The organism is Bacillus gaemokensis (assembly GCF_001590835.1).
GTDB lineage: Bacteria > Bacillota > Bacilli > Bacillales > Bacillaceae_G > Bacillus_A > Bacillus_A gaemokensis.
In genome coordinates this window covers 45,812-103,482 of the sequence record NZ_LTAQ01000002.1, presented here as the reverse complement: position 1 = coordinate 103,482, position 57,671 = coordinate 45,812, and the positions used below count along the sequence as shown (strand labels likewise).

The window sequence follows — 57,671 nt, the reverse complement described above, 5'->3', positions numbered from 1 at the left end:
AGCAAGCTACTTTGGAGGTAGCTTGCTTTTATTATTTTGTATTCTGATATGTTTTTTGCATGTAATAGTAACTTTTTTTGAGTCTGGACGTATATTGGACGACATCTCTCCATTTTTTATAGTCATACGTAGCATATTCGCCATCTGAGGCGGTTGTTATATTTTTGTCCCCAATTTGAACCGTGAAGCCAATGTTATCGATTGTATGCTTACTATTTAAGCCATCCGTTTCTTCAGTAGTATAAATATCTCCAATAAACTCTTTTATATTTGGAGCTTTGGCGTTTAATACCATCCAAGGAATTCGAATTTCAATCGTTTCTTTGGATGGAGTAGAAAAGTCTGCAAGTGAATTATAATCTTTGCTACTTGGATTACTATTTCCGGCAGTTAGTGCTCCAACAGTAAACTTTTCAAAAGGTAACTGTTCTCCTGTAAGAGGTAGTGTAATTTGCTTCAACCACTGTTTATATTCTGCTTTGGTAATGGCCGCGTTACCAGGGAATGCACCTGGTTTTGCCATACCAAGGTTTACACCTTTTATTGTCCAGTCTTCCCATTTATTTCCGCTGAAGTGCTGAATGTTTTGCTTATTTCGATCGGCCTTGAGTCCATAGCTTACAGAAGTTGTAGAGTCATTTACAAGTGTTGGTTGTAATCTGTGTTTTGTGGCATCAATTCCCAAAATAACAGCAAGTATAATGAAGTGAAAAGTGATTCTACGAAGCCACCAAAAACGTTCTGAAGATTGAAGTTCGAGTGATTTTCGCTTCATTTTCCCCCAGCCTTTTATGCGGAATAGGCTTTGGAAAAGCCCTAAAAAAACGGAACCACACAGTAAGTGGCCTATACCAAAAGGATTCAGTTAAAGACCAAAGGAGTAGGAATGTAAAATCTTTAATACTATTTTGCTTTTTCATACTCCATTCTTCTAATAAAACGACTCCAACTGATAGAAATGACCCGTATAACATCGTTGCTGATAAAAGTAATAAGACATATTCGGTGAAAACTTCATCAAATAATAGATAATATAATAATAGCAGGTAGCCAAATATTTCAATGATTGGACCGAGCCATTCTAGTAATAAGTAAAATGGCATTGCAATCATACCGAATGCTTTATATTTTCTCCTATAAGGAGACTGCTTTTTCTTTTCCTTTATGTGTGTTCATAGAGTTATTTTGTTTCCGCTGGAGCTTTTTCTCTAAGCGGTTTACGAGATAAGTAAATAAGAGTACAAGTGCAAGGTAGTAAATTCCGACAACAATATATGTGTCTAATTGTTGAAAATTACCAGCAGCTATTGATAAACCTGAGCCCCATAATTCTGGCATCCCGACATATGCAACTAGTGAAGAATCCTTTAATCCGATAATGAATTGATTGCCCAGCGGGGGAATAGAAAGGCGGAATGCCTGTGGTAAAATAATGCGACGCATGGCAAGTGGATAAGACATTCCTAGGGACCGGGCAGCTTCTAATTGCCCACGATCGACAGATTGAATCGAACCGCGGAAAATTTCTGTAATGTATGCACCGTTATGAATAGCAAGGGCAATTGCTCCTGCCCAAAAAGATGTGAAGACGATGACAGATGTAATACCAAAATACAAAATTGCAATTTGAACGATAAGGGGCGTCCCTCGTATGACGGCAATATATACATTTGCAATGCTGTTTAATATTTTGTTATTGGAAATTCGAAAGAAGGCAAATAAGAGTCCAATTAATGAACCAAGTAATAAAGAAGTTAATGTTAACTGTAAAGTCATAACAACAGCTTTTAGAAGTGTTGGATAAGTAGATATGAAAATATCAATCATTAGCGTCACCTCATATTAAAATGAATTTAGGAAAATAGATACAAATGCCCCACGGTTAAGGTGGGGCATTGCTTATTGATAAACAATGGATCGCCATTTGGAGGGAGTCCATCTTTATTTATGAATAGAAGCAACTTAATTTATTTTGTCTTTGCTTCTTCCCCAAGGATATTGCGTCCAAACCACTTTTTACTAATTTTTTCATATGTGCCATCTTTAATAATTTCATCTAATGCTTTGTTAACTTTCTTTACCATTTCTTTATCATCTTTGCGGATTGCAATCCCCATTTCATCAAGGTTTAATGGCTTGCCAGCTTCTTTTATATTGGATTTACCTTCTTTTATCATACGAAGTCCAACCATTTGATCCGTAATAACTGCATCTACACGTCCAGGCTCTAAATCCATAAGTGCAGTAACATCACTATCATATTCTGTGATTTGGTTCGTATGTTTTTCAATGAGCGTTTTAAATGTACTTGCTTTTACAACACCGATTTTTTTTCCTTTCAAATTTTCCTCTGAAGAAATGGAATTGTTCTTTTTCGCTACGAAAATTTGTGCACCAGATCGATAATAAGGTTTTGAAAAGTTAACAGCTTTTAATCGCTCTTCTGTAATAGCCATACTACCTAATATCACATCATATTTTTTCGCTTTTAACCCTTGAATTAACGTTTCCCAAGGGTTTGTAACTGGTACAGGCTTCATTCCCATTTTTTTTGCGAGAGCCTCACCAATTTCGACATCAAACCCTTGTAATTTCCCATCATTTTCTTTGAAATTAAAAGGTTTATATAAGCCGCTCATCGCATAGCGAAATTCTTTTTCACCACTTGTTGAGGCAGTACTACTTTCCTTACTACAGGCTCCAAGTACAAAAGATGCACAGAGTGTGATTGCTGCAAAAACAGTAAATATTTTCTTCCTCATCAAAACCCCTCCTATATATTTATCCTGCACATACGGGCTCTATCGCCGTATTTTATATGGAAAATTTCTATGGGTGAGGTGATTAGGCTACCCGTATGAATTTTTACGGTTTAAGTATTCACGGGGAGTGAAGTCCCTCTCTATAAAATGTTTCGTAAAAATTGTTTTGCTCGTTCATTTGATGGTGCTGAAAAAAATTGTTCTGGAGGCGCATCTTCTACAATTTTCCCATTATCCATAAAGATGACGCGATCTGCTACATCTCGTGCAAAGCTCATTTCATGCGTAACAATTACCATTGTCATTCCTTCTCCAGCAAGTTCTTTCATTACTTCGAGTACTTCTCCAACGAGTTCAGGATCAAGAGCTGATGTAGGCTCGTCAAATAACATAATTTTAGGATTCATTGCAAGGGCACGTGCAATGGCAACGCGTTGCTTTTGTCCCCCAGATAATAGGTGAGGTGTTACATTTGCTTTGTCTTCTAAGCCAACTTTTTTTAATAAGTCGTTCCCGATGTCTGTGGCTTTCGCTTTGTCTAGTTTTTTTACGTGAATAGGTGCTTCTATGATGTTTTCTAATGAGGTCATATGAGGAAAGAGGTTAAAATGTTGGAATACCATTCCGACGTTTTCGCGGACTTTGTTTAAATTTGTGTTTTTTGGATGAATGTGTTCTCCTTGTAGGTGGATTTCCCCTTCATCGTACATCTCTAAAAAATTGAGACAGCGGAGTAAAGTGCTTTTTCCTGAACCGCTGGCACCGATTAAAACAACCACTTCTTTTTCTTTTACTTCTAAATTAATACCTTTTAAAACATCTAATGAACCAAATGATTTCACTAAATTTTGAACTTGAATCATCCCAACCCCCCAGTCAATTTTAGATTTTACAAATGTTGCCCCGTATTTTTGATATTAGTCATAAAATGGCAAAACCCTTTATTTTTTGCGAAAAAGATTGTCTGAGGGAAGGTGATATTCTTCTTTTTTACTAGATGTAGGCTTGTGAAAATAAGATTTGAGAGAGAAAATAACAAGAGTTTGTCTGTATTAATAATAGGGTGGAATACTTTGTGGAAACTGAAAAACATTACAAGGATCGTACAGTGTTTTTACTTTACGTAATCTTGGGAAATTTGTTCCATAATAGGTAGTTTGCCAGTTCTTAATATCGATATCTGGCCAATTAACATAGTCTCCTAATGTATATGGTGACATAGTATTGCGTAAATTCTTAATCCATCGTATATTTTCTTCCTCCTCACCATCACATTTCCAAAATGTAATATATTCTTGAGCAATAATTGCTTTTCGGTGGAAATAAGCTGTTTCATTGGGAGCGATGTCTTCTACAGCTCCTACAAGTGATTGATGCCAAACGCTAGCTGAAGGGTTTGGAGCATGACTAAGAAAATATTTTAAGATTTGAATTCCTTTCACCGGAATTGGTTTATATACATAGGAACCAGAACGTTTGAATTTTTCGGGGATGTTACCACTATTAAAGAATTGAACAGCCTTTATATAAGGAACTTCCTCGATGAAAAAAGTAGGGGATCCTGCATGAAGTAGAGGAGTTAATAAATCAAAGAGTTCAGAAGGAGGACCAATAAATTCGCCCTGTACCTCAATTTCATTTCTCTCTTTAGAAAATAATTCAATAGATGAGGTGAGCCTCTCATCTGTATAAGGTGCCCATGTTTACCAAGCTTCAAAGGCAGTAATAAAGTCTTTCCATTCCCAAGTGAGTGAGAAAATCGAGACATTTTTAATAAGATGAACACGAAATGTTAATGAGGTAACAATTCCAAAGTTTCCACCCCCACCGCCGCAGCATGCCCAAAATAAATCAGGATTTTCTAATTCACTAGCACGGATGAACGTGGCTCCTGTCTTCCCAGATGCCTGTACCATTTCTATTTCTAATAATTGATCACACGTTAATCCAAATAAACGTGATAACATACCAATCCCACAACTCCAACACTTGCACTTGTGCCAGCTGGTAGTGTGACACCATATTTCAAAAGTTCTTTATAAACAGTACCAAGATTTGCACCGGCTTCAATTGTTGCTGTTAAACAGTTTTTGTGAAACGTAATTTGATTCATTTCACTTACATCAATAATAAGTCCATTGTTTAGAAGAGAAAAATTTTCATAACTATGGCGACCGCTTCTTACACGAAATGGTACGTGACGTTCACGTGCCCACTTCAAGGCATTACATACATTGACAAAAGACAATTATACAAGGAAGTTTTGGAATACTTAAACTCAAGTTTATTCGAGCTACATCATATTCAGAGTCTGTTGGAATTATGATGCGCCCAGTTAGTTTTGTTTGATTCAAGATAAGGCTCCTTTCTTATATAGAACAATTTTCTATATAGTATATGAGATAGCTTGTTTGAGAGTATTTAAATTGCAGGTTATGTATAAAAGGAAGTAAGGGGGATACTTGCTTCTAAAAGTCCGAATTGTGAGAGCTAATGGAAGTTTTACTATATGTTAATTGAGGTGTATTGCATGAGTGAAATATGAATTGAAACAATAGTTAAAAATAGTATATAAAATAAAAAACAATGTGTATGTAGTAGATTAATTTTAAATTTTTTTATACAATAGTCATATTGTAATTTATAAATTTATTGGCACACTATTTGAAAGAATAGGTCGCAAAGCTTTGAGTCTAAGGTAATAAATCTTATTACTAGGATTGTCAGGTTGCAAATTTTATTTGTAACCTGACAATCCTTTTTGTTTTACTGAATTATCTAAAAATTAACAAGTCGTTTGACATATAGAATTTTCATACTCCACCGCTCTCTAACTGAAAGGGGGTGATATCCAGAAAAGTAGTGTAGATACTTATTTTAGAGGGAGTAATAGAGAGGTGTGAGTATGAAAAGTAAACAGATTAGTATATTTGTCATTTGTTTGATGGTAATGCAAATTATTGCACAGCCATTTATACATATGGTGGAAGCAGCAACATATGACAAAGAAGCGAATGCCAGCTTAAAGCTTTCGGTTGAAGGTGGAGATGGTTCGCAAAAAGATGTAGATAAAGACTTTGTATATCAACTTGATTTAAGTACATTTGGATTAGAAGGTGGGCATAAAGATGCAAAAATTATTGTTAAACTACCACCTGAAGTCGAATATGTAAGACATGGGAAGATTGGTGGTACGGATGCAGTATACGATAAAGAAACGCATTCCGTTATTTATACCTTTAAAGATTTTCTTCCAAACGGAGATTCTAAAGCAGTTCCTATTACAGTTAAGTTTCCAAAGGGAACAAAAGACGGAACGAAAGCTACAGCTGTAGCCGATTTTGTATCGGATCAAGGAGGAAAAACCTCTAATAAAGTAACTGTTATAGCACATGAAAAAGAAGTTCCACCGGAGCCACCTAAGAAACCAGAGTGGGAAATGCGTAAAACTCCTGACAAATGGACGATTAAACCAGGAGAAGAAGTTGAATATACTATTCGTGCTAAACACGTTAGTGGTCCAACTACACTCGATTCGCTTTCTATAAAAGATATTTTGCCAAAAGAAGCTCAGTTTATTTCAGCGAGTGATAATGGGAAGTATGATGCGAATTCACATACAGTCGTATGGGATCTGCAAAATGTAGAAGGTGAAAAATTCGTTAAAGTTAAGGTGAAGTTCCCGGAAGAGAATTTTGGCGAAGATCAAAATCAACAAGTTCTGAATATGGTTGAGGCAAAGCTGAAGCCAAAAGGGGAAAGGGAATTAACAAAACAAACACATGCGTATGTTGAAGTCTCAAATAAAAAGCCTCCTGTTATTCCCCCTGAGCAAGCTTTTTCAGATTTAAATAAGGCTGCTGCAAAGTCTGAGTACAGTAAAGATGAAGAAATTGAATTTACACTGTATAACATCAAAAATCAATATTCTAAGGAAATAGATAATTTTGTTCTTCAAGACGATCGCTTTGATGAAAGACTACGTTTTACGAGAATGCATACTGGTGCATTTATAGGTGTAAGTGAATATAAGCTTTTATATAAAACGAAGAATAATTCAGAGTGGAAAGAATGGAAAGTTATTGGAGGCAATACTAACGGAGAATGGTTAGATGTTTCTTCTTTACCATTAGCTGAAGGAGACAAAGTAACTGGAATTCGATATGAATTTGGTAAAGTGCCTGCGAATTTTGAGATGAGATCAGGGGCTTGGTTGTATTTTAAAGTGGACGATCCGAACTTTAAAGAAGGAACTTTGAAAAATACAGCACATATTTCATATGATATTGATGGAAAGAACTATATAAAAGATGCAACAGCGCAAGTAAAAGTAAAAGAAAATCCCGAACCAAGGGTTACTTTTAAGAAAAAAGCATTAACGAAGCCCGGAGAAAAGTATACCAAGGGAGAAGAAGTTGAATTTGAATTAACTGGTAAAGTGGATGGGCGTTCTACTCCTTTAAAACAGCCAATAATTGTAGATTGGTTGCCAAAGGGATTGGAATATGTTCCAGGCTCAGAGAAGTTTACTATTGTTAAAGAAGAGTGGGATAGAAAACCTTATGATGCAAAAAAAGTAAAAGTTGAAGCAATCCCGAATTATAAAGAAAAAGGAAGAACGCTTTTACGATGGACATTCCCTGAATTAGATGTTCCAGCGAGAGATGCTGTAACTGTTAAGTTCAAAGTAAAGGTTAATAATTTTGCCATGGCAGGCAAGCTTTACAATGGAGCAGGCTTAATGTCTAATGTATCAACAATTAAATCTGCAGAAGATGGATGGGGACAACCAACAGGAAAAGACGAAAATGACCTCGATGGTGATGGAGATACAAAAGACCCAATTATTGAAAGCAAAGATGCTATTGATATTGAAGAAGAGCAATCTTTAAAATCAATTAAATATGTAAAAGGTGAATTAGACGATAGTTGGAAAGGTTCGCCAGAAGTAGCAACGACAGTACCAGGTGGAGAAGTGAAATATCGTTTGCAAATTGAAAATGGTGGAACCGTAGCGGTAAGGAATGGTGTCTTAATTGATATATTCCCTGCAGAGGGTGACCAGTCAGTTTTACAAACAAAGAATCATGTACAAGAGCGTGGTAGTAAATGGACTCCATATTTAACGTCACCAATTCAACTTACAGACGGTGACTTTATTAAGATTTATTATACGACTGTTTCAAAACCGAAGCGTGATGATTTGATACAAGGAAACGACGTTTTTGTAAATCCAGAGGGCGCAAATGATCCGAATTGGTCTTTAGAGCCACCAGCAGATTTAACAAAGGTAACGGCAGTTAAGTTTGAATTTGCTAAGGATAAACTTGTATATCCTGGAGAAGCAGCGACGTTAGAATGGACAATGCGTGCACCTGTTGATATGGATGCTTCAGCTGGAATTGCATGGAATTCATTTGGATATAGTGCAATAAATGATGTAACAGGAAATTGGATTCAACCAGCAGAGCCAAACCGAGTAGGTGTACAGCTAAAAGCTTCGAAAAAGAGTTCATTAGGAGATTACATCTGGTTGGATAAAAACAAAGACGGAATTCAAAATGATGGAAACACTGGTGTGAACGGTGTAGTCGTAGAATTACTAGACAAAGATGGAAAAGTCATTAGTATGACGAGAACTGGTAATGACAAAAAAGGAAATCCAGGTTACTACAAATTTGTAAATTTAGATCCAGGTGAATACCAAGTGAGATTTACGTTGCCGGATGGGTACAAGTGGACAAAGAAAAACGCTGGCAATGATGAAAAACTTGATTCTAATGTTGATAAAGATGGATATTCAGAAACTATCAAGCTTGGTGAAGATGAACACAATATGACGATCGATGCCGGGCTAGTTGAAGATACAGTCGATTTTGGAGAGTTGGAAGTTACAAAAGTGGAAAAAGGTAGCAACACTCCATTAGAAGGTGCTGTTTTCGAAGTTCAAAGTAAAGATGGTCAAGTAATTCAAACAATCACAACGGGTAAAGACGGAAAAGCTAGAGCAACTGATTTACCAATCAGTGAATATAAACTAGTCGAGGTCAAAGCTCCGAAAGGTTATAAACTAAGTGATAAATCATACGCTTTTGAAATAATGAAAGACACAAAAACTCCTGTAGAGATAACTTTTGAAAATGAATTGCTGGATAAAGGATCTGTTGAAATTACAAAAGTGGACAAAGGCAGTAATAAAGCATTAGCAGGGGTAATGTTTGAGGTCCAAGATGAAGAAGGTAAGACTGTAAGGGCAGTAACAACAGATGAAAACGGAAAAGCAACGATTTCTGATTTATCCATAGGTAAATATAAATTGGTAGAAGTAAAAGGTTTACCAGGGTATAAAGAATTAAAGGAACCAGTATCCTTTGAAATCATAAAGGGTATGAAGGAAGTACTGTCATTGGTAGTAAAAAATGAATTGCTAGACACAGGAATAATTGAAATTACAAAAGTGGATGCTACAGATTCCAATCTGAAATTGAAAAATGCTGTGTTTCAGATTTTAGACAAAGACGGTAAAGAAGTTGGAAAATTAACAACAGATGAAAAAGGTAAGGCGATTTCTGATCAATTATTGTTCGGAAAATATACGATTAAAGAAGTACAGGCACCGGATGGCTATATGCTTTTGAGAGATCCAATTGAAGTAGAAGTCGGATCACCAGTACAAAAAATAACGGTAGAAAATACGAAGAGTGAATGGGTGATTCCAAACACTGGCGGAATAGGGACCGCTATTTTCTATCTTATCGGTACTATACTTATGGTAATCACGTTACTTTTATTTTTCCGTAAAAGAAGCAGTAACTAATAGAGTTAAAAATTAATAGAGATAGTGAGGAAGAATAATATGAAAAAGATTTTTAGTATGCTTTTAATTTTTGTATTAATGTTTTCAACGTTGCCAAGCATGTTTGTGAATGCAGCAGCTCCAGAGAAAGGGTCTTTAACAATTCATAAGTACGAACAAGAAAAAGGCGCAGCAACAGGTGAAGGAACTGGGGAAGCAGGTCAAACAATTCCAGGAGATGCAAAAGCGTTAGAAGGTGTAACGTTTGAAATTAAACAAATCAAATCTTTTGAAAAGATTACAAAAGATGGCGAGATTGTAAAAGAAGCTGTAAAAGATGTTACAGATGCAAAATCGATGACAAAAATAACAGGTAAAGATGGACAAGCTGCATTTAAAGATCTTCCTTTAGGACGTTATGAAGTAAAAGAAATTGCTGGTCCAGCTCATGTTAACTTAAATCCAAACACGTATACAGTTGATATTCCAATGACAGATAAAGAGGGTAAAGCTTTAAACTATGATGTTCATATGTACCCAAAGAATGAAACAAAACGTGGTGCAGTAGAATTAATCAAAACAGGTGCGAAAGATAAAGTATTAAAAGGTGTAGAATTTACTTTATATCATGAAGACGGAAAAGTAGTTGAAAATGGAGAAGGTTTAAAAACTGGTGATGATGGTGCAATTCGTGTAGAAAACTTATCATATGGTAAATACTACTTTAAAGAAACAAAAGCGCTAGATGGATATGTTTTAGATCCAACAAAACATGAGTTTTCAATTACAGAGTCGGGTACAATTAAGTCTGGTGTAGTAGTACCAGTATCAGTGAAAAACTATGAAGAACCAACGATTGACAAAAAGATTAATAATGATCTAGAACTTTTACCAATTAATCCGTTAAAAGATTACAATTATGATATTAAAACGTTAATCCCAGAGGATATTAAAGATTATAAGAATTACGTTGTAACAGATAATCTAGATAATCGATTAGTGATTCAAGGGAAGCCAGTTGTGAAAATTGATGGTGTAGAAGTGGATTCAAGTGTGGTAGAAGTAGTTGTAGAAGGACAAAAAGTAACAGCTACTGTAAAAGATTTCTCAAAATTAGATGGTAAAAAAGAGCTTCATTTAAAAATCAAATCACAAATTAAAGAAGGCGTAGCAGCTGGAACAGAAATTCCAAATACAGCAACAATTGATTTTACAAACAAAAATGATGTAAGTGGTGAAAAGGAATCTAAGCCAGTAATTGTTGTCCCAACAACTGGTAGTATTGCACTAACAAAAGTTGATGGTGATGATAAAAAGACATTACAAGGTGCAGAATTTGAACTACGTGACCAAAAAGGTAATGTGGTAGTAGTAGAAGGAAAAGAAGTAAAAGGTGTATCTGATGAGCATGGTGTTATCAAATGGAATAACCTTCCATACGGTGAGTACCAAATTGTCGAAACAAAGGCACCAACTTATGAAAAAGATGGTAAAAAAGAGTCTTACCAAAAATTAAAAGAGCCAATCAATGTAACGATTGACAAAGAGAATCAAACAATTAAATTAACTGTAGAGAATAACAAAAGCGGTTGGGTACTTCCTTCGACAGGTGGTATGGGAACAGTCCTATTTACGGTAGTAGGTCTTGTATTAATGGCTGCAGCAGCATTTGTTTTCTTCAGAAGAAAACCTTTAAAAAATTAAGGTTATAGAGAAATATAATGATATAATGTGAAAAGAGGAAGAGCAAATGTCTTCCTCTTTTCGACATTTTAGCATACTAAAAGGGGCATATTATGAAGCGTAATATCATTTTTGGATGTGTTTTTTTATTAGGCCTTAGTATTTTTCTATACCCAACTGTCAGCAATTGGCTAGCAACGAGAGCGCATTATTCGGAAGTTAGTACGTATGATGAAAAAGTAAAAGCACTTCAAAAGGAAGAAATTGAACGAAGAGAAAGAGAAGCCGAAGAATATAACAAAAAGATTCAAAATGAGAATCAATCATTTTCAGATCCATTTAATGAGGGGAAAAATAGCGATTCGAAATCGTATATAGATGTTTTAAATTTAGGAGAAGTAATGGGGTATGTTGAAATACCTAAAATTGATGTAAAACTTCCTATTTACCATGGAACTTCTGAAGAGGTGTTAAGTCGAGGAGTCGGTCATATAGAGAAGTCATCTTTACCGGTCGGAGGAGAAAGTACCCATACAATTTTGACTGGACACCGCGGATTACCTTCTGCAGTATTGTTTACTGATTTGGATAAATTAGTGGAATCTGATATTTTTTATATTCATTCATTGGATAAAGTGCTTGCTTATCAAGTGGATCAAATTAAAGTTGCGTTACCGAATGAAACCGCTGATTTAGCAGTTGTGAAAGAGAAAGATTATGCCACATTAATTACGTGTACGCCTTATGGGGTCAATACACATCGGCTATTAATTAGAGGACACCGCGTTCCTTATAATTCAAAAGAAAAAGAAGCAGTTTCAAAGTCAAAGCCATCTATGATAGACAAAAAGATGATAGTGGCCTCAGGCGTTATTGTAGGCGGGCTTGTACTCTTCATTTATATGAAAAGAAGAAAGAAGAGGAAGCAGGGCAAATAAATAGCTTGAAGGATATTTTAGCTTAAGAATGTAGCATAAAATGAGTGAGTAAGATATTTGAAATATCCATTTGTAAAAGACACTAAAAAATATTACAAAACATTAAGAAGGTGATTTCTGTATGAAAACAGGGATCACCTTTTTTGAATTCCATTCCTATCTGAAATTGTTATAGTATGTCATGTATTCCCTAACTTTCCTTTCATCATTTTTCTATAGGGATTTTTTTCTGATAAGATAGGAAATCTAGTATTTTTTCATGATTCTATGTAGCAGTTTTAGTATGTCGAGCTCTTTTTTATTTTGCAGAAAACAAATTCTTAGGAAAGCTATCAAAACTATGAACGTTTCCGCAACATTTATCCTCATCTCTTTCGGATGGAAATTATAGCAAGATATAATAAAGCTATACTATTCGAAGGAGTGTCTTTTATGAAAAAAGAAAAAAGACAACGGCTAATTAAACAATTGGTGAAAGAGTATGAAATAGATACACAAGAGAAATTAGTAGAATTGTTAGAAGTCGAAGGTGTAGTGGCTACACAAGCAACTATTTCTAGGGATATTCGTGAATTAAATTTAATAAAGGTAACCTCTTCAAATAGATTAACGATATATAAGGTTTTTTCAGAAGATAGTTTACAAACGGATATGAAGTTAAAGAAAAAACTGAAAGAAGTTGTCGTGAAGGTCGATTGTGTAGAGCAGTTAATGATTATTAAAACATTACCAGGGAATGCTCATGTTATTGGGGTATTATTAGATTCTTTAGATTGGAAAGAAAAAGTAGGATGTATTTGTGGAAATGATACATGCCTTGTGATTTCCCAATCACAATCAGATAGAAAGATTTTAGAAGAAAGATTGAGATTGATTATGTAGATGAAAAACCTGTTTCTAATTGTAATTAGAAACAGGTTTTTTTAGAATTTTAACATGAACTAGTAAATCATTATGCATCATATATACGTAATAAATAGTTATTTTGTAAATTGTGTGGTAAAAAAACTTATAAAAATACAAATATATATTATTTTTTAAAAAAATATGTGAAATATTTAACTAAGGAATGTTTGCGTTTTCACAAAGAAGAAAGTGCATACGGTTTATTATGTACTTGTAAGACATCAAGCGAATTTAAAAGGAGGTACAACAAATGAAACATCCGATACATGTTACTTCAGAAATTGGGGAATTAGAAACAGTTTTATTAAAGCGCCCTGGTAGGGAAGTAGAAAACTTAACGCCAGACTATTTACAGCAATTATTATTTGATGACATCCCATATTTACCAATTATTCAAAAAGAGCATGATTATTTTGCACAAACATTACGCAATCGGGGTGTTGAAGTTCTTTATTTAGAAAAGCTAGTAGCTGAGGCGTTAGTGGATAAAAAGCTTCGGGAAGAATTTGTTGATCGTATTTTAAAAGAAGGGCAAGCAGAGGTAAATGTTGCACATCAAACTTTAAAAGAGTATTTACTTTCCTTTTCAAATGAAGAATTGATTCAAAAAATTATGGGTGGCGTACGTAAAAGTGAAATTGAAACAAGTAAGAAAGCACATCTGTACGAATTAATGGAAGATCATTATCCATTCTATTTAGATCCAATGCCAAATCTATATTTTACTCGTGATCCAGCAGCGACGATAGGTGATGGCTTAACTATTAATAAAATGAGAGAGCCGGCACGAAGACGGGAATCATTGTTTATGGAATATATCATTAAATATCATCCACGATTTGCAAATCATAATGTGCCAGTTTGGTTAGATCGTGATTATAAGTTTCCGATTGAAGGTGGCGACGAACTTATCTTAAATGAAGAAACAATTGCAATCGGGGTATCTGCTCGTACTTCAGCGAAAGCAATTGAGCGTTTAGCTAAAAATTTATTTAGTCGCCAAAATAAAATTAAGAAAGTAGTAGCGATAGAAATTCCAAAGTGCCGAGCATTTATGCATTTAGATACAGTATTTACAATGGTTGATTATGATAAATTTACAATTCATCCAGCTATCCAAGGGCCAAAAGGAAATATGAATATTTATATCTTAGAAAAAGGACAGGACGAAGAAACTCTCAAAATCACACATCGTACATCTTTAATGGAAGCTTTAAAAGAAGTATTGGGCTTAAGTGAATTAGTACTCATTCCTTGCGGGGGAGGAGATGTGATTGCTTCTGCTCGTGAACAATGGAACGATGGATCTAATACATTGGCAATTGCGCCAGGCGTAGTTGTTACATATGATCGCAACTATGTATCAAATGCTTTATTACGTGAGCATGGTATAGAAGTTATTGAAGTACTAAGTTCGGAATTATCTCGAGGTCGTGGGGGCCCACGTTGTATGAGTATGCCGATTGTTCGAAAAGATATGTAGTATAAATAATGGAGAAAGTAGGGATGAAGCATGTTAATGACTAAACCAAACTTAAAAGGAAGAAGTTTTCTTGCTGAAAAAGATTTTACAGAAGAAGAATTATTATATTTTCTAGATTTAGCAGCAGAATTAAAAGAGAAGAAGAAAAATGGTATTCCGCATCATTATTTAGAAGGTAAAAATGTAGCACTCTTATTTGAAAAAACTTCGACTCGTACACGTTGTGCTTTTACAGTAGCTTGTACAGATTTAGGTGCCAATCCCGAATACTTAGGTAAAGGTGATATTCAGCTTGGAAAAAAAGAATCTGTTGAAGATACAGCAAAAGTTTTAGGGCGTATGTTTGATGGAATTGAATTCCGTGGTTTTGATCACGCGACCGTAGAATCTCTAGCAAAAAATTCAGGTGTGCCAGTATGGAATGGCTTAACAGATATGTGGCATCCAACACAAACACTTGCAGATTTATTAACAATAAAAGAACATGTGGGACGTTTAAAAGATGTTAAGCTCGTTTACGTTGGAGACGGGCGGAACAATGTAGCAAATAGTTTATTAGTTGGTGGTGCAATTGTTGGAATGGAGGTGCGCATTTGTACACCAGAAGCATTATGGCCAGCGCAAGAAGTAATTGATATGGCAAAAAAATGTAACGATCGGGTAATGGTAACAAGCGATGTTAAAGAAGCTGTTGCCGGTGCTGATGTAATTTATACAGATGTATGGGTATCTATGGGGGAAGAAGATAAATTTGCTGAACGGATTGCATTACTGAAACCATATCAAGTAAATATGAAAATGATTAAAGAAACTGGAAATGATAATGTGATGTTCTTACATTGTTTACCTGCATTTCATGATGCAGAGACACTTTACGGAGAAGAGATATATGAAAAATACGGATTGAAAGAAATGGAAGTTAGTGACGAAGTATTCCGTAGTAAGCATTCTAAAGTGTTTGATCAAGCAGAAAATAGAATGCATACAATTAAAGCGGTTATGGCAGCTACTTTGGGGAATATGGAATAAAGAAGGAGGAGAATCTTCCTTCTTTCTCCTTCTTTTAGGCACAATCCTTCACTATTATTATTTATTCATAGCGTATTAAAGAGAGGTGAGTGTAATGGATGAAGAAAAGAAATTAGGGTTATTGACTTTAACAGCTCTTGTTGTTGGTTCCATGATAGGCGGTGGAGCATTTAACCTAGCAAGTGATATGGCAAAAGGTGCTGGCGCCGGAGCTATTATTATCGGTTGGATTGTAACAGGAATCGGGATGATTGCTCTAGGATTATCATTTCAAAACTTAACTGTAAAAAGACCAGATTTAGATGGTGGTATTTTTAGTTATGCAAAAGCAGGGTTTGGTAATTTTATGGGTTTTAACAGTGCATGGGGATATTGGCTGTCCGCTTGGCTTGGTAATGTAGCTTACGGCACATTGTTATTCTCCTCACTAGGTTATTTCTTCCCAGTTTTTGAAGGGGGACAAAATGTAGCATCGATTATTGGGGCAAGTATATTGCTATGGTGTGTTCATATGTTAATTTTACGCGGTGTACAATCAGCGGCACTTGTAAATTTAGTAACAACAATTGCAAAATTAGTACCTGTATTTGTATTTATTGTTGTAGGGATTTTCGCCTTTCATATTGATATTTTCTTAGATGGATTTTGGGGACAAGTAGGTTCCTTTTCTTGGGGAGCAGTAGGTAGTCAAGTTAAGAGCACAATGCTTGTAACTCTTTGGGTATTTATTGGTGTAGAAGGGGCAGTTGTCCTATCAAGCCGTGCGAAAAGCCGAAGTGATGTTGGGAAAGCAACTGTCATCGGATTAATTGGGACTCTTATTATTTACATCCTACTTACACTATTATCTCTAGGGCTTATGCAACAAGCTGATGTTGCTAATCTGAAAAATCCAGCTATGGCTTATTTATTTGAAAGTGTTGTCGGAAAATGGGGTGCAATTTTTATTAACTTAGGCTTAGTTATTTCTGTATTAGGTGCTTGGTTAGGGTGGACGTTACTTGCATCTGAAATTCCATATTTAGCCGCCAAAGACGGGGTATTTCCAAAGTGGTTTGCGAAAGAAAATAAAAACAAAGCTCCTGTAAATTCATTATGGATAACAAATGGTTTGATTCAAATTTTCTTATTAACATTTGTTGTTTCCGATCAAGCGTATAACTTTGCGTTTTCTCTCGCTTCCTCTGCTATTTTAATCCCTTACGCTTTTTCAGCATTTTATCAATTTAAGCATAGTTTACAGTCTGAAGAAAAAGATCGAACAAAAAATATAATAATTGGTTTGGTAGCAAGTATATATGGGATTTGGTTAATTTATGCAGCTGGCTTAGAGTATTTATTACTAACAATGACATTATATGCACCAGGCATTTTCATCTTTTACAATGTTCAAAAGCAAACGAATCCAAAACAAATATTTACTCGTGTGGAACTAGCCTCCTCTGTAGCGATCGGTGCCTTAGCATTCTTTGCGATTTACAGATTAATTACGGGGAGTATTACTTTATAAAAAATTTGTGAGATCAACTGGAGGGATGAAATATGAAACGGAGAAAAATTGTAGTTGCACTAGGAGGAAATGCTATACAATCTAGAAATGCTACTGCCGGGGCGCAGCAAGAAGCATTAGAAAGAACAGCAGAACAACTTGTTAAGATTATGGAAAATAACGTGGATATTGTTATTGCGCATGGGAACGGGCCACAAGTAGGCAATATTTTATTACAACAAAAGGCAGCAGAAACAGAAAAAACACCGGCAATGCCGTTAGATACTTGCGGTGCAATGAGCCAAGGAATGATTGGGTATTGGATGGAGAATGCGATCGAAAAGGCTTTGAAAAAGCGCAATATAAAAAAAGAGGTAGCAACGGTTATAACACGTGTTGTCGTCGATGAAAAGGATGAGGCATTTAGAAATCCAACAAAACCAATCGGTCCTTTTTATACAGAAGAAGAAGCAAGAAAGTTAATGGAAGAAACAAAAGCTGTATTTAAAGAAGATGCAGGAAGAGGGTGGAGACGTGTTGTTCCATCACCAAAGCCTGTAAGTATTCATGAACATAAAGTAATCAATTCATTAGTAGAGAATGGAAATATAGTAATTGCTGTTGGAGGTGGTGGAATCCCGGTAATTGACTCTGAAGAAGGATTAAAAGGGACTGAAGCTGTCATTGACAAGGATTTTGCCGCTCAAAAGTTAGCTGAGCTAGTAGATGCTGATACGTTAGTCATTTTAACTGCAGTTGATCATGTTTATGTGAATTTTAATCAGCCAGATCAAAAGAAATTAGAATTTGTTACAGTTGATGAATTAGAAGGATATATACAGGAGAATCAATTTGCAGCAGGAAGCATGCTCCCAAAAATTGAAGCTGCTATTAGTTTTGCGAATGCAGATCCAAAACGAAGAACAATTATTACGTCTTTAGAAAAGGTATATGAAGCATTAGAAGAAAAAGAAGGTACTATTATCTCTAAGCAGGATGTATGTGTTTGTGTATAAATAAAATTTTTATTAATAGGGATTTCAAAAAGAATGAAGTTAGCAACTTCATTCTTTTTATTTGCTGGTAATTTACTGGTACCTAATGTTCATAAAGTATTCATCATAGGAAAAAGATACGTAGTTAAATTATGATAGAATAATGTTGAATGCGCTTTCTTGGTGTTTTACTCCGATATATAGCAAGAGAGAAGGAATTTTATGAACAGACGGAACGTAGTTAAAGACTTGAAGCAGTTCGAGTTATTTACTCATTTAACAGAAAGAAAATTGAAAGGTTTAACAGAGTTTGTCTATTGGCGAACGTATAAGAAAGGTCAATTTTTATTTTTAGAAGGTGATTCAAGAGAAAGGATATACCTTATGTTAGATGGTTTTGTAAAACTAGAACGAGTAAATCAAAGTGGAAATTTATTATATGAAGACTATGTAAAACGATTTTCTATTTTTCCTTATGGTGGTATGTTTACAGATAAATCATATACTTATACAGCGGAAGCAATGACGAATGTGGATGTGTATTATATTCCTACAGTGATTTTTGAAGATATGGTGAAATCAAGTAGAATACAGCTAATGTATGTTGTTCAGCAATTATCCTCTATACTAAAAATTAATGAAAATCGTGTGCAAAATATTACAATTCCAAATGCACAAGATCGTGTCATTCAAACATTAAATTATTTAATGAATGATTTAGGAGAGCAAGATGGTGAGGAAATTGTAATCGCATGCCCACTTACAACAATTGAAATTTCCAAAATATCAGGAACGTCTCGAGAGACTGTTAGTGGTGTACTAAAACAATTAAAAAATGAAAGTATTGTTACAGTTCTAGGTAAAAAGATTACAATACATGATCCGACTTATTTTGAAGAAGTCTCGATGTGAAAATATAATAATAGATAGTGAACAGGAGTATTATAGCAGAAGAAATATGTATTCTCCTTTTCAAATTTTATATAATTAAAGTTCTTTATATACGTATGAAGAACTTTTTTCATGTTATCCAATATAAAAAGATTGTATATTCCGACATTGTTGGCTAAAATCGATAATAAAACAAGGGAGAAGGAAGAGCGAGTGATTCGGATTGAATATGATAGGTTGGTAGCTATTTTTTATAGTATCGGAGTATTATTACTAATAAAAATGCCAAATGCAAATGAGTCAATTGGGGAAAAACTATTTCAGGCATATCAAATTCCAGCAGAAACATACGTGTATATGGGTTATAAGGTTTCAAATATCTTGATTTTATCTTTTGTATTGCAATTATTTTCTTTTCTATTTCTTATAAAATGGTTAGAAAAGAAAGACTCTAGCTGGTTGAAGAAACTAAATAGAATAAAAGTATTGGTTATAAGTGTTGTTATTATTGCAATGCCATTTAAGCTAAATAAAATGCTGCAAATCCTTGATAAAACATGGTATTACACAGGAAAAAAGGGAATAGAAGCAATTGAATATAAAAAAGAAGATAGTCAATGTATCTTTGAGAAAAAGGGTGATGCTGTTGAGCGAACTTGTTTTGTCACTTTGAAAAATTACCATAATCATTCGCAATCAGTGCAACTTGTTTTATATCAAGATAAAAGTCAGAAAGTGAAGGATTATCAAGTACCAACACCTATTTATCTACAGAGACATGAAACAAAAAAATTTCACTTTCAACTTCCAGTAGCCTACGGGACATCCGTATTGGAAAACAAAGCACCAAATATTAAATTATATCCATTAAATGAAAATCGTAAAATATATAATTAGCTTATGATAAAGCCATAGGAGAAACAATTCCAAATGAAAAAGAAAATGAAAGTCTAGTCATCCAAACTGTCATAGATAATGGACATTGTTGGATGATTTTTTGTGTTAACTTTATTTAATGTGACAAGTAAGAAATTTATAGGATAGTAATGAAGCTTACAGGATAACAATAAAATAGGGGTATGATTTCGTATTTTAAAGTAGATATTTAATAATAGTGTAAAAATTCTCGTTGCAAACTCTCCGTATTTTGTTATGATAGTGTTACGAAAACGTTTGCATAAATTTAAAAGAATGCAAAAGGAGAGAACTATTATGAATAAAACATGGTGGAAAGAAGCAGTTGCTTATCAAATTTATCCGCGTAGCTTTATGGATTCTAATGGCGACGGTATTGGAGATTTACAAGGTATTATTGCAAAGCTTGATTATTTAAAGGATTTAGGAATAGATGTAATCTGGATTTGTCCAATGTATAAATCCCCTAATGATGACAATGGTTATGATATTAGTGATTATCAAGATATTATGGATGAGTTTGGTACAATGGCTGATTTTGATGAGCTACTTGATGAAGTACATAAACGTGGCATGAAGCTAATTATTGATCTAGTGATTAATCATACAAGTGATGAACATCCGTGGTTTATTGAATCACGTTCTTCGAAAGATAATCCAAAGCGTGATTGGTATATTTGGCGCGATGGTAAGAATGGAGAAGAGCCGAATAACTGGGAAAGTATTTTTAACGGTTCTGCTTGGGAATATGATGAAGTAACAGATCAATATTTCTTACACATATTCTCAAGTAAACAACCAGATTTAAACTGGGAGAATGCAGAGGTCCGTGAAGCTTTATATGATACTGTAAACTGGTGGCTAGATAAAGGAATTGATGGCTTCCGTGTTGATGCAATTAGCCATATTAAAAAAGAAGAAAATCTAAAAGACATGCCAAATCCAAAAGGTTTAAAGTATGTATCTTCTTTTGATAAACATATGAATGTAAATGGAATTCAGCCACTTTTAGAGGAGCTGAAGGAGAATACATTTGCAAAATACGATGTTATGACTGTTGGAGAAGCCAACGGTGTCAAAATTGAAGATGCTGATCTTTGGGTTGGAGAAGAAAACGGGAAATTTAATATGGTATTTCAGTTTGAACATTTAAGTTTATGGGATGCCGAAAAGAAAAAAGAACTTGATGTTGTGGAACTGAAAAAGGTGTTAACAAAGTGGCAAAAAGGTTTAGAAAATAAAGGGTGGAATGCACTGTATATTGAGAATCATGATAAACCGCGCATTGTTTCTACATGGGGAAATGATAAACAATATTGGCGTGAAAGTGCAACGGCATTAGGTGCAATGTACTTCTTTATGCATGGTACACCGTTTATTTATCAAGGACAAGAAATTGGTATGACAAACGTTCAGTTTCCAAATATTGAAGATTATGATGACGTGGCAATTAAGAATTTATATCGCGAGAAAATTGCAGAAGGTGTATCACATCAAGATATGATGGAAATCATCTGGGCATCTTGTCGGGATAATTCACGTACACCAATGCAATGGAGCGATGAAGAAAACGCTGGTTTTACAACAGGTATTCCGTGGTTTGGAATGAACCCAAATTATAAAGAAATTAATGTTCAAAAGCAGCAAGTAGAGGATAATTCTATTTTTAATTTCTACAAAAAGATGATTGCACTGAAAAAAGAGCATGATGTATTGAATTATGGCACATATGACTTAATTTTAGAGGATGATTCGCAAATTTACGCATATACGCGTACGTTACATGATGAAAAAGTGGTTGTAATTAGTAATATTTCGACAGAGGAAGCTATGTATAATGAGAATTCATTCGTATTAGAACGCAAACGTTTGCTTTTAAATAACTATGAAGTACAAGAACATGAAAAAATTACTACAATTGCGTTGAAACCTTATGAAACAAGGGTTTATCGTATTTCTTAATAAAAAGAGATGCTCTCGTAGCATCTTTTTTTATGAAAAAGCATAAATTTGTATTGCAATGTGAAAACGCTTTTATTAAAATAAGTTTATGAAAACGTTTGCGTTGAAAAACGAGGTATCGTTTTCACAAGAAAAAAAGAAATTATTATCTATATCATTAGGGATTTTATAAATAAGGGGGAGGAAGAAACAGATGAAAATTACGTCTTTTGATTTTTGGCAGAAGTTCGGGAAAGCATTACTAGTTGTTGTAGCAGTTATGCCTGCTGCTGGTTTAATGATTTCCATCGGTAAGTTAATTGGTATGTCTGCTGGGGATGTAAGTGCAGTACATACAATTGCTAGAGTAATGGAAGACATCGGTTGGGCAATTATTACAAATCTTCATATTTTATTTGCAGTAGCAATTGGGGGATCTTGGGCAAAAGACCGTGCAGGCGGTGCGTTTGCAGCACTGTTAGCATTCGTCTTAACAAACCGAATTACAGGGGCTATATTTGGCGTAAACGCTGAAATGTTAACGGATTCAAAAGCAAAAGTTTCTTCATTATTAGCAGGGGATTTACTTGTAAAAGATTATTTCACTTCCGTACTTGGTGCACCAGCATTAAACATGGGAGTCTTCGTAGGAATTATTACGGGTTTCTTAGGAGCTAACTTATATAATAAGTACTATAACTACAATAAATTGCCACAAGCGTTGGCGTTCTTTAACGGAAAGCGTTTTGTACCATTCGTTGTAATTGTGGGTTCTACAATTACTGCTATTATTTTATCGTTCGTGTGGCCGTTTATCCAAAGTGGATTAAATGAATTTGGTCGTTGGATTGCAGCATCAAAAGATAGTGCACCAGTTGTTGCACCGTTCGTATATGGTACATTAGAGCGTTTATTACTACCATTTGGATTACATCATATGTTAACGATTCCGATGAATTACACAGAGCTTGGCGGAACATATACAATGTTAACTGGATCAAAAGTTGGTCAAGTGGTTGCAGGACAAGATCCGTTATGGCTTGCATGGATTACAGATTTAAATAACTTGTTAGCAAACGGCGATACAAAGGCTTATAATGATCTATTAAATAGTGTGGTTCCAGCTCGTTTTAAAGCAGGGCAAGTGATTGGTTCAACAGCAGCACTAATCGGTATTGCGTTTGCAATGTTCCGTAATGTGGATAAAGATAAACGTGCAAAATATAAACCAATGTTCTTATCGGCTGCATTAGCAGTATTTTTAACAGGTGTAACAGAACCAATTGAATTCATGTTCATGTTTATTGCACCGGTATTATATGTTGTATACGCAATTACAACAGGGCTTGCATTTGCATTAGCAGATCTTATTAACTTACGTGTCCATGCATTTGGGTTTATTGAATTAATTACACGTACACCAATGATGATTAACGCAGGACTAACAAGAGACTTAATTAACTTTGTAGTTGTCTCAGCGGTATTCTTTGGTTTAAACTTTACATTATTCAATTTCTTAATTAAAAAATTCAATTTACCAACGCCGGGGCGTGCAGGTAACTATATTGATAATGAAGATGAGTCTGAAGAAAGCGCAACAAATGTAAAAGAAGGTTCACTAGCAACAAAGGTTATTGATTTGTTAGGTGGAAAAGATAATATTGCAGATGTAGACGCTTGTATGACACGTTTACGTGTAACAGTAAAAGATCTAGACATTGTTGCACCAGAAGCACAGTGGAAGAAAAATGGGGCCTTAGGTCTTATTGTAAAAGACAAAGGTGTTCAAGCGGTGTATGGTCCGAAAGCTGATGTATTAAAATCAGACATTCAAGATATGTTAGGTGCATAAGAAATGAAATTACTCACTTTAAATTGTCACTCTTGGCAAGAAGAGAATCAAATCGAAAAGATAAAGTATCTTGCTAAGGTAATCCGAGAAGAGGATTATGATGTCATTGCATTGCAAGAGGTCAGTCAGTCTATAAAATCTCAAAATGTATGCGGTAACAAGAAAGAAGACAATTTTGGTCTCATATTACTTGCAGAGTTAGAGAAGCTAAATGTAGGAGACTACGATATTGTTTGGGATTTCTCACATATTGGTTACGACGTATATGAAGAAGGATTAGCAATTATAACAAAACATCCAATTGTAAAACAAGATTCTTTCTTTATATCTGAAAGTAAAGATACGTCGTATTGGAAAACCCGAAAAATCGTTAGCGCAACAATTGTTTATAAAGGAAAGGATATAACCTTTTATTCATGTCACCTTGGTTGGTGGAATGATAAGGAAGAGTCGTTTCAAGGACAAGTGGATTGTTTGATGCAGCGTGTGAATGAAAAAGAATTTTCCATTTTAATGGGTGATTTTAATAATGATGCTCGCGTACAAGGAGAAGGCTACGACTATCTTGTGCAAAAAGGCTTGTATGACACATATGAATTAGCGATGGAGAAAGATAAAGGAACAACCGTCCAAGGAGAAATTGCTGGCTGGGATGAAAATAAACAAAATTTACGAATTGATCTTATTTTAAGTAACAAACCAAAAACGGTGATTTCTTCAAAAGTTATTTTCAATGGTGTAAATCGAAATGTTATTTCTGATCATTTTGGAGTAGAAGTTCAATTAGACATATAATATAGAAGAAATCCTCATAGCAATGTAACAGCTGTGAGGATTTTTTTCTGTGAATACAAGTATTTCCAAGATAAAATACTTGTATTTTTTATGACATTTCCTATATATTTGTTATTATTGAATGTAAAACCGATTTGGTCATTTTGTATGCATGCTTTTTGATCTTCGTTATATAATGAAGTAAGTAAAAGATTTAGTTGGAAAAATAGTGCATTTTCGTTTAATCCACGATGTAGAAAATGATATAATTGCAAAATGCATGTATCATTTTCTAAAGAAGGAAAAATATATAATTAGGTGATAGCTTATATGAAACAGATATGGCGTATTTATACGACAGACTTACGGAATGTAGCCAAACATTGGGCTGCAATTGTTATTGTATTAGGGCTTATGATTTTACCATCGTTATATGCATGGTTTAACATTAAGGCTTCTTGGGATCCATATGGAAACACAAAAGAAGTCCCGATTGCAGTTTCTAACCAAGATGTTGGATCCAATTTGCGAGGAAAAGATATTAACATCGGGAACGAAATTGTAGATTCACTAAAAAAGAACAAAAATCTTGGATGGAAATTTGTTGATGAAAAACAAGCAATTTATGGAGTAGAACGTGGGGATTATTACGCAAGTATTACGATCCCAAAAGACTTCTCTGAAAAAATTGCAACAGTTATTAGTGATAACCCGCAAAAACCAGAACTTGATTACTTTGTAAACGAAAAAGTAAACGCGATTGCACCAAAAATTACAGCAAAAGGTGCATCGGGCATTACAGAAGAAATCAGTAAAAACTTCGTTAAAACAGCAAATGGTGAGATTTTTAAAATCTTTAACGATCTTGGAATCGATTTAGAAGCAAACTTACCGAGCATTGAAAAAGTAAAAGACTTAGTATTTAAGTTAGAAGCACAATTCCCAGAAATGTATAAACTGGTGGATACAGCATTAGACGATGCCTCTAGAGCACAAGACCTCGTGAAAGTTGCACAACAGGATTTACCGGTTGTGGAAAGTGTGATTAATGATGGGCAGGAAACGTTGAAAAGTTTAGATGAATTTTTCGCACGAAATGATGAAACATTAAATAATGCGCCAGGAACAATTAAGAGAGATTTAACGGTCTTGAAAAAAGGTATGGATGGTGCAGCGACTATAACTGACTTCTTAATGGGGCCAGGAGTAGACTTGAATCTTCCTGATATTTCTCAACTGCCTACACTTCCTGAGTTCCCGGCAATGCCACAAATACAACTTCCGGAACTTCCGAAAGTGAATACTGAGGGATATAAAGATATTGCGAGAAATATTAATCAAACAGTAAATAATGTTCTAAGTTCAGCACGTGCAGGAACAGCGTATGCGCAAAGCGTTATGAATGGCTTGCAAAATGGAAATTTTGATCCGGAGAAAGCAAAGCAAGATCTTAATGCTGTGTCTAATAACCTTCAAGGTCGCATTGCTGATATTTCGTATCTTATTAATGTAGTTACTAAATTGCAAGAGTCAGCAACGACTGACTTTGGAAAAAACTTTTTCCAAGGACGAGTAGATCGTTTAACCAAGCTTAAAGGAGCTATGGAAAACGCAAATAATGGTATTAAAGACATTGGAAATATTATCGGTACAGGTCAAGAAGTAAAACAAGATGTGAAAGATGCAGTGAACAAAAAAATAGATGCAGCAAATGGGCTTATCGATCAAGCTGAAAAAGATTATAATGAAACATTTGTAGCAGATTATCAAAAAGCGGTTAGTACTGCTGAACAAATTAAAAATGAAGCAGGACAACTTAAAGATCAAGCAACTAATACAATAAATGAAACATACGAAAAGACAAAGACTGAATATAATAAAGTAAGAGATGGTATTGAGGAGGCTAAATCTAACGCTCAAAAAGCAGTGGAAGATATACAAAATAAAGGTATTAATGGATTAGATTCAACGAAAGTAGCCTTAAATAGTTTAAACGGTCAATTCCAAGCAGCTTCAAATATGATTGGTGACATGATACCTGTCTTAGAGAATGCCAACAAAGTTTTAGCTGATGTAAATAGCGATAAAAACTTTAATGATCAAATTGCGAAGTTGAAAAAAGCAAAAAATGGTCTAGAAAAAGGAATGGATTTAACTAATAAAGGAATTGACGCTATTAATAAAGGACAGCAACCAGCAAAAGATGTAATTGAAAGTATTAATGAAGTATCGAAAAATGTTTCAGCAGAATTAGGTGACATTTTAGCAAGATACGATTCAGAAATCGTTCCAAACTTTAATGCAGCAATTGCTCGTACAAAAGAGATGTCTAAAAATACATCTAAGATCTTAAACGATGCAGATAAAAAGCTTCCAGATGTAAAAAAACTGCTAGAAGATTCATCAAAAGGCTTGGTAGAAGGTACGAAGAAAGTTGAAGATATTAAAGCAGAAATGCCAGCTACTGAGAAAAAGATTAAAGATATGGCAGATAGAATTCGTAAATTTGAATCGGAAGAAGATTTGAAAGACATCATACGCTTATTGAAAAATGATGTTGAAAAACAAAGTGATTACTTTGCAAATCCAGTGAATTTAAAAGAGAATAAATTATTTGCGATGCCAAACTACGGTTCTGCGATGTCACCGTTCTACACAGTGCTTGCACTATGGGTTGGGGCATTGTTAATGGTTTCGTTATTAACGGTAGAAGTACATGAGGAAGGCGCAAATTATAAGAGTCATGAGATTTACTTCGGACGTTTCTTAACGTTCTTAACGATAGGTCTTTCACAAGCATTTATCGTAGCGATGGGTGATATATTCTTACTCGGTACGTACGTAGTCGATAAATTCTGGTTTGTTGTATTCAGTTTATTTATCGGTGGAGTCTTTGTTTGTATTGTATACTCACTCGTTTCTGTTTTTGGAAACGTTGGGAAATCGATGGCGATCGTTTTACTTGTACTGCAAGTAGCTGGATCGGGCGGAACATTCCCGATTCAAATGACACCAGCATTTTTCCAAGCAATTTACCCATTCTTACCGTTTACGTATGCAATTAGTGCCATTCGTGAAACAGTGGGCGGAATGCTTTGGGATGTTGTAATACGTGACTTACTTGTGCTAAGTGTCTTCGTTGTAATCATGCTTGTTATTGCGTTATTACTGAAAACACCAATTAACAAGTCGAGTGAAAAATTTGTTGAGAATGCAAAAGGAAGTAAAATTATTCACTAAATAGAAAAGGTTCCTACCAAGTTTGGTAGGAACCTTTTTTTATGTGGTGGGTACTTTTTCTTTAACTATGATTTTAATCAAACTTCAATCCTTTTAATGCTTCTGCTAATGCATTATTCAGAGGTTCTTCTTGTTTCTGTTGTTGTTTCATATAATTTTGAACATAGCGCTTATCTACCTTACCACCAGATTCTTTCTTACGGCGTTCTTGGAATGAAGAAAGTTTCTCGCGATAGCCACATTTACATGCGAAGATTTGGCCGTTGCCTTCACCACGCAGTTCTAGTTTTTTCTTACACTGAGGGCAGCGTGCATTTGTAGTACGAGATACATTTTTACGATGACCACATTCCCGATCTTGACATACAAGCATTTTGCCTTTTTTACCGTTTACTTCTAGCATCGGTTTACCACAGTCTGGACAAGTTTTTGTTGAAATATTGTCGTGTTTATATTTTTTATCGCTCGATTTAATTTCGGCAACAATTTCTTTTGTATAGTTTTTCATTTCTGAAATGAATACTTCTTTTTTTAATTTGCCGTTTGCAATTGCCTCAAGCTTTTGCTCCCACTCAGCAGTTAGTGTAGGAGACTTTAATTCTTCTGGTATTAAATCAAGTAACTGACGGCCTTTTGATGTAATGTGAATATCTTTACCACGCTTTTCGATTAAGAATGAGTTAAATAGCTTGTCAATAATGTCAGCACGCGTAGCAACAGTACCTAATCCACCAGTTGATTTTAATGTGTCTGCAAGTTGTTTATTTTGCGTATCCATGTACTTTGTAGGGTTTTCCATTGCTGAAAGTAATGTCGCTTCATTAAATCGTGCAGGTGGTTTTGTTTGACCTGATGTTTGTACAATTAATTTGATGTTTAATGTATCGTCTTTTTCGATGCGAGGCAAGATTTGTTCTTTTAAATCGTCTACTGCGTCGTCATCTTCAAAGCGATTTTCGTATACTTCTTTCCAGCCAGAATTCAGAATTGTTTTGCCGCGTGCGACGAATTTTTCATCACCAATTTTTGTACGTAACGTTAGTTGCTCGTATTCGAAGGCTGGGAATAAAACTGCTAAGAAACGTTTTATAACTAAATCATAAATTTTGCGTTCTTTATCTGTGAAAGCTGAGAAGTTTACATAGCTTTCTGTTGGAATGATGGCGTGATGATCGCTTACTTTACTATCATCAACAAACGATTTAGCAGATTTTATTGGCTTATTTAAAATCTTATGAGCTAAAGGACGATATTCTCCTACTCCACACGCCTTCAGACGTTCTGGAAGTGTTCCTACAATATCAGATGAGATATAGCGCGAATCTGTACGAGGGTATGTTAATACTTTGTGCTGCTCATACAATTTTTGCATAATATTTAACGTTTCTTTTGCAGAGTAACCAAAAATTTTATTCGCATCACGTTGTAGCTCTGTTAAATCATAAAGACCAGGAGCAAATGATTTCTTAAGCTTTTTCTCAATTTCCACGACAGTAGCATTTTGTTTGTCGAGCTTTTTCACAATCGTATCGATTTTTTCTTTAGCAAAATTACGACCATTGCCTTTAGCATCTTGCCAAGTCAGTTTTAACTTGTCTGTTGTTTGGGCTTCGATACCGTAGTATGTTTGAGCTTTGAAGTTTTTAATTTCGTCCTCACGCCCTGCAATTATGGCTACGGTAGGTGTTTGTACACGACCACAGTTTAGTTGTGCATTGAACCTTGTAGTTAATGCACGGGTTGCATTAAGACCGATATACCAGTCAGCTTCCGAACGTGCGACAGCTGAAGCATATAAGTTATCGTATGCCTTACCAGGCTTCAAGTTTGCGAAGCCGTCTTTGATTGCTTTATCGGTAACAGATGAAATCCATAGACGTTTGATAGGTTTATGGATTTTAACTTTATCAATAATCCAACGAGCGACTAATTCTCCCTCACGCCCTGCGTCTGTCGCCACAATTATTTCATTTACATCACTTCTAGTCAGTTGACTCTTAACGGCATTAAACTGCTTTCCAGTTTGCTTAATCACTGTTAATTTCAAACGTTCAGGTAGCATTGGTAAATCTTCTAAATTCCACTTTTTATACTTCACATCATAACTTTCTGGATCTGCTAATGTAACGAGGTGCCCTAAAGCCCAAGTAACGATATATTTATTGCCCTCCAGATAACCATTTCCTTTTTTATCACACTGTAGTACACGTGCAATATCACGTGCAACAGAAGGTTTTTCAGCAATTACAACACTTTTTGCCATATTTAAAACATCCTTTCAAGTTTCCGTAAGTTTAATATAGCATACATCCTTTTTTGATTCAGTTATGCCGAAGATTCTAACTCGTTGTGATCAATTAAATATTCGGCATTGTAAGCAAACTTTAGCAAAATTGAAATTCACTTCAAAAAATAAAGGAAAGCTATTCTATGATTTAGGAAAGAGAATTTTTTTATGTATACGAATAAAAGATTGATATAAACAAATATTTCCGAGTGTATGCGTTGACATTGTAAATGAATTTCATTATCATTAAAAGGGGTTACCAAATTATTGTCAAAATGTCAGATGGGAATTCGATTCATACATATGAATTATGATTTTAATTGATAATCAAAATCATTTGTATCCTGCATGAACGGGTAGTAGGGAATACCTACTGATGAAGGTATCCTGTATATCATTCTATAAATAGATGAGGGGGATAAAATGATAGGATTATAATCTGTTTGAGATCAAATGATGGCAACAGAATGTAATCTGCACCATGAAGACATTATGAAAAAAAGATATTTATTTATCATGCTTATTGTTTTATCAATTGCATCTATTTTTATCGGTGTAAAAGATGTTAATCTAGCTGATATTTTGCATTGGGATCAAGAGAAAATGCAAATTGTATTTATTAGTAGATTACCGCGCTTAATCAGTATTATTGTTGCTGGTGTTAGCTTAAGTATAAGTGGTTTAATTATGCAGCAATTAAGTAGAAATAAATTTGTATCTCCGACAACCGCGGGAACGATGGATAGTGCGAAGCTAGGAGTGTTAGTCTCATTAATGCTATTCACGACTGCAAGCCCACTTGAAAAAATGTTTGTTGCATTTATTTTCGCGTTAGCTGGTACATTTTTATTTATGCAAATTTTAAAGAGAATTAAGTTTAAGGATGCGATATTTATTCCACTTGTTGGGATTATGTTTGGGAATATTATTAGTTCCATTACAACATTCTTTGCTTATAAATATGACTTAATTCAAAATATCAATTCATGGCTACAAGGTGACTTTTCAATGATTATGAAAGGAAGATATGAGATTTTATATTTAAGTATCCCGCTTGTAATTATCGCCTTTTTATATGCAAATCGTTTTACCGTTGCTGGAATGGGAGAAGAGTTTGCGGCGAACCTAGGGATGAATTATAATCGAGTACTAAATATCGGTCTTATTATTGTCTCGTTAATCTCAGCATTGGTTGTGTTAACTGTAGGTATGATCCCGTTTTTAGGACTTATCATTCCGAATATTGTTTCTATTTATCGCGGGGATAACTTGAAGAATAGTTTACCTCATACTGCTTTACTAGGTGCGGTTTTTGTACTTGCATGTGACATATTAGGACGCGTCGTGATTTATCCGTATGAGATTTCTATCGGCCTTACAGTCGGTGTGATTGGAAGCGGAATATTCCTTTATTTATTGATGAGGAGAAACGCATATGCAGCATAGAAAACATACAAGTCATAAAAAAATATTGGCATTGCTTGCCATTGTATCATTTGTAGCCATTGGGATATTTTTATTTATTAACTTAAATATGAATACATTAGATTATGCATTGCCAAGAAGAGGTAAGAAATTGCTGGCAATGGTTATAACGGGCGGAGCAATTGCTTTTTCGTCTATAATTTTCCAAACGATTAGTAACAACCGTATTTTGACACCGAGTGTAATCGGTTTAGATTCACTGTATATGTTTATTCAAACATTTGTTGTGTTTGTACTCGGATCACAGCATATCGCAATGATGAATACAAATATTAACTTTCTTATATCAGTAAGCTTAATGGTTGTCTTTTCATTGTTTCTTTATAAATTTCTCTTTAAGAGAGAAGGTAACAATATTTACTTCCTATTGTTAATAGGATTAATATTTGGAACGTTCTTTCAAAGTATATCATCCTTTATGCAAGTACTCATTGATCCAAATGAGTTTCAAATTGTTCAAGGGAAAATGTTTGCAAGCGTAAATAATGTGAGAACAGAGTTACTCGTAACATCTACTATTGGGATTGTATTGGTTCTTGCATATGTATATAAAGAACTGAAGTTATTAGATGTACTATCACTAGGAAGAGAAGAAGCAATTAATTTGGGGATAGACTACGACAAAGTTGTGAAAAAACTCTTAATTGTAATTGCAGTTCTTGTATCAATTTCTACAGCATTAGTTGGACCCATTACATTTTTAGGGTTACTTGTAGTAAACGTTGCACGTGAATGTTTACGTACATATAGGCACAAATATTTAATAGCAGGTTCAATCTTTATTAGTATTATCGCCTTGGTAGGCGGACAGTTGATTGTTGAAAGAGTGTTTGAGTTTAATACAACTTTAAGCGTCATTGTGAATTTTGTTGGTGGAGTATACTTCATCTATCTTCTATTAAAGGAGAGCAAAGCATGGTAGAAGTAAGAAATATATCAAAGCAATACGGAAATAAAAATGTTGTTGAAGATGTTTCTATTAAAATAGCAAAAGGGAAAATCACATCTTTTATCGGGCCAAATGGAGCTGGAAAAAGTACAGTTCTTTCTATGATGAGTAGGCTGTTAAAAAAGGATGATGGTGAAATCTATATAGAGGATAGAGAAATTGGAGAATGGAAGAGTAATGAGCTTGCAAAGAAAATCTCTATTTTAAAGCAAACGAATCATATCAATTTAAGACTTACAATTCGAGAATTGGTTAGTTTCGGAAGGTTTCCATATTCACAAGGAAATCTTTCTGAAGAAGACTGGAATCATATTGAGGAAGCCATTCGCTATATGGAGCTTGAAGATATTCAATATAAGTACTTAGATCAGCTTAGTGGTGGACAGCGACAAAGGGCATATATCGCAATGGTTATTGCTCAGAACACAGAGTATATTTTGCTAGATGAGCCACTTAACAACTTAGATATGAAGCATTCCGTACAAATTATGAAAGTGCTAAGACGCTTAGTTGAAGAACTTGGTAAAACAGTTGTAATTGTAATCCATGATATTAACTTTGCTTCTTGTTACTCGGATCATATCGTTGCTTTGAAAGATGGAAAAGTAATGAAAGAAGGAGCAACAAATGAGATTATTGACCCGGTTGTTTTGAAGGATATTTATGATATGGATATTCATATTGAAGAAATAGCTGGCAATAATATATGTATTTATTTTTCATAATAGAAGTTATTTTGATAGTGCTAACTTGCTATCGATTCAAAATAATTTTAAAAAATTTATAGAGGTGATTGAAGTGAAGAAATTAGCGATGCTACTATTAACTTTCATGCTTGCTATCGTCGCTGTAGCATGTAGCAATAATGCTTCTTCTGATAAGAAGACAGAAGCGAGTGAAAGTAAAGCGAAAGAGATTACTATTAAGCACAAATTAGGGGAAACAAAAGTTAAGACAAACCCGAAAAAAGTTGTAGTATTTGACTTTGGTTCATTAGATACATTAGATAAATTAGGTGTTGAAGTAACTGGCGTACCACAAAAGAATACACCAGCATACCTTTCTAAATATAAAGATAAAAAGTATACAAACGTTGGTGGTTTAAAAGAACCAGACTTTGAAAAAATTAATGAAATCAAGCCAGATTTAATTATTATTTCTGCAAGACAATCTGATTCTTATAAAGAATTTTCTGGTATTGCTCCAACAATTTATGTAGAACAAGATACTAAAGAGTATATGAAGTCATTTAAAGAAAACACAGAAATGTTGGCAAAGATCTTCGGTAAAGAAGATAAAGCGAAAAAAGAAATTGCAGCAGTTGAAAAAGATGTAAAAGCATTAAATGAAAAAGCTACGAAAAGTGATAAAAAAGGCTTAGTTATTTTAGCGAATGACGGTAAAGTAAGTGCATATGGTCCAGAATCTCGTTTTGGTATTATCCACGATGTGTTTGGTGTAACTCCTGCGGATAAAGAGATTAAAGCATCTACTCATGGTAACAACGTTACATTTGAATATATTCTTGAGAAAAACCCTGATTACTTATTTGTAATCGATAGAGGTGCTATTGTTGGTGGTAAATCTTCTGCGAAGCAAGTTGTTGAAAATGAACTTGTTAGCAAAACAAATGCTGCGAAAAACAATAATGTAATCTATCTAGATGCAAACTACTGGTACCTATCTGGTGGCGGACTTGAATCTGTATCAGAAATGGTGAAAGAAGTATCTAAAGGCTTAAAATAATGTGAAAGATAGTGGTAGGGATTTTAATTTCCTATCACTATTTTTTATTTTGATTTTTCAACATATAAGTCGCTGCTCCCTCTCACCTAAAAAGAAAGGTTTTATGTCGTTTTTTCAAATTATATTTATATAAACTGAAATTCCTATCACCAATCGGACTTTTATTGGATAACTTCTTTTTGAGTTTTTACATATAAATTGCGGCTATGAAGAAAAAAGGGGACAGCTCTCATTTTTTCAATTTGTTTGAACTTGGCATGGGGCTAAAAAAGGATCTGACCGCTTCTATGCATGGTCGGATGCTCTCTCCCACCTGAAAAGAAAGGCTTGATATCGTTTTTTCAATTTGTACTTATATATTAAGAAGACAAAAACTTGTAACTTGTTATTTTACTAGAATAAGAGTAGACTCTGAAGTAGATGAATAAGAAAACACATGGGAGTTTGCGGATGCAAACTGAGAGTACGGCTAATCTGTCGTTGACCATTTGAACCTGTTGGATAATGCCAGCGTAGGGAGAGTGTAAAAGCACATGTTCAGGCACTTTGCATACGCGAAGTGTCTTTTTGTGTATCTCCCATTACTAAGTTAGGAGATGAAAAGAATGAATATACAAGAAATCGCAAAAGTAGTGGAGACAGTAAGAGAGTCAAATCCACTTGTGCATAATATTACAAATGTTGTTGTGACAAACTTTACGGCCAATGGTTTGCTAGCATTAGGAGCATCACCAGTTATGGCGTATGCAAAAGAAGAAGTGGCTGAAATGGCTAGCATTGCAGGTGCGCTTGTTTTAAATATGGGTACACTTCGTCCTGAAGAAGTAGAAGCAATGCTTATTGCTGGAAAGTCAGCAAATACACATCATGTACCAGTATTATTTGATCCTGTTGGTGCAGGGGCAACCTCTTACCGGACAGAAGTTGCAAGACATATTCCAGGTGAAGTGAAGTTAGCAATGATTCGCGGGAATGCGGCGGAAATTGCCAACGTCATTAATGAAAAGTGGGAAATTAAAGGTGTGGATGCTGGAACTGGAAACGGTGATATTGTGGAGATTGCAAAACAAGCAGCAGAGGAACTAGATACAGTGGCGGTTATTACGGGGAAAGAAGATATTGTTACAGATGGAGAACAGACAGTTATGATTCGTAACGGTCATCCAATTTTAACGAAGGTTACGGGGACGGGATGTCTATTAACTTCTGTAATGGGAGCATTTGCAGCAGTTGAAAAAGATTATGTGAAAGCAGCAGTTGCTGCATTAACATTTTATGGTGTAGCAGCTGAAATAGCTGCTGCTAAAACAGCAAAACTAGGACCAGGAAGTTTCCAAATCGAATTTTTAAATCAGCTAGCAAATACCGCTGCAAGTGATATTGAGAAATATGGAAAGATTCAAGAGGTGCAGTAAGAGGGGATGAGGGAAATGGCACGTATTGAAACAAAGCAAATGTCCAAGTTATTGCTAGTATATTTTATTATGGGAAGTAACAATTGCCAAAAGGATCCATTACAAGTAATGAAAGAAGCGCTAGATGGTGGAGTGACACTGTTTCAATTTCGGGAAAAGGGTGAAGGAGCATTAACTGGAGAAGAACGAGTGCATTTTGCAAAGCAGTTACAGTTACTTTGTAAAGAATATAAAGTTCCTTTTATCGTGAATGATGATGTAGAATTAGCGATTGCATTAGATGCAGATGGTGTTCATGTAGGACAAGACGATGAGGGAATTACATCAGTTCGTGAAAAAATGGGAGGTAAAATTGTTGGAGTATCTGCTCATACAATTGAAGAAGCACGCTTTGCAATTGCAAATGGAGCGGATTATTTAGGTGTAGGACCTATTTTTCCAACGAATACAAAAAAGGATACAAAAGCAGTTCAAGGAATAAAAGGATTAAGGCATTTTCGAGAAGAAGGTATCATGATACCGATCGTCGGTATTGGTGGAATTACAATTGAAAATGCAGCTTCTGTTATAGATGCAGGGGCAGATGGGGTTTCTGTTATTTCGGCAATTAGTTTAGCGAATTCGCCTTATGAAAGTATGGAGAAATTGTTGGAGCAAGTGAAAAGATAATTTTCTGTAAGAGAGAGTAGAAGGTCGTACAACATAGAAAGTGTTGTACGACCTTTTTTCGTATATGAATGTTCATCAATTAAGAATATGTAACCTGTATTTGTTGATAGAAATGTAAGTAAGCTTCTTTTGTCGTATAAAACAAATCTTGCCGCTCAAACTAACATATATGAATATATATCGTTTCGGAGGCGACAACATGATTTCTTTCCAAGATATTATAGCTGCTTATGAAAAAATGAAAGGCGTTGTACATACGACACCACTTGATTATTCGAGTACGTTTAGTGATCTATCACATAATGAAGTATACTTAAAGCTTGAAAATTTGCAAAAGACTGGTTCTTTCAAAGTGCGTGGTTCTTATAATAAGATGGTTTCTCTTGGTAAAGGAGAACTGGAGAATGGAGTTGTTGCAGCATCAGCTGGTAATCATGCGCAAGGGGTTGCCTATTCTAGTAATATGCTCGGTATTCCTTGTACAATTGTGATGCCAAAGGGTGCTCCGCTTAGCAAAGTACTTGCAACTAAGCGATACGGTGCACATGTGGAGTTACAAGGTGATGTATTTGATGATGCACTAGCGTATGCACTTGATTTAAAAGAACAAACAGGAGCGAAGTTTGTTCACCCATTTGATGATGAAGCCATAATTGCTGGCCAAGGGACGATAGGATTAGAAATCGTGCAGCAGCTTGATGATGTAGAAGCTGTTATTTGTCCAGTTGGGGGCGGTGGCTTAATTGCAGGTGTTGCGATGGCGATTAAAGAACAAAAACCGTCAGTGAAAATATATGGTGTACAAGCACTTGCTTGTCCGGGAATGAAGCAATCGTTGCAAGAAAAGAAAGTGATAACAGTAAACGCGGAACCAACTATGGCGGATGGTATCGCGGTAAAAAGGCCAGGAGATTTAACATTTCAGCTTGTAGAGCGTTACGTAGATGATATTTTTTGTGTAGACGAAATGGAAATTGCAAGAACGATGCTAATGCTATTGGAACGCAATAAGTTGTTGGTAGAGGGATCAGGTGCAAGTTCGTTAGCAGCTCTGCTCTATCAAAAAATCCCAGTGAAAGAGAAAAAAGTCGTATCGGTTTTAAGTGGTGGTAATGTAGATGTCAACTTTATTACGCGTATTATTGAGCATGGAATGGTGGAAGCGGGACGCTTTGTTCATATCGCAACAATGATTAAAGATAAACCAGGACATTTGCAACATTTACTTGAAATCGTAACAAGTTTCGAAGCGAACGTATTGCATATACATTTAGAACGGATTGGAACAAAAGTGTTCCCAGGGTATACGCAGCTCCATTTATCGTTAGAAACGAAAGATAAAAATCATATTGAAGAAGTATTAAGTGGGATAGAAAAGAAGGGATATAACGTAGAGATTATTGACTAAAAATTTTTAAACAAACGTTTGATTAAAGAAAAAAGCACAAACCTATAATCATAAAAGGTTTGTGCTTTTTTCTTTAAAACATGATTGAAATTAAGAGCATTCCAATTCCAATGGAAGCAAACGTTGCGATAAGACCAGGAATCATAAAGCTATGATTTAATACGTATTTACCGATGCCTGTTGTTCCGGTACGGTCAAAGTTGATTGCAGCAACAATTGTTCCGTAGTTTGGAATGAAGAAATAACCGTTTACTGCAGGGAACATAGCAATAAGTAGTGCGGGTGGAATGCCAAGTGATAATCCGAGTGGCATTAAAGCACGTACTGTAGCTGCTTGGCTATACAGTAATATAGATAGGATAAATAATGCAATAGCAAATAACCATGGTGCACTTGTTACTAAATGTTGAATCGATCCTTGAATCATATTTAGGTTTCCGTTGAAGAAAGTATCTCCCATCCAAGCGATACCGAAGATAGCAACAACAGCTGTCGCCCCTGCTTTAAAGACATTGCCAGATACAATGCTTTCCACATTTGGTTTACAGAAGAGAATAATAAGAGCAGCAATTGTTAGCATGACCATTTCAATCGTATTAGGCATTGAAAGACGAACTAATTTTCCGTCTACCATCCACCCTGGACGAAGTGCTTCAAATGAACCAAGAAGAACGACAAAAACAGTCGCGAATAAGAAGAGAATAACAGATAATTTGGCGCCCTTTGCACCTACAAATTCTTTCTTTTCTTCAAGCTTTGGAATCATACCTTCTTTTAAGCGTTTCAAGTATTCTGGATCTTCTTTTAATTCTTTACCCATCTTGCTAGCAACGAAAGCTGCTAACATACAAGCAATGAAAGTAGAAGGAATACTTACTTTTAAAATATCTAACAATGTAATTTTATAATCTGCTAGCATTGCTAAAAGTGCAACAGTTGCAGCTGAAATTGGACTTGCTGTAATTGCTTGTTGTGAAGCGATTACGGCGATTGACATTGGACGTTCAGGTCTAATTCCTGATTCACGTGATACTTCAGCAATAACAGGAAGTACAGAATAAGCAACGTGTCCCGTCCCAGCGCACAATGTAAATAAATAGGTCACAATAGGTGCGAAGAATGTAATACGCTTTGGGTTTTTACGCAGTGCTTTTTCTGCAAGGTGAACAAGATAATCCATTCCGCCAGCGGCTTGCAGTGCGCCAGCCGCTGTGATTACTGCTAGAATCATCAGCATAACGTCAATAGGAGGAGCTGTAGGTTGTAAGTGGAAGACGAATACGAGTATTGCCATACCAACTCCGCCCATTACTCCCAGTCCAACACCACCAAGGCGCGCACCGATAAAAATGCAGAGTAGTAAGGTGATAAATTGTAGCCAAAACATGATAAAATACCTCCAAAATCCATGTGGTAAGATATTTTTGAATAATTTAATTTATATAATAATTATTAAATTAAACAAATAAAAGCCTTTTATATAAACCTTTTTTATTATATAACACATAAAAAGTAACATTCACTATATTTGGTAAAATTATTTTACAAAACTTATAAATAGAATGTACTACGTATAGAGGTATGAGTTAGAAAAAACATATAACGATTTTGTATGAAAAATTTATACTTAATAAACGTAATTTTTTATAAGGGAGATGTATGAACAGGCAGGGAAAACTAAGTACTTTATTTCATTAATCTGTATCCGTGTTTAAAAAAGAAACTCCTTATATGTTTGTTCGGAAAAATAAATCATGCTACAATGAAAGCGAATTAAGACCGGGGAGCCATTTGGCTGAGAGGATGTAAATTGCATCGACCCTCAACCTGATCTGGATAATGCCAGCGTAGGGAATTACTTAAAGTTTGTAAGCAAACGTTATTGTATAATAACTTGCATGCAAGGCTTTCCTGCGTATTTCGTAGGAAAGCCTTTTCTTTTTCACAAAATATTTTTTGCAAGGGGGATTTTAGTATGTCACAACAAGTTACAATTTCATTTTCAGTCGTACCGCAAGCAAAAACGAGAGACGTATATGATGTTGTTGATAAGGCGATTGAGGTCGTACAACAATCAGGTGTTCGTTATGAAGTGGGTGCGATGGAAACAACGTTGGAAGGAGAATTAGACGTGCTTCTTGATGTCATTAAGCGTGCACAACAAGCTTGTGTCGATGCTGGAGCAGAAGAAGTTATTACTTCTATTAAAATTCATTATCGTCCAAGTACTGGTGTAACGATTGATGAGAAAGTTTGGAAGTACCGTGATGAATATGAAAAACCAGAAGCGATCTAACATAACAATTACAACGATTTGGCTTATCCTTCTCATTGCCATATGGGAAGGATCTGTTTCATTATTTCGAATTGAACCATGGATTTTACCAAAGCCTTCTACGATTGTACAAGAACTAATTGGAATGAAAGATCTATTGTTACCAAATACGATACAAACACTGCAAGAAGTTGTCATTGGATTATTCTTTGCGATTGTAATTGGGACGAGTATTGCAATTGTTATGGATGTTATTCCGTTATTTCGTGTGTTAATTAATCCGTTACTCGTTATTTCACAAACGATTCCGATTGTAGTGCTGGCACCTTTATTTATTATTTGGTTCGGTTATGGGATGCTCCCAAAAGTGATGGTCGTTATTCTTGTTTGTTTCTTTCCGATTGCTCTTAGTATTTTAGAAGGTTTTCAAACAGTAGATAAAAACATGCTCAAGTTATTACAAACAATGCGCGCAACAAAATGGCAAATCTATCAAAAGGTCAAATTCCCAGCAGTGCTTCCATACTTTTTCTCAGGATTAAAAATTGCGGTTACATACAGTGTGATGGGAGCAATTATTGGGGAATGGCTTGGAGCGAGTGAAGGATTAGGTGTCATGCTCACAAGGGCGACGAAATCCTTTTTAACAGCTCGTGTATTTGGTATCGCAGCTATTATCGTTATGGTGACGCTATTCTTGTATTTTATTGTAGAATTTATGGCAAGAATAACAGCACCATGGATATACAGAAAGGACGACAGAAAATGAAAAAAGGCTTAAAAGTTATGCTAGCCGCTTTACTAGCAGTTGGCGTTGTCGGCTGTAATGCAGCGAAGAAAGAAGAGAGTACAGATAAAGGGAAGAAAGTAAAAGTTGTTTTAGATTGGTTCCCAAATACAAATCATACTGGTTTATATGTAGCGAAGACGAAAGATTACTATAAAAAACAAGGTTTAGATGTAGAAATTATTCAGCCGGGTGATAACGTATCAGCAGAGCAAATGATTGCTTCAGGAAAAGCTGATTTCGGTGTCAGTTATCAAGAAAATGTAACATCAGCTCGTGTTGAAGGAATTCCGGTTGTTTCCATCGGGGCAATTATTCAACATAATACATCTGCATTTGCAGCGTTGAAAAAAGATAATATTAGCTCTCCAAAAGATTTTGAAGGTAAGCGTTATGGAGGCTGGGGATCACCATCAGAAGAGGCAACGTTAAAAACAATTATGGATAAACATCAAGCTGATTTTAATAAAGTAGAAAAGATTGTTCTTGGACAAACGGACTTCTTTAAATCAATTGGCCGTGATGCGGATTTTGAATGGATTTATTATGGTTGGGACGGTATCGAGGCGAAGCGTCAAGGCAAAGAATTAAATACAATTATGGTAAAAGATTTAGATCCAGCGCTAGATTTCTATAGCCCAGTCATTATTACAAGTGAAAAGCATACAAAACAAGATAAAGATTTTGTGAAAAAATTCATGAATGCAACAGCAGAAGGATACAACTTTGCAATTAAAGAGCCAAAAGAAGCAGCTGATATTTTAATTAAAAATGTACCAGACATTAATAAAGAGTTAGTACAAGAGAGTCAAAAGTGGTTAAGTACGAAGTATCAAGATGATGCAAAAGCGTGGGGAGTACAGAAGGAAGAAGTTTGGACGAATTACATGAATTTCTTACATGATAACAAAGTTATTAAAAAGAAAATTGATGTAAAAGATGCTTTTACAAATGAATTCCTTCCAAGTGAAAAATGATTGGATTACAAATAAAAGATGTTGTGAAAGCGTTTGATGGGAAAAATGTACTAGAAAAGATTAGTGCCTCTATACAAGAGGGCGAGTTTGTCTCGTTCGTAGGACCAAGTGGTTGCGGAAAAAGTACGCTATTAAATATGATTGCGAGTGTTGAAGAGGTAACTAGTGGAGAGGTAATTTATAACGATGAACCTGTTCAAAAGCAGGATATTGTCAGTTATATGCCGCAGCAAGATTTATTGCTTCCGTGGCGCTCAGCCTTGCAAAATATTGTGCTTCCATTAGAAATTGAAGGGAAGCCAAAGAAAGAGCGGCTTGCAGAAGGAATGGAAGCTTTGCAACAGTTTGGTCTGGCTGAATACGCAAATCATTATCCAGATGCATTATCCGGTGGTATGCGTCAACGTATTAGCTTTCTCCGTACTTATTTATGTGAAAAACCGATTATGCTACTTGATGAACCGTTTGGCAAGCTAGATGCATTTACAAAGATGGAAGTACATAGCTGGCTCTTAAATTCTTGGCATCAAGAAAAGCAAACAATTGTTATGGTAACGCATGACTTAGATGAAGCAATATTATTGTCTGATCGCGTGTTTATCATGTCACAAAGGCCGGCAACCATTGTGGGTGAAGTAAATGTTAACTTATCTCGTCCACGTACGATGGACATGCTGACATCTCTTGAATTAAAAGAAGATAAAGCGAAGATTTTAGGTATATTAGCTCCTTATATGCAGAAGTAATGAAAGCATCTTAACGGTCCTTATATAATGACTGCTAAGATGCTTTTCGTTTAGAAAAAATTTATAAAGAAAAAGAGGAACAAAATGATTCATAACGAATAAAATATAAGAGCATAGTCCATGCTTATTATAAGACAATAATGATTTATAAAGGAGTGAAAGGATAAGATGACTTTATCAACTGTTCTTCAAATGGTTTTAGCTTGATATGGGAGAAGTCTGCCCATTTTTAAAGTTTAAGCCAAATTGAAGACAGCAGGTAAAGAACCTTAATCCTTTTTTACAATAATAAATTGTAATGGGTAAGGTGTATTCACCTTACCCATTTTTCTATGTACACAATTAAATAGGATCTTTATTTTGCTGTTCTCTCTATTTGGCTTGTTAGTCATATGAAAAAGGAGAGAGAAAAAATGAGCGTATTAACAGTAGAAAATTTAAAACATATGTATGGCGATAAAACCATTTTATATAATGCTTGTTTTCGGTTATTACAAGGTGAACATGTTGGACTTGTGGGAAGAAATGGAGCAGGAAAATCGACATTGCTTCGTCTATTAACAGGAGAAATTTTGCCTGATGGGGGAACGATTGATTGGTTTCCACATGTGAAGGTGGGGTTTTTAGAGCAGCATATTGATTTACAAGTAGGAACAACAATTGAGGAATACTTGCAAAGCGCATTTTCTCATTTGTATACAATTGAACGTGAAATGATTGTCATTGCTGAAAAGATGGCACAGGAAATGAATTTAGAGAAATTATTAGTACAATATGGAGAATTGCAACATGTACTAGAGAGCTCGGGTTTTTATCAAGTTCATACAAAAATAGACGAAATAGCAACGGGATTAGGCTTGTTAGAACTAGGTATGGAGAAGGAAGTTTCGAAGTTAAGCGGTGGACAGCGTACGAAGTTATTGCTTGGAAAGCTTCTGTTAGAAAAACCAGATGTTTTATTGTTAGATGAGCCAACGAACTATTTAGATGCCGTTCATATAGAGTGGCTAACATCATATTTACAAGAGTACGAACATGCTTATATTGTCGTTTCACATGATGCATCGTTTTTAAATGATATTACGAATGTTATTTATCATTTAGAAGGGCAAACAATTAAGCGATATACAGGGAATTATGAAAGGTTTTTAGAAAGTTATCAACTACAGAAAGAGCAATTACAAGCGGCTTATATAAGACAGCAAAAGGAAATTTCTAATTTGGAAGGGTTTATTCAAAAGAATAAAATCCGAAAAGCGAAACAGGCTAAAAGTCGTGCAAAGGTATTAGAGAAAATGAAAAGGGTTAGAAAAATTAGTGATGCACCAAGACCGCGCTTTCATTTTCAAATTCATACGGAGCCGGTGAGTCGTATATTACAAGTGGATCAACTTCAAATAGGTTATATAGAGCCATTATTTCCAGCCTTTAATTTACAAGTGAAAAGGGGCGAAAAGATTGCCATTGTTGGTCACAATGGAATTGGAAAAACAACAATGCTAAAAACATTGCTGGGTCGACTTAAACCGTTAAGCGGGACCGTTCATATTGGAGAGCGGGTAAACCCTGCGTATTTTGCTCAAGAAGAATTTGCGGCAGAAATTACACCGCTTGAGCAAGTATGGTCAGGGCGCCCAGATATGAAGCAAAAAGAAATTCGTCAATCTCTGGCAAAGTGTGGATTAAAGGAAGAGCATATTCGTCAGCCGCTTAGTTCGTTAAGTGGTGGAGAGCAAACAAAAGTACGTCTATGTGAACTTTTATTAATGAAGAGTAATGTTCTAATTTTAGATGAGCCAACAAATCATTTAGATGTACAGGCGAAAGAGGCGTTGAAAGAAGCTTTAGAACACTATCAAGGAACAATTCTACTTGTTTCTCATGAGCCTTCTTTTTATGAGTCTTGGATTACTCGCGTTTGGGATATGGAAGAAATGAATATTACTAAAGAATAAGAGAGAAGCCATTTTAGTGAGAATGTAAGGAAGGCAGCTACATTTTTATATAGCTGCCTTCATACAGTTTATTGGTTTACTTGTAAACGTTCTTGAATAAATAATAGTAATTTAACAATGCTGTCTTCCGTATAAATATCAAATTTCTGGCGATGAAATTCACCATGTTCGTTATAAAAAATAAATTCTCCTTTGCCTGCCACTTCGTTTATTGACATTTGGAAACTAAGCGGTGTTGCTACAATTGAGCCGTTATCATCTCTTAAAAGAATTTGGCAGAGTGCTTTTTGTTGTTCTATCTCATATAAAAAATCATAATGAAAGGATTGGGACAGTTTTTCTATCTGAGATAGTAGTAGGGTTTGTATAGCATTTTCTTCGTGCATACAATGTAGCCTCTTTTCATTTTTCTGTATAAAGTATTTACTGTTACCTAGTATATTAATTATGAGTATAACTTGTATACGATTATTGCTTATAATCAGTATTATTTCTAGAAATGATCAATAGTTTTGTGTATGCAACAGCCTTTATCTTAATTATTCTTGTTCAAGGATTACAGTCTTTGGGTAATGGAATAGCAAGAAAATTAAAGAAAGATTAGAAAAAGCGGTATCTCAGAGAATAAGAGATACCGCTTTTTACTTAATTTCCGAGAACTACAGCATTTAGAATTTCGGCTGGATTTCCTGTTCCAGCACCTCCAATTGTAATTGTTCCACCAGCAGGAATATCGCCGTTCCATCCCGCGTTTGTAATGACGTAATGATTCTTTGTATTACTTACAAGCTTAGAGTCCCAAACTTGTGTTAAACTTCCATTATAATCAAATTCCAAATTCCAGTTTTTAATAGGGGTTGTTCCTGTGTTTTTAATTATAATAGAAAAATTGTAGCCATTTTCCCAGTTTGAAGTAACTGCAAATGTCACGTTACTATTTCCGCCTGGTGGGGTTGTACTTCCATCATCGGTTTTAACTGTAATGGAAGATGGTTGTGATTGATTTCCTGCTGCGTCTTTCGCAACAATTGAAAAAGTATATTCTGTATTGAGTTTTAAATTTTTAATCGTAATAGTATTCGTGGTTGTTTTCCATTTCTCAGTTCCAGAAGTTACTTCATATTCTGTAACACCAACATTATCAGTAGATGCATTCCAGGATAATTGAACTAGGCTTGAATTTTTATTTGTAACTGTAATGTTTTTTACGTTTGTTGGAGGTAAACTATCTTTTTGGTTAATAGGTCCGCCTAGTAATTCTGTAACTAACGTATCAAGCAGTTTTGGACCACTACAACTATATCTTGGACTTGTACGACAGTCACCACTTAACTCCCAAAACATTGCCCCGCCCAAACCTTTTGTTTTTATATAATCTGTTTTATGTTTCATAGACTCTGTATCATCATAGCTAATAAACGTTCCAGTAGTTTCGTTATATAAATACGGGACTTTAGCTGTGTCGTTCCAGTAACGAACAAAGCCATTTTTGTTTACATAGTTAGCCGCTAAATCACCGTAATCATATACACCTGTGTCTCCTGTGGAATAATCATCCCAAGTTCCTTTAGAAGCTAGCTTTCCATCACTGCCTGGCTTACAAGGTTGATATTGTCCATTGTTATCTTTCCCGCAGCTTTTCCAGCCGCGGCCATAGAAAGGAACACCCAATACAATTTTATCAGCTGGTACACCTTCATTTTTATAAATTTCAACAGCTCCATCGACATAAAACTTTGTACCAACTGCTGGGTCTTTCGGATCACCGTATAATGCAGCATTATGATTAGATGTTGCTTCCCAGCCACCATGAAAATCATATGTCATGATGTTAATCCAATCGACAATTTGTGAAACCTTCTTCAGTTCTGTATGGTCAGCATAACGCTGACTTGCACCTGAGGCAATTGTTAATAAATATTGTTTCCCATCTTCAGAGCCTGCTTTATTTAAAGCATTTCGGACATCTTGAAGAAGTAATGTGAAATTTTGCTTATCTTCTGGGCGATAGCTTCCTCCAGGAATCGTTTCAACACCTGGGTATTCCCAGTCTAAATCTACACCATCAAATCCATATTCACGAATGAAAGCCGCGGCAGATTCTGCAAATACTTTCCGAGTTTTTTCATCAGCAGCTACGTCAGAAAAACGATTGGACCATGTCCAGCCTCCGACTGAGATAATGGTTTTTAAGTGGGGGTACTTTGCTTTTAGGCGTTTCAGTTCACCAAAATTTCCGCAACGGGCATATTTGTCACAATCTTCCCATGTTGAACCTGAACCGGGAAAAGATTTATTAACATCAGCCCAAGGTTCGCCTAGTACAAGGGTGCCATTAGGTACTTCTTTATTTTGCAGTGGTACACTAGATTCTTTACAGGACCATGTTTGTTTATTTGGGTTATCAGGATGAGTAGAAGGATTTCCATGTTTGCCATTCCAACAAATATCAGCAAAGGCATAGTTCAAATGAGTAAGCTTTGATGCATCGATGTCAGCAACTTGATAATTTCGGCCATAAATACCCCAAGAAGGAAAGTACCCAATAATTTTTTGATTTGTTTTGGATGAATCTGCTGAGACAGGATTAGGAGTTATAAAATTTGTAAGAAAAAGAGGTAAGAAGAGTAGTAGAGATAGGAATAGAAATGTGATTTTTTTTGACCTCATAGTCATTTCCCCTTTCGAAATAAAAAGATATATTTAATGGCTATTGCCAATAAATCAGAATGAATCTAGACGTAAAAATGTCTAGATTGTCAAAATGAACAGACATCACGAAGTCTATACAAGGGAGATGGCGTGATTTCATCGTAACAAATGTAAGATTTTATGTAAACGCTTTATTTTAGTAGGAAGGAGTTTCTCAATTACATGAATAGTTATAATGCGAATTATATATAAATTTACAGTCTAAAAAATCTGAAAACTTAATTTTAGAGGACAATTTGAGAAAAAATTGTGTGAAATTATTGTTTCATATCATAGCAGCATTGTGAAATTTCATGTAAAATAATAGTAAAAATATGTAAGGGAGGGAGAGCGATGGATGTTTTCTTGGGCATTGCTGAAGAAAAAATTCGTCAGGCAATCAATAACGGTGATCTTGATGATCTGCCTGGTAAAGGAAAACCACTGCAATTAGAAGACCTTTCAATGGTACCCCCGGACCTTAGAATGAGCTATAAGATTTTGAAAAACGCTGGAATGATCCCAGCAGAGATGGAACTACAAAAGGATATGTTGAAAATAGAGGATTTAATTGCTTGTTGTTACGATGAAACAGAGAGAGAAAAATTAAAAGAGGAGTTAACTGCGAAAACTCTTCGTTTTCAACAGTTAATGGAAAAGAGAAAAATAAAGGAATCTTCAGCATTTCGAATGTATCAAGATCAAGTGTTTCGGAAATTACGCTAAGAGGGATAAACATGAAAGAAATTTCAGAGGAATATTTAGTATTTACGGCACCAACAGTTTTATTATTCCATGAAGGGAAAGAGATACTTCGTGAGTCGTGATTTATTTCCTTAGAGAAGATAGAACGAGCAATACAGGTAATTTAATATATGGAAGGGGAGTTTTATATGGGTTTTGTAATAGGAGCATTGTTGTTTATAGTACTAGTTGGAATGATTGTAAAAGAAGTAAGGTCTCATAAACGTAAACCAAACCTTTATAAGTCAGGTACTGGCGATACTACGACTACAGCTACTTCTACACCACTTTTTTTTGCAGGATCTGATAATGATAATTCCCATGACTGTGGAAGTTCCTTTGGAGGAGATAGTGGATTTTCTGGAGGAGATGGTGGAAGCTGCGGTGGTGGAGGTGGAGATTAATGAGAAATACGCTCTTTGTGAGCGTATTTCTTTTTAAACAAACGTTTGATTAGTTGGTATGAAACTGCATAAAATCAGCTAAACAAATGTTTGTTTAATATGTTTAGAGTTTAGCTATATAAGTTTATTGTATTTATAAATACAGAATTAATGATATTATAAGGGGAATGAGAATGAAGAAGAAACCAAAAGTTAAAAACAAAGGGAGGGTAGCTCTTTGGTTATTAGTTGCAGGGGGAGTATTTATTGTTAAACTGGGCTTTAAAGTTGGAACTATCCATACATTTCGAATATGGTTTGAAAATGTATTTTCCTAAATAAGGAATATAACCTCTTGTAAAAGAGGTTATATATTTGTTATTATTAGACTGAACGGTCGGTTTGATGGGGTGTGAATATGAGAAAAAGTGCAGAAGAGATAAAAAAAGAAATAGCATACCAAGCGGAAGATTTGTTTTCAAAAAAAGGATATGCTGCAACATCTATGGAAGACATTTGTGAAATTACTGAGCGCAGTAAAGGTAGCATTTATTATCATTTTAAAAGTAAAGAAGAATTATTTTTATTCGTAGTGAAACAACATACGTACGATTGGCTGGAAAAATGGAATGAAAAAGAAAAACAGTATCGTACGAGTACCGAAAAATTATATGGTCTTGCAGAGTATCATGTAGAGGACACCCAGCATCCTATTTTTAGTGCAGTTGAAGAGTTTTCTACAAGTCAAGTTGTGAGCAAAGAAGTTTTAGATGAAATGCTTGCTTTAGCAAGGGCATCATACGTTGTTATTGAAAAGTTAATTGAAGAAGGCATAAAATCTGGAGAGTTCCGTCAAGGAGATACCAGGGATCTTATGTACATTGTAAATGGTTTATTATCTGGGCTTGGGATGCTTTACTATGAGTTAGACTCTACAGAAATGAAGCGAATTTACAAAAAGGCAATTGATGTATTACTACAAGGAATGGCAGCTGAATCTTAAATCGGCAGCTTTTTTCTTATACAAAAATAGACTGAACGGTCGGTTTAGGAAAGAGGAGATAAGATGAAAGCTTTATTTAGAAATCGTGCATTTATGCTTGTTATGGCGTCTGATATTTTACAGCAGTTTGCGATTTGGATTCGAAATATGGCACTTTTGTATTTCATTATGGAGCGAACAAATAATGATCCGGTTTCGGTTTCATTATTATCTGTTATGGAATACGCACCGATTTTTATTTTTTCATTTATTGGTGGTGCACTAGCAGATCGTTGGAATCCTAAGCGGACGATGGTAGCTGGAGACATATTAAGCCTATTATCTATTATAGGGATTGTTTTATTGTTAAAGCTGGATTATTGGCAGGCTATATTTTTTGCAGCGTTTGTTTCGGCTATCGTCGGGCAGTTCTCTCAGCCTTCATCATCACGGATATTTAAACGCTATGTAGAAGAAAAGCATGTCGCAAATGCAATTGCAATCAATCAAACGTTACAGTCGTTATTTATCATTTTCGGTCCGGTTGTAGGGTCAATTGTTTATATACAGTTTGGATTGTTTACTTCGCTATACAGTTTAATTGGTTTATTTGTGCTATCTGCTATAACTCTTTCTTTTTTACCAAGATGGATTGAAAAAGAGAAAACTGTGAGTACCTCATTAAGGAATGATATAAAAGAGGGCTGGAGATATGTTCTTCAAACAAAAAATTTATGTATGATTACAATTACCTTTGCGATCATGGGTTTAGCAGTTGGATTAACGAATCCATTAGAAGTATTCCTTGTTATTGAGCGGTTAGGGATGGAAAAGGAAGCTGTTCAATATTTAGCAGCGGCTGATGGAATAGGGATGTTAATAGGAGGTATCGTTGCAGCTGTTTTTGCTTCAAAGGTACATCCGAAGAAAATGTTTGTGTTTGGAATGGTGATGCTAGCTATGTCATTTCTGGTGGAAGGACTGTCTACATCATTTTGGATTACTAGTTTGATGAGATTTGGAACAGGAATTTGTTTAGCTTGCGTTAACGTTGTTGTTGGGACACTTATGATTAAGCTTGTACCAGAAGAGATGGTAGGGCGTGTAAATGGTACCATCTTACCGCTTTTTATGGGAGCTGTGTTAATTGGAAATTCTCTAGCTGGAGGATTAAAAGAAATGACTTCAATTATTGCTGTGTTTTCTATAGCGATGTTGCTTATTCTACTTGCGGTTTTACCAATTTTACGTATGAAGATAAATGAAGAAGTTGGAAATAAACAAGAGGATACGAATAAAAAAGAACTTACAGATTCTTTTGTGTAGGAACTTTGTTGCGTCATGCAAAAAGGAGCGATTTATGCTCCTTTTTTGTATGGAGATTTTTTGACAACGATATGCACCAAATATATACTGATGATGTAAAATCGATTTTACAGGTTAGGAGAAATGATGTGAAAAACCAAATTTATGAATTACGCACTGAAAATAAGATTTCACAAGGTGTATTAGCTGATAAGTGCAAGGTATCAAGACAGACGATAAATGCAATTGAAAATAATAAATATGATCCAAGTTTAGCATTAGCCTTTCGTTTAGCTGAAGTGTTAGGCACAACGGTTGATAAATTATTTATGTATAAGCAGTAAGGGGAGAAAAGATTGGGGAAAAGTAAAATAAGTTTATTGTTTATGTTTGTAGTAGGTGTAAGTGCCATGGCATTTGCACTCTATTATTGGTTAACGGAGCTTCGCGTGAATTGGTATGCCTTATTCGTCTGTAGTATAGCATTACACCATATTTTTAAATATTTAACATGGCATGATATTGATGGACCAGGTGGAAAAAAAGGGGAAGATGAACTAGAAAAACATGTGTTAAAAACGAGTGCAAGTATTACATACTATGTGTTAGTTGTTTTAATTTTTGGCTTATTCTTTGCTTCAGTTGGCTTTAGCAACTGGATTGATTTTCAAAATATACCGCTTTTATTTGCCCTATGTGCTGCGATTGTTGTAAAGCCGGCTGTGGAATTCTTAGTGGTAAAACGATATCGTTAATAGATTCATAAAAAAATGTCCCTTTCATATAGAAGGGACATTTTTTATTATAATGTTTCTGACTTTGGAGCCGGTGATGTAACAGAAGTAGCATTTTCGGGTACACGTGTTAATAAAAATCCGCCGATAATAAATAAGACCGTAATACTTAGTACACCAGCATTTGTTTTTCCTGTTAATTGAGTTGTTACACCAACTAGTATAGGTCCCATAATAGCTGCGAACTTACCAAAAATGTTATAAAAACCGAAGAATTCATTAGCAGATTCTTTCGGTACCAATTTAGCAAAATATGAGCGGCTAAGTGCTTGAATCCCGCCCTGAGAAGTTGCGACAAGCATTGCTAGAATCCAAAAATCGAGTGTTGTTTTTAGAAAATAAGCATATACACAAATAATGATATAAATAATAATACCGACATATAACATCTTTTTACCTGTAAATGTTTCGGAGAGTTTACCGTATAACAAGGCGAATGGACAAGCGACAATTTGCGTTACAAATAAAATAATAAGCAGGTTTGTTGCACTAATGCCAAGGTCTGTTCCATAAGCAGTGGACATTGTAATAATTGTATCAACGCCATCAATATAGAAAAAGTAAGCGAGTAAAAATAAAAATACAGTTCTGTATTGTTTGATGTTCCTAAAAGTATTGGCTAAACGTTTAAAGCTCATCGTAATTGGCTTTGGATGATGTTCAATGTAGTGTGTTTGTTCTACATTTTTAAGCATTGGAATCGTAAATAATCCCCACCAAAGAGCTGTAATTGCAAAGGAAATTTGACTAGCGATACCAACAGATAATGGAATTGTTCCTTTCTGCGCAAGTATAATAAGTACAATGCATCCAATAAAAGGAATGGTACTGCCAATATAGCCTAATGCAAAGCCACGTGTTGAAATACGATCCATTCTATCTTCTGTTGTGACATCTACTAAGAACGCATCATAAAAAATATTTGCTCCAGCAAATCCCACTAAAGCAAGCATATAACAACCTAGTAGTAAGTACCACTGTGATGTAGGTACAACGGCTAGCATACTTGTAAATATAATACCGAGTCCAAAAAAGAATGTGAAGAAGCGTTTTTTAAATCCTTTATAATCTGCAACCGTGCCAAGAATTGGGGCAAGAATAGAAATTAACAGTGTAGAGAAAGAATTCGCATACCCCCAAAAAGCTGTTGAAGTCGCTCCAGATAGGCCAGCCTCTTTTGCGGCAGTTTTAAAATAAATAGGAAATAGTGCAGTTGTAATGATAAGCGAGTACACCGAGTTTGCCCAGTCATACAATATCCAGCTTTTTTCTTGTCTGGACATTTTTTTCATATAATGTTCCTCCTTAAAATTGTTCTAACATTAGTGTACAAAAATAAAAATTGTAAAAAGAGAAACAAGGGTAAGTTTTACATAACTTTTACATATATACACATTTCTTTACAATTGAAGTAAATCCTCTATCACAGTTCCGTCTGTTTCACCGAGATGTAACCCGAGTAACCTCGCAATAGTAGGTCCTTCGTCGATGAGCCGCATATAGGGAATGATTGTACCTTGACGAATCCCTTTCCCAGCAGCGATAAAAATTGTTTCATAGTTTGGTTTTGTCGGAGAGTAACCATGTGTACCAAACGTATATTTTTTACTGGAAGTTACATCTTTTGCTGTAATTTCTTTTATAAAATCACCTGTATGATTCTCTACAAAGTAATAGCCTTCGCGAGCTTCTAGCATAAAAAGGCAATTTCCATCAGCTCCACACTCTTTTGCAGCTTCGTCATGAAGTATAAACTCAATACCATTTTGTTTATTTTGCAGAAGTTCTTCAAGAAGGCGTTGGACTGTTTGAATGGTTTCAGTATCATTTTTATCTTTTACATGTACGTAAGCAGAACCATCACAACTTTGACAATAAGCCTTCCAATCTGTTAGTTTTCCACTCTTGCTTACTGAAAGTAGTCCTTTTTTCCTGAAAAGATTATTGAGTTGGATAGCTTTATTTTCACTTAAGGCGCTATGATCACCGAGGGCAATGATTGTAGTTTCTTCGTACATGCCATTTTCTTTTAATACACTGATAATCTTCCCTAGGCGTTCATCATGCCTTTGAATAGCTGCTGTTGTTTCTTCAGACGTAAAACCATGATAATGTCTTTGAGTGTCTAAATCTGTAAAGTGGACAAACATGATGTTAGGTTTTTTGGTTTGAATGGTATGTACAGCAGAGGCAAGGACGAAATCATCAAGTTCAGGCTGAGATAATCCATTTCTAATATGACCAAAACGACGATTTAAGTCTAGTTGATATAATGGACTGCCACTAAATAAAGAAACAAGAACTTGATTCTGCCACGGTCTGTTTGGAAAAATCTCAGGCAAGTTGTAGTCGATTTTTGCTCTTCCTGTAACAGGCCATAAAAGGGCAGCTGTTGTTAAATTGGCTTTTCGAGCTTCGTCATATAATGTCGTTCCTTTAATAGAACGGCGATACCAATGCCAATCGGGTGATTCCTTGCCTGGCTGAAGCAATGTATTACTTACAACGCCATGTTTGTTTGGATAATTACCAGTTACAATGGTGGCGTGACTTGGGTATGTTACGGAAGGATAAATAGCTTCTACTTTTCGTGCGATTGCACCTTGTTCGATTAAAGAGCTAAAATGAGGAAGTTTTTGTAATATAGGGAAATCTAAAGCTGATAAACAGTCGAAAGATAAAATGATTACATGATTTGTTAATGATTTTCCCATCGTTTATACCTCCTAATTATATGTAATCTATTATTATATATTACTATTAATACCTGGTTATAAAAACTTGTTTTCGAAAAAAGTTTATTGTTTATTTTTAGAATTTTTAAATTTATAATAATTATAAGGGAATGAATGGAAGGAGAGAGTGGGATGAACGGATTTGAAGTGTTTTTTATAATTGGAGCTATAACAATTCTTATTGTATTTGCTGTTTCGTTTGTATTAAAGAAACAATTTCCACATAGAAGATTTGATATTATTTTCGCACTTATTTTAATTCTTCTTTGTTTAATCTTCTTTCCTGTTACAATCTTCGCTATTGGAGGATGGGAGGGAATGGGATATGGTATCGCCTGTTTCTTTGTTTTAGTAGGAACGCTAATCGGTATGATTACTCATCAATTCATAAAAATCTTCCGTGGAAAGTATGTATAGATCCAGTATAAAACAGAAAAAAATGAAAAGAATATATAAAAATAAGAAAATTAGCTATTGTTTTAAAATGGGATTTATATTATGATATTCAACAAATTTATTTCGTCATAACGATGAAAAAGGATTAGTACATGTCTCACCTTTTTGCAGAGAGAGAATCCATTTGGCTGAGAGATTCTTAAAAAGACGATATGGAACCTACCTTTGCGTTCTGCATATGCAGCGGGAAGTTCCCGTTATCAAAAAGAGAGCATGTACAATTTATTTGTATATGAATCAGGGTGGTAACGCCGGCAAAAGCTCGGTCCCTATTTTGGGGACACGGGCTTTTTTTATTTTCTAAAGGAGGAAAGAGTAATATGGCAAAAGAACAAGTGCAAGCTATTACCAAAATGGAAGAGGACTTCGCTCAGTGGTATACCGATATTGTAAAGAAAGCTGAACTAGTTGATTATTCAAGTGTGAAAGGATGTATGATTTTACGTCCATATGGATATGCATTATGGGAAAATATCCAGAAGGTAATGGATGAAAAATTAAAAAAATCTGGTCATGAAAATGTGTATATGCCAATGTTTATTCCAGAAAGTTTACTACAAAAAGAGAAGGATCATGTGGAAGGATTCGCACCTGAAGTAGCATGGGTTACACATGGAGGGGATGAGAAGTTAGCGGAACGACTCTGTGTGCGTCCAACCTCTGAAACTCTATTTTGCGAGCATTTTTCAAAAATTGTCCAATCTTATAATGATTTACCGAAATTATATAATCAATGGTGTTCAGTAGTTCGCTGGGAAAAAACGACGAGACCATTTCTTCGTACAACTGAATTTTTATGGCAAGAAGGTCATACAATTCATGAAACAGCAGAGGAGTCTCAAGCGGAAACATTAAATATTTTGAATCTATACGCTTCGTTCTGTGAAGATTATTTAGCGATTCCAGTAATTAAAGGACAGAAAACAGAAAAAGAAAAGTTTGCAGGTGCGAAAGCAACATATACGATTGAAAGTTTAATGCATGATGGAAAAGCGCTTCAAACGGGAACATCTCATAATTTTGGGACTAATTTCTCCAAAGCATTTGATATTAAGTTTTTAGATCGTAATGGAAAATGGCAATATGTACACCAGACATCTTGGGGTGTATCAACAAGGATGATCGGTGGACTTATTATGGTTCATAGTGATAATAATGGTCTAGTGATGCCTCCAAAAGTCGCGCCATTACAAGTTGTTATCGTACCGATCGCTCAGCATAAAGAAGGTGTGTTAGAGAAAGCAGCACACTTGCAAGGACGTATTCAAAAAGTTGCGCGCGTGAAAATAGATGCTAGTAATAAAACACCGGGGTGGAAATTTAATGAGTATGAAATGAAAGGGATTCCAGTTCGATTAGAAGTTGGTCCAAAAGACATAGAGAAGAATCAAGTGGTACTTGTAAGACGTGATACGAAAGAAAAAGAGTTTGTATCAATGGATCAATTAGAAGAGCGTATTACATCGTTACTCGATGAAATCCACAATTCTTTATTCAATAAAGCAAAGGCATTTCGTGATGAAAACACATACCGTGTTACGACTTTTGAAGAAATGAAGAAAATAGCCGATGAAAAACAAGGATTTATTAAAGCGATGTGGTGCGGTGAGCTCGCTTGTGAAGAGAAATTAAAAGAAGTAGTTGGGGTCTCATCACGTTGTATAGCATTTGAGCAAGAGCAACTAGCAGAAGAATGTGTATGTTGTGGTAAAAAAGCAGAGCAGATGGTTTATTGGGGAAAGGCATATTAATGTTCTTAGTTGTTAGCTAATATTTTTTCTTAATCAAATTAGCTTAAATAATATATTTCAAGGTCCCATTCCCTAAGTAATAAAAGGAACATTTATCTCAAAGTTATAGATAGAGGGTCATTTGTTTGTGAATGCTACTCTCCCCAACTCAAACAGAAAAGATTTAGATAGGGGATTGTATTAACTACTTGGAAAATGTGGGTTGGTGAGGGAAATAATTAGTGGGGGATGAAGGCATCCTCCACTAATTAAAGTGTTACCTTATTTTTATTATGTATTTTTTAGACGGAGATATTTTGTTTGATTTATTTTACTTGTTTTCTACGAACAAATAGAGTGATTCCAAGTAGGAATGTAGTAATCCCTACTAAGATTCCTGTAGGGTACTGAGTTGCGGTATTAGGTAGTTTACCACCTTGTTCTGTAGTACTTTGACCTTTTACTTTCCCATTATTTGAACCATTGCCAGCTTTAGAGCCGCCACCTTGAGAACCATTGCCGCCTTGAGAACCGCCGTCTTGAGAACCGTTGCCGCCTTGAGAATCATCGCCATATTGGGCAACTGCATTGTTACCTATTGTATGAACTTCATATTTAGCAGCATGTCCACTACTTAGACCACTAAAAAAGGATAAAGATAGTGCTAATGCTAGAGTGGTGATTTTTATCATGGTTTTCCTCCTAAGTACAAAATAATACTCCATCTAAAATACATATTTTGTAATATTTCATAGCGAAAGGAATTTTATGAAAAAAAACTATATATAGAAAAAAAGGCTTGTTAAATCAAGATTTGTTTAATAAATTCAATTGGAGAATGATTAGAGAAAGATATGTTAAGATGAATACTAGATTGATTTTGAAGAGGGAGGGTTAAAGAATATAACATTGTTTATATTCGAATAATCATATGAAACAAATAACAAAACAAATCATAACAGGTACATTTTTAGCAACAACAGCATCTCTTGTTTCCACTCATGCTTTAGCGGAAAGTGAAAATTTAGCGACAGTAAATGCAACAAATTTAAATATACGTGAACAGCCGACAACACAAAGTAAAATTGTAGGAAAAGCAAAGAAAGGGACAACCGTACAGATTTTAGGAAAAGAAAAAGAGTGGGCTAAAATTTCTCATGAGGGGAAAGAAGGTTATGTCTCTCTACAATTTTTAAAGTTATTAGAAAAAACATCTAATGTTGGGCAAAACCAACAAACTACAATTAATGACGAGAAAAAAGAAAGTGGAGTTGTTACAGCGACAAGGTTGAATGTGCGTAATAGTCCAGTTTTAGGGAGTTCAATTGTTGGTTTTGTTCAAAAGGATGAAAAAGTAATAGTTTTAGGAAAAGCAAACGGCTGGGCGAAGATAAGTTATAAAGGAAAAGAAGGTTACGTATCGTTAGAGTTTGTGAAGCTAGAAGCTGGAAAACAAGG

General features: G+C 35.1%; 48 protein-coding genes, 3 pseudogenes, 3 riboswitches and 1 other annotated feature. Of the genes and pseudogenes, 38 read left to right on the top strand and 13 right to left on the bottom strand.

What is annotated here, in order from left to right; genetic code table 11:
- Positions 1-31: 31 nt before the first annotated feature.
- From AZF08_RS06090 to AZF08_RS06065, 6 genes and pseudogenes are all read right to left on the bottom strand, one after another.
- Complete coding sequence (locus AZF08_RS06090) at positions 32-775, bottom strand: hypothetical protein (protein WP_033674473.1); 744 nt, start codon at positions 773-775, stop codon at positions 32-34.
- Complete coding sequence (locus AZF08_RS31115; RefSeq protein WP_235190036.1) at positions 720-1,103, bottom strand: hypothetical protein; 384 nt, start codon at positions 1,101-1,103, stop codon at positions 720-722. The genes AZF08_RS06090 and AZF08_RS31115 overlap by 56 nt, the downstream gene beginning before the upstream one ends.
- A gap of 31 nt (positions 1,104-1,134) precedes the next feature.
- A complete protein-coding gene (locus AZF08_RS06080; protein ID WP_033674471.1) occupies positions 1,135-1,827 on the bottom strand; it encodes an amino acid ABC transporter permease in 693 nt (230 codons plus the stop codon).
- 140 nt (positions 1,828-1,967) lie between these two features.
- Complete coding sequence (locus AZF08_RS06075; protein WP_033674470.1) at positions 1,968-2,762, bottom strand: ABC transporter substrate-binding protein; 795 nt, start codon at positions 2,760-2,762, stop codon at positions 1,968-1,970.
- Between the two features lie 140 nt (positions 2,763-2,902).
- Positions 2,903-3,625: an amino acid ABC transporter ATP-binding protein gene (locus AZF08_RS06070; RefSeq protein ID WP_033674469.1), complete on the bottom strand. Its 723-nt coding sequence runs from the start codon at positions 3,623-3,625 to the stop codon at positions 2,903-2,905.
- 189 nt (positions 3,626-3,814) lie between these two features.
- Positions 3,815-5,116, bottom strand: a pseudogene (locus AZF08_RS06065) (FAD-dependent oxidoreductase).
- Between the two features lie 290 nt (positions 5,117-5,406).
- Positions 5,407-5,498: riboswitch (cyclic di-GMP riboswitch) on the top strand.
- Positions 5,499-5,667: 169 nt separating this feature from the next.
- On the opposite strand from AZF08_RS06065, the gene AZF08_RS06060 reads away from it, so the two are divergent.
- The 14 genes from AZF08_RS06060 to AZF08_RS05995 all read left to right on the top strand — a co-directional run bounded on the left by AZF08_RS06060 (position 5,668) and on the right by AZF08_RS05995 (position 27,694).
- Positions 5,668-9,579 carry a SpaA isopeptide-forming pilin-related protein gene (locus tag AZF08_RS06060; RefSeq protein ID WP_051725733.1) on the top strand — a complete coding sequence of 1,304 codons (3,912 nt, stop codon included), beginning with the start codon at positions 5,668-5,670 and terminating at the stop codon, positions 9,577-9,579.
- A 39-nt stretch (positions 9,580-9,618) separates the two neighbouring features.
- Positions 9,619-11,262: a SpaH/EbpB family LPXTG-anchored major pilin gene (locus tag AZF08_RS06055; RefSeq protein ID WP_033674468.1), complete on the top strand. Its 1,644-nt coding sequence runs from the start codon at positions 9,619-9,621 to the stop codon at positions 11,260-11,262.
- 92 nt (positions 11,263-11,354) lie between these two features.
- On the top strand, positions 11,355-12,179 hold the full coding sequence (locus tag AZF08_RS06050; RefSeq protein ID WP_033674467.1) for a class C sortase: 825 nt from the start codon (positions 11,355-11,357) through the stop codon (positions 12,177-12,179).
- A 432-nt stretch (positions 12,180-12,611) separates the two neighbouring features.
- Positions 12,612-13,061, top strand: a complete 450-nt coding sequence (gene argR / locus AZF08_RS06045; protein ID WP_033674466.1) for an arginine repressor — start codon at positions 12,612-12,614, stop codon at positions 13,059-13,061.
- Between the two features lie 274 nt (positions 13,062-13,335).
- Positions 13,336-14,568, top strand: a complete 1,233-nt coding sequence (gene arcA, locus AZF08_RS06040; protein ID WP_033674465.1) for an arginine deiminase — start codon at positions 13,336-13,338, stop codon at positions 14,566-14,568.
- 30 nt (positions 14,569-14,598) lie between these two features.
- Complete coding sequence (argF, locus tag AZF08_RS06035) at positions 14,599-15,597, top strand: ornithine carbamoyltransferase (RefSeq protein WP_033674464.1); 999 nt, start codon at positions 14,599-14,601, stop codon at positions 15,595-15,597.
- Positions 15,598-15,691: 94 nt separating this feature from the next.
- The gene (gene arcD / locus AZF08_RS06030) at positions 15,692-17,107 is read left to right on the top strand and encodes an arginine-ornithine antiporter (RefSeq protein WP_033674463.1); all 1,416 of its coding nucleotides are present in this window, start codon (positions 15,692-15,694) and stop codon (positions 17,105-17,107) included.
- Positions 17,108-17,139: 32 nt separating this feature from the next.
- Positions 17,140-18,102 carry a carbamate kinase gene (arcC, locus tag AZF08_RS06025; protein ID WP_033674462.1) on the top strand — a complete coding sequence of 321 codons (963 nt, stop codon included), beginning with the start codon at positions 17,140-17,142 and terminating at the stop codon, positions 18,100-18,102.
- Between the two features lie 201 nt (positions 18,103-18,303).
- Positions 18,304-18,993, top strand: a complete 690-nt coding sequence (locus tag AZF08_RS06020) for a Crp/Fnr family transcriptional regulator (protein ID WP_033674461.1) — start codon at positions 18,304-18,306, stop codon at positions 18,991-18,993.
- Between the two features lie 192 nt (positions 18,994-19,185).
- Positions 19,186-19,869, top strand: a complete 684-nt coding sequence (locus AZF08_RS06015; protein ID WP_033674460.1) for a hypothetical protein — start codon at positions 19,186-19,188, stop codon at positions 19,867-19,869.
- Between the two features lie 315 nt (positions 19,870-20,184).
- Positions 20,185-21,849: a glycoside hydrolase family 13 protein gene (locus AZF08_RS06010; protein ID WP_033674459.1), complete on the top strand. Its 1,665-nt coding sequence runs from the start codon at positions 20,185-20,187 to the stop codon at positions 21,847-21,849.
- Between the two features lie 193 nt (positions 21,850-22,042).
- Positions 22,043-23,680, top strand: coding sequence for a PTS transporter subunit IIBC (locus AZF08_RS06005; protein ID WP_033674458.1), 1,638 nt, complete (start codon positions 22,043-22,045; stop codon positions 23,678-23,680).
- A gap of 3 nt (positions 23,681-23,683) precedes the next feature.
- Positions 23,684-24,475, top strand: a complete 792-nt coding sequence (locus AZF08_RS06000) for an endonuclease/exonuclease/phosphatase family protein (protein WP_033674457.1) — start codon at positions 23,684-23,686, stop codon at positions 24,473-24,475.
- 309 nt (positions 24,476-24,784) lie between these two features.
- Complete coding sequence (locus AZF08_RS05995; RefSeq protein WP_033674456.1) at positions 24,785-27,694, top strand: YhgE/Pip domain-containing protein; 2,910 nt, start codon at positions 24,785-24,787, stop codon at positions 27,692-27,694.
- Between the two features lie 73 nt (positions 27,695-27,767).
- Here AZF08_RS05995 and AZF08_RS05990 read toward each other — a convergent pair whose 3' ends face one another.
- Positions 27,768-29,957 (bottom strand): DNA topoisomerase III, encoded by a 2,190-nt coding sequence (locus tag AZF08_RS05990; RefSeq protein WP_033674455.1) that lies wholly within the window; start codon positions 29,955-29,957, stop codon positions 27,768-27,770.
- Positions 29,958-30,473: 516 nt separating this feature from the next.
- Here AZF08_RS05990 and AZF08_RS05985 point away from each other — a divergent pair.
- The 7 genes from AZF08_RS05985 (at position 30,474) to ilvA (ending at position 37,653) form a co-directional block, all read left to right on the top strand.
- Positions 30,474-31,427 carry an ABC transporter permease gene (locus AZF08_RS05985; RefSeq protein WP_033674537.1) on the top strand — a complete coding sequence of 318 codons (954 nt, stop codon included), beginning with the start codon at positions 30,474-30,476 and terminating at the stop codon, positions 31,425-31,427.
- Positions 31,417-32,388: an iron chelate uptake ABC transporter family permease subunit gene (locus tag AZF08_RS05980; protein WP_033674454.1), complete on the top strand. Its 972-nt coding sequence runs from the start codon at positions 31,417-31,419 to the stop codon at positions 32,386-32,388. Before AZF08_RS05985 ends, AZF08_RS05980 begins: the two co-directional genes overlap by 11 nt.
- Positions 32,382-33,140, top strand: coding sequence for an iron ABC transporter ATP-binding protein (locus AZF08_RS05975; protein WP_033674453.1), 759 nt, complete (start codon positions 32,382-32,384; stop codon positions 33,138-33,140). Before AZF08_RS05980 ends, AZF08_RS05975 begins: the two co-directional genes overlap by 7 nt.
- 73 nt (positions 33,141-33,213) lie before the next feature.
- Positions 33,214-34,161: a siderophore ABC transporter substrate-binding protein gene (locus tag AZF08_RS05970; RefSeq protein ID WP_033674452.1), complete on the top strand. Its 948-nt coding sequence runs from the start codon at positions 33,214-33,216 to the stop codon at positions 34,159-34,161.
- Between the two features lie 426 nt (positions 34,162-34,587).
- A riboswitch (TPP riboswitch) is annotated at positions 34,588-34,697 on the top strand.
- A 69-nt stretch (positions 34,698-34,766) separates the two neighbouring features.
- Positions 34,767-35,576 carry a hydroxyethylthiazole kinase gene (gene thiM, locus AZF08_RS05965; RefSeq protein ID WP_033674451.1) on the top strand — a complete coding sequence of 270 codons (810 nt, stop codon included), beginning with the start codon at positions 34,767-34,769 and terminating at the stop codon, positions 35,574-35,576.
- A 15-nt stretch (positions 35,577-35,591) separates the two neighbouring features.
- On the top strand, positions 35,592-36,245 hold the full coding sequence (thiE, locus tag AZF08_RS05960; RefSeq protein WP_033674450.1) for a thiamine phosphate synthase: 654 nt from the start codon (positions 35,592-35,594) through the stop codon (positions 36,243-36,245).
- A gap of 199 nt (positions 36,246-36,444) precedes the next feature.
- Entirely contained in the window at positions 36,445-37,653 is a 1,209-nt protein-coding gene (gene ilvA, locus AZF08_RS05955) for a threonine ammonia-lyase (protein WP_033674448.1), read from the top strand.
- A gap of 73 nt (positions 37,654-37,726) precedes the next feature.
- Here ilvA and AZF08_RS05950 read toward each other — a convergent pair whose 3' ends face one another.
- Complete coding sequence (locus AZF08_RS05950; protein ID WP_033674446.1) at positions 37,727-39,040, bottom strand: anaerobic C4-dicarboxylate transporter family protein; 1,314 nt, start codon at positions 39,038-39,040, stop codon at positions 37,727-37,729.
- A 383-nt stretch (positions 39,041-39,423) separates the two neighbouring features.
- A riboswitch (TPP riboswitch) is annotated at positions 39,424-39,524 on the top strand.
- A gap of 104 nt (positions 39,525-39,628) precedes the next feature.
- On the opposite strand from AZF08_RS05950, the gene AZF08_RS05945 reads away from it, so the two are divergent.
- The 5 genes from AZF08_RS05945 (at position 39,629) to AZF08_RS05925 (ending at position 44,393) form a co-directional block, all read left to right on the top strand.
- Positions 39,629-39,949 (top strand): MTH1187 family thiamine-binding protein, encoded by a 321-nt coding sequence (locus tag AZF08_RS05945; protein WP_033674445.1) that lies wholly within the window; start codon positions 39,629-39,631, stop codon positions 39,947-39,949.
- A complete protein-coding gene (locus AZF08_RS05940; protein WP_033674443.1) occupies positions 39,921-40,697 on the top strand; it encodes an ABC transporter permease in 777 nt (258 codons plus the stop codon). The genes AZF08_RS05945 and AZF08_RS05940 overlap by 29 nt, the downstream gene beginning before the upstream one ends.
- Positions 40,694-41,692: an ABC transporter substrate-binding protein gene (locus AZF08_RS05935; protein WP_033674441.1), complete on the top strand. Its 999-nt coding sequence runs from the start codon at positions 40,694-40,696 to the stop codon at positions 41,690-41,692. The genes AZF08_RS05940 and AZF08_RS05935 overlap by 4 nt, the downstream gene beginning before the upstream one ends.
- Positions 41,689-42,438 carry an ABC transporter ATP-binding protein gene (locus AZF08_RS05930; RefSeq protein WP_033674439.1) on the top strand — a complete coding sequence of 250 codons (750 nt, stop codon included), beginning with the start codon at positions 41,689-41,691 and terminating at the stop codon, positions 42,436-42,438. The genes AZF08_RS05935 and AZF08_RS05930 overlap by 4 nt, the downstream gene beginning before the upstream one ends.
- A gap of 413 nt (positions 42,439-42,851) precedes the next feature.
- Complete coding sequence (locus AZF08_RS05925; protein WP_033674437.1) at positions 42,852-44,393, top strand: ABC-F family ATP-binding cassette domain-containing protein; 1,542 nt, start codon at positions 42,852-42,854, stop codon at positions 44,391-44,393.
- Positions 44,394-44,461: 68 nt separating this feature from the next.
- Here the strand turns inward: AZF08_RS05925 and AZF08_RS05920 are convergent, their stop codons facing one another.
- Positions 44,462-44,779, bottom strand: coding sequence for a hypothetical protein (locus tag AZF08_RS05920; protein ID WP_033674436.1), 318 nt, complete (start codon positions 44,777-44,779; stop codon positions 44,462-44,464).
- 128 nt (positions 44,780-44,907) lie between these two features.
- Here AZF08_RS05920 and AZF08_RS28430 point away from each other — a divergent pair.
- Positions 44,908-44,997 (top strand): annotated as a pseudogene (locus AZF08_RS28430) (metal ABC transporter permease); the annotation flags it as partial.
- Between the two features lie 41 nt (positions 44,998-45,038).
- Here the strand turns inward: AZF08_RS28430 and AZF08_RS05915 are convergent.
- Complete coding sequence (locus AZF08_RS05915; protein ID WP_033674435.1) at positions 45,039-47,063, bottom strand: glycosyl hydrolase family 18 protein; 2,025 nt, start codon at positions 47,061-47,063, stop codon at positions 45,039-45,041.
- A 375-nt stretch (positions 47,064-47,438) separates the two neighbouring features.
- Between AZF08_RS05915 and AZF08_RS05910 the strand changes: the two genes are divergently transcribed.
- From AZF08_RS05910 to AZF08_RS05880, 8 genes and pseudogenes are all read left to right on the top strand, one after another.
- Positions 47,439-47,810, top strand: coding sequence for a DnaJ family domain-containing protein (locus AZF08_RS05910; protein WP_033674434.1), 372 nt, complete (start codon positions 47,439-47,441; stop codon positions 47,808-47,810).
- Between the two features lie 32 nt (positions 47,811-47,842).
- Positions 47,843-47,911, top strand: a pseudogene (locus AZF08_RS32110) (thioredoxin family protein); the annotation flags it as partial.
- A gap of 66 nt (positions 47,912-47,977) precedes the next feature.
- Entirely contained in the window at positions 47,978-48,232 is a 255-nt protein-coding gene (locus AZF08_RS05905) for a hypothetical protein (RefSeq protein WP_033674433.1), read from the top strand.
- 173 nt (positions 48,233-48,405) lie between these two features.
- Entirely contained in the window at positions 48,406-48,549 is a 144-nt protein-coding gene (locus AZF08_RS05900; RefSeq protein WP_033674432.1) for a hypothetical protein, read from the top strand.
- A gap of 80 nt (positions 48,550-48,629) precedes the next feature.
- Complete coding sequence (locus tag AZF08_RS05895; RefSeq protein ID WP_033674430.1) at positions 48,630-49,214, top strand: TetR/AcrR family transcriptional regulator; 585 nt, start codon at positions 48,630-48,632, stop codon at positions 49,212-49,214.
- Between the two features lie 63 nt (positions 49,215-49,277).
- Complete coding sequence (locus tag AZF08_RS05890; RefSeq protein WP_033674428.1) at positions 49,278-50,519, top strand: MFS transporter; 1,242 nt, start codon at positions 49,278-49,280, stop codon at positions 50,517-50,519.
- A gap of 71 nt (positions 50,520-50,590) precedes the next feature.
- Positions 50,591-50,842 (top strand): helix-turn-helix transcriptional regulator, encoded by a 252-nt coding sequence (locus tag AZF08_RS05885; RefSeq protein ID WP_082246058.1) that lies wholly within the window; start codon positions 50,591-50,593, stop codon positions 50,840-50,842.
- Positions 50,843-50,854: 12 nt separating this feature from the next.
- On the top strand, positions 50,855-51,253 hold the full coding sequence (locus AZF08_RS05880) for a hypothetical protein (protein WP_033674425.1): 399 nt from the start codon (positions 50,855-50,857) through the stop codon (positions 51,251-51,253).
- 47 nt (positions 51,254-51,300) lie between these two features.
- Here AZF08_RS05880 and AZF08_RS05875 read toward each other — a convergent pair whose 3' ends face one another.
- Together AZF08_RS05875 and AZF08_RS05870 are read right to left on the bottom strand one after the other, a co-directional pair.
- The gene (locus AZF08_RS05875; protein WP_033674424.1) at positions 51,301-52,584 is read right to left on the bottom strand and encodes an MFS transporter; all 1,284 of its coding nucleotides are present in this window, start codon (positions 52,582-52,584) and stop codon (positions 51,301-51,303) included.
- Positions 52,585-52,692: 108 nt separating this feature from the next.
- On the bottom strand, positions 52,693-54,006 hold the full coding sequence (locus tag AZF08_RS05870) for an alkaline phosphatase family protein (protein WP_033674423.1): 1,314 nt from the start codon (positions 54,004-54,006) through the stop codon (positions 52,693-52,695).
- 153 nt (positions 54,007-54,159) lie between these two features.
- Here AZF08_RS05870 and AZF08_RS05865 point away from each other — a divergent pair, with 153 nt between their 5' ends.
- The gene (locus tag AZF08_RS05865; RefSeq protein ID WP_033674422.1) at positions 54,160-54,444 is read left to right on the top strand and encodes a YesK-like family protein; all 285 of its coding nucleotides are present in this window, start codon (positions 54,160-54,162) and stop codon (positions 54,442-54,444) included.
- 104 nt (positions 54,445-54,548) lie between these two features.
- Positions 54,549-54,757 (top strand) — a binding site (T-box leader).
- Between the two features lie 46 nt (positions 54,758-54,803).
- Positions 54,804-56,234 carry a proline--tRNA ligase gene (gene proS, locus AZF08_RS05860; RefSeq protein ID WP_033674420.1) on the top strand — a complete coding sequence of 477 codons (1,431 nt, stop codon included), beginning with the start codon at positions 54,804-54,806 and terminating at the stop codon, positions 56,232-56,234.
- Positions 56,235-56,539: 305 nt separating this feature from the next.
- Here the strand turns inward: proS and AZF08_RS32105 are convergent, their stop codons facing one another.
- Complete coding sequence (locus AZF08_RS32105; protein WP_033674419.1) at positions 56,540-56,905, bottom strand: LPXTG cell wall anchor domain-containing protein; 366 nt, start codon at positions 56,903-56,905, stop codon at positions 56,540-56,542.
- Between the two features lie 239 nt (positions 56,906-57,144).
- Between AZF08_RS32105 and AZF08_RS05850 the strand changes: the two genes are divergently transcribed.
- On the top strand, positions 57,145-57,671 hold a 527-nt coding region (locus AZF08_RS05850; RefSeq protein WP_153019486.1), incomplete at its 3' end, for an SH3 domain-containing protein.

Coding starts and splice junctions, on each gene's coding strand:
- AZF08_RS06090 (WP_033674473.1), bottom strand. CDS start 775: ATGAAGCGAAAATCACTCGAACTTCAATCTTCAGAACGTTTTTGGTGG.
- AZF08_RS31115 (WP_235190036.1), bottom strand. CDS start 1,103: ATGCCATTTTACTTATTACTAGAATGGCTCGGTCCAATCATTGAAATA.
- AZF08_RS06080 (WP_033674471.1), bottom strand. CDS start 1,827: ATGATTGATATTTTCATATCTACTTATCCAACACTTCTAAAAGCTGTT.
- AZF08_RS06075 (WP_033674470.1), bottom strand. CDS start 2,762: ATGAGGAAGAAAATATTTACTGTTTTTGCAGCAATCACACTCTGTGCA.
- AZF08_RS06070 (WP_033674469.1), bottom strand. CDS start 3,625: ATGATTCAAGTTCAAAATTTAGTGAAATCATTTGGTTCATTAGATGTT.
- AZF08_RS06060 (WP_051725733.1), top strand. CDS start 5,668: ATGAAAAGTAAACAGATTAGTATATTTGTCATTTGTTTGATGGTAATG.
- AZF08_RS06055 (WP_033674468.1), top strand. CDS start 9,619: ATGAAAAAGATTTTTAGTATGCTTTTAATTTTTGTATTAATGTTTTCA.
- AZF08_RS06050 (WP_033674467.1), top strand. CDS start 11,355: ATGAAGCGTAATATCATTTTTGGATGTGTTTTTTTATTAGGCCTTAGT.
- argR (WP_033674466.1), top strand. CDS start 12,612: ATGAAAAAAGAAAAAAGACAACGGCTAATTAAACAATTGGTGAAAGAG.
- arcA (WP_033674465.1), top strand. CDS start 13,336: ATGAAACATCCGATACATGTTACTTCAGAAATTGGGGAATTAGAAACA.
- argF (WP_033674464.1), top strand. CDS start 14,599: ATGTTAATGACTAAACCAAACTTAAAAGGAAGAAGTTTTCTTGCTGAA.
- arcD (WP_033674463.1), top strand. CDS start 15,692: ATGGATGAAGAAAAGAAATTAGGGTTATTGACTTTAACAGCTCTTGTT.
- arcC (WP_033674462.1), top strand. CDS start 17,140: ATGAAACGGAGAAAAATTGTAGTTGCACTAGGAGGAAATGCTATACAA.
- AZF08_RS06020 (WP_033674461.1), top strand. CDS start 18,304: ATGAACAGACGGAACGTAGTTAAAGACTTGAAGCAGTTCGAGTTATTT.
- AZF08_RS06010 (WP_033674459.1), top strand. CDS start 20,185: ATGAATAAAACATGGTGGAAAGAAGCAGTTGCTTATCAAATTTATCCG.
- AZF08_RS06005 (WP_033674458.1), top strand. CDS start 22,043: ATGAAAATTACGTCTTTTGATTTTTGGCAGAAGTTCGGGAAAGCATTA.
- AZF08_RS06000 (WP_033674457.1), top strand. CDS start 23,684: ATGAAATTACTCACTTTAAATTGTCACTCTTGGCAAGAAGAGAATCAA.
- AZF08_RS05995 (WP_033674456.1), top strand. CDS start 24,785: ATGAAACAGATATGGCGTATTTATACGACAGACTTACGGAATGTAGCC.
- AZF08_RS05990 (WP_033674455.1), bottom strand. CDS start 29,957: ATGGCAAAAAGTGTTGTAATTGCTGAAAAACCTTCTGTTGCACGTGAT.
- AZF08_RS05985 (WP_033674537.1), top strand. CDS start 30,474: ATGAAAAAAAGATATTTATTTATCATGCTTATTGTTTTATCAATTGCA.
- AZF08_RS05980 (WP_033674454.1), top strand. CDS start 31,417: ATGCAGCATAGAAAACATACAAGTCATAAAAAAATATTGGCATTGCTT.
- AZF08_RS05975 (WP_033674453.1), top strand. CDS start 32,382: ATGGTAGAAGTAAGAAATATATCAAAGCAATACGGAAATAAAAATGTT.
- thiM (WP_033674451.1), top strand. CDS start 34,767: ATGAATATACAAGAAATCGCAAAAGTAGTGGAGACAGTAAGAGAGTCA.
- thiE (WP_033674450.1), top strand. CDS start 35,592: ATGGCACGTATTGAAACAAAGCAAATGTCCAAGTTATTGCTAGTATAT.
- ilvA (WP_033674448.1), top strand. CDS start 36,445: ATGATTTCTTTCCAAGATATTATAGCTGCTTATGAAAAAATGAAAGGC.
- AZF08_RS05950 (WP_033674446.1), bottom strand. CDS start 39,040: ATGTTTTGGCTACAATTTATCACCTTACTACTCTGCATTTTTATCGGT.
- AZF08_RS05945 (WP_033674445.1), top strand. CDS start 39,629: ATGTCACAACAAGTTACAATTTCATTTTCAGTCGTACCGCAAGCAAAA.
- AZF08_RS05940 (WP_033674443.1), top strand. CDS start 39,921: ATGAATATGAAAAACCAGAAGCGATCTAACATAACAATTACAACGATT.
- AZF08_RS05935 (WP_033674441.1), top strand. CDS start 40,694: ATGAAAAAAGGCTTAAAAGTTATGCTAGCCGCTTTACTAGCAGTTGGC.
- AZF08_RS05930 (WP_033674439.1), top strand. CDS start 41,689: ATGATTGGATTACAAATAAAAGATGTTGTGAAAGCGTTTGATGGGAAA.
- AZF08_RS05925 (WP_033674437.1), top strand. CDS start 42,852: ATGAGCGTATTAACAGTAGAAAATTTAAAACATATGTATGGCGATAAA.
- AZF08_RS05920 (WP_033674436.1), bottom strand. CDS start 44,779: ATGCACGAAGAAAATGCTATACAAACCCTACTACTATCTCAGATAGAA.
- AZF08_RS05915 (WP_033674435.1), bottom strand. CDS start 47,063: ATGAGGTCAAAAAAAATCACATTTCTATTCCTATCTCTACTACTCTTC.
- AZF08_RS05910 (WP_033674434.1), top strand. CDS start 47,439: ATGGATGTTTTCTTGGGCATTGCTGAAGAAAAAATTCGTCAGGCAATC.
- AZF08_RS05905 (WP_033674433.1), top strand. CDS start 47,978: ATGGGTTTTGTAATAGGAGCATTGTTGTTTATAGTACTAGTTGGAATG.
- AZF08_RS05900 (WP_033674432.1), top strand. CDS start 48,406: ATGAAGAAGAAACCAAAAGTTAAAAACAAAGGGAGGGTAGCTCTTTGG.
- AZF08_RS05895 (WP_033674430.1), top strand. CDS start 48,630: ATGAGAAAAAGTGCAGAAGAGATAAAAAAAGAAATAGCATACCAAGCG.
- AZF08_RS05890 (WP_033674428.1), top strand. CDS start 49,278: ATGAAAGCTTTATTTAGAAATCGTGCATTTATGCTTGTTATGGCGTCT.
- AZF08_RS05885 (WP_082246058.1), top strand. CDS start 50,591: ATGCACCAAATATATACTGATGATGTAAAATCGATTTTACAGGTTAGG.
- AZF08_RS05875 (WP_033674424.1), bottom strand. CDS start 52,584: ATGAAAAAAATGTCCAGACAAGAAAAAAGCTGGATATTGTATGACTGG.
- AZF08_RS05870 (WP_033674423.1), bottom strand. CDS start 54,006: ATGGGAAAATCATTAACAAATCATGTAATCATTTTATCTTTCGACTGT.
- AZF08_RS05865 (WP_033674422.1), top strand. CDS start 54,160: ATGAACGGATTTGAAGTGTTTTTTATAATTGGAGCTATAACAATTCTT.
- proS (WP_033674420.1), top strand. CDS start 54,804: ATGGCAAAAGAACAAGTGCAAGCTATTACCAAAATGGAAGAGGACTTC.
- AZF08_RS32105 (WP_033674419.1), bottom strand. CDS start 56,905: ATGATAAAAATCACCACTCTAGCATTAGCACTATCTTTATCCTTTTTT.